50 protein-coding genes, 4 tRNA genes and 2 pseudogenes (1 of these 56 only partly in view) are annotated in these 57,195 nt (G+C 60.2%); 30 read left to right on the forward strand and 26 right to left on the reverse strand.

The genetic code is table 11. The features are described from left to right. The first annotated feature begins 82 nt into the window (after positions 1-82). From FQ664_RS03655 to FQ664_RS03665, 3 genes are all read left to right on the forward strand, one after another. Positions 83-158: transfer RNA gene (locus tag FQ664_RS03655), tRNA-Lys, on the forward strand. A 47-nt stretch (positions 159-205) separates the two neighbouring features. Further along, a tRNA-Pro gene (locus tag FQ664_RS03660) sits at positions 206-282 on the forward strand. A 5-nt stretch (positions 283-287) separates the two neighbouring features. Further along, positions 288-363, forward strand: a tRNA-Lys gene (locus tag FQ664_RS03665). Between the two features lie 247 nt (positions 364-610). On the opposite strand, the gene FQ664_RS03675 is transcribed toward FQ664_RS03665, so the two are convergent. The 4 genes from FQ664_RS03675 to FQ664_RS03690 all read right to left on the reverse strand — a co-directional run bounded on the left by FQ664_RS03675 (position 611) and on the right by FQ664_RS03690 (position 3,414). Continuing rightward, the gene (locus FQ664_RS03675) at positions 611-1,906 is read right to left on the reverse strand and encodes an NAD(P)/FAD-dependent oxidoreductase (RefSeq protein WP_144170446.1); all 1,296 of its coding nucleotides are present in this window, start codon (positions 1,904-1,906) and stop codon (positions 611-613) included. 84 nt (positions 1,907-1,990) lie between these two features. Next, on the reverse strand, positions 1,991-2,164 hold the full coding sequence (locus FQ664_RS03680; protein WP_144170447.1) for a DUF3094 domain-containing protein: 174 nt from the start codon (positions 2,162-2,164) through the stop codon (positions 1,991-1,993). Positions 2,165-2,297: 133 nt separating this feature from the next. After that, the gene (locus tag FQ664_RS03685; protein WP_013970766.1) at positions 2,298-2,927 is read right to left on the reverse strand and encodes a DUF1780 domain-containing protein; all 630 of its coding nucleotides are present in this window, start codon (positions 2,925-2,927) and stop codon (positions 2,298-2,300) included. 55 nt (positions 2,928-2,982) lie between these two features. Beyond that, positions 2,983-3,414, reverse strand: coding sequence for a hypothetical protein (locus tag FQ664_RS03690; protein WP_144170448.1), 432 nt, complete (start codon positions 3,412-3,414; stop codon positions 2,983-2,985). Positions 3,415-3,500: 86 nt separating this feature from the next. Between FQ664_RS03690 and FQ664_RS03695 the strand changes: the two genes are divergently transcribed. Next, complete coding sequence (locus FQ664_RS03695; RefSeq protein ID WP_144170449.1) at positions 3,501-4,208, forward strand: energy-coupling factor ABC transporter permease; 708 nt, start codon at positions 3,501-3,503, stop codon at positions 4,206-4,208. Between the two features lie 135 nt (positions 4,209-4,343). Here FQ664_RS03695 and yacG read toward each other — a convergent pair whose 3' ends face one another. Genes yacG through FQ664_RS03715 form a run of 4 tightly spaced genes read right to left on the reverse strand, consistent with a single transcriptional unit; the run spans position 4,344 to position 7,241 of the window. After that, positions 4,344-4,544: a DNA gyrase inhibitor YacG gene (yacG, locus tag FQ664_RS03700; RefSeq protein ID WP_046616199.1), complete on the reverse strand. Its 201-nt coding sequence runs from the start codon at positions 4,542-4,544 to the stop codon at positions 4,344-4,346. Continuing rightward, positions 4,541-5,164 carry a dephospho-CoA kinase gene (gene coaE / locus FQ664_RS03705; protein ID WP_144170450.1) on the reverse strand — a complete coding sequence of 208 codons (624 nt, stop codon included), beginning with the start codon at positions 5,162-5,164 and terminating at the stop codon, positions 4,541-4,543. The genes yacG and coaE overlap by 4 nt, the downstream gene beginning before the upstream one ends. Further along, positions 5,164-6,030, reverse strand: coding sequence for a prepilin peptidase (locus FQ664_RS03710; RefSeq protein ID WP_144170451.1), 867 nt, complete (start codon positions 6,028-6,030; stop codon positions 5,164-5,166). The genes coaE and FQ664_RS03710 overlap by 1 nt, the downstream gene beginning before the upstream one ends. Before the next feature lie 2 nt (positions 6,031-6,032). Next, positions 6,033-7,241 (reverse strand): type II secretion system F family protein, encoded by a 1,209-nt coding sequence (locus FQ664_RS03715; protein WP_144170452.1) that lies wholly within the window; start codon positions 7,239-7,241, stop codon positions 6,033-6,035. A gap of 216 nt (positions 7,242-7,457) precedes the next feature. Between FQ664_RS03715 and FQ664_RS03720 the strand changes: the two genes are divergently transcribed. From FQ664_RS03720 to FQ664_RS03775, 11 genes and pseudogenes are all read left to right on the forward strand, one after another. Next, positions 7,458-7,868, forward strand: a complete 411-nt coding sequence (locus FQ664_RS03720) for a pilin (protein WP_144170453.1) — start codon at positions 7,458-7,460, stop codon at positions 7,866-7,868. Positions 7,869-7,939: 71 nt separating this feature from the next. Continuing rightward, positions 7,940-8,015, forward strand: a tRNA-Thr gene (locus tag FQ664_RS03725). Between the two features lie 162 nt (positions 8,016-8,177). Then, the gene (locus FQ664_RS03730; protein ID WP_144170454.1) at positions 8,178-9,506 is read left to right on the forward strand and encodes a tyrosine-type recombinase/integrase; all 1,329 of its coding nucleotides are present in this window, start codon (positions 8,178-8,180) and stop codon (positions 9,504-9,506) included. An 898-nt stretch (positions 9,507-10,404) separates the two neighbouring features. Next, positions 10,405-11,385 carry an integrase domain-containing protein gene (locus tag FQ664_RS03740; protein ID WP_144170455.1) on the forward strand — a complete coding sequence of 327 codons (981 nt, stop codon included), beginning with the start codon at positions 10,405-10,407 and terminating at the stop codon, positions 11,383-11,385. Beyond that, positions 11,382-11,657 (forward strand): hypothetical protein, encoded by a 276-nt coding sequence (locus FQ664_RS27720; RefSeq protein WP_144170456.1) that lies wholly within the window; start codon positions 11,382-11,384, stop codon positions 11,655-11,657. Before FQ664_RS03740 ends, FQ664_RS27720 begins: the two co-directional genes overlap by 4 nt. 395 nt (positions 11,658-12,052) lie before the next feature. Further along, entirely contained in the window at positions 12,053-13,018 is a 966-nt protein-coding gene (locus FQ664_RS03750) for a HamA C-terminal domain-containing protein (RefSeq protein WP_144170457.1), read from the forward strand. After that, complete coding sequence (locus FQ664_RS03755; RefSeq protein ID WP_144170458.1) at positions 13,015-15,651, forward strand: DEAD/DEAH box helicase; 2,637 nt, start codon at positions 13,015-13,017, stop codon at positions 15,649-15,651. Before FQ664_RS03750 ends, FQ664_RS03755 begins: the two co-directional genes overlap by 4 nt. A gap of 353 nt (positions 15,652-16,004) precedes the next feature. Next, the gene (locus FQ664_RS03760) at positions 16,005-17,501 is read left to right on the forward strand and encodes an AAA family ATPase (RefSeq protein ID WP_144170459.1); all 1,497 of its coding nucleotides are present in this window, start codon (positions 16,005-16,007) and stop codon (positions 17,499-17,501) included. An 8-nt stretch (positions 17,502-17,509) separates the two neighbouring features. Continuing rightward, positions 17,510-18,397, forward strand: a complete 888-nt coding sequence (locus tag FQ664_RS03765) for an HNH endonuclease (protein WP_144170460.1) — start codon at positions 17,510-17,512, stop codon at positions 18,395-18,397. Between the two features lie 452 nt (positions 18,398-18,849). After that, a pseudogene (locus FQ664_RS03770) lies at positions 18,850-19,146 on the forward strand (transposase domain-containing protein); the annotation flags it as partial. 70 nt (positions 19,147-19,216) lie between these two features. Next, on the forward strand, positions 19,217-19,624 hold the full coding sequence (locus tag FQ664_RS03775) for a DUF3224 domain-containing protein (protein WP_144170461.1): 408 nt from the start codon (positions 19,217-19,219) through the stop codon (positions 19,622-19,624). A 228-nt stretch (positions 19,625-19,852) separates the two neighbouring features. Here the strand turns inward: FQ664_RS03775 and FQ664_RS03780 are convergent, their stop codons facing one another. Continuing rightward, positions 19,853-20,338: a cupin domain-containing protein gene (locus FQ664_RS03780; protein WP_218570399.1), complete on the reverse strand. Its 486-nt coding sequence runs from the start codon at positions 20,336-20,338 to the stop codon at positions 19,853-19,855. A gap of 696 nt (positions 20,339-21,034) precedes the next feature. Here FQ664_RS03780 and FQ664_RS03790 point away from each other — a divergent pair. After that, entirely contained in the window at positions 21,035-21,454 is a 420-nt protein-coding gene (locus FQ664_RS03790) for a hypothetical protein (RefSeq protein WP_144170463.1), read from the forward strand. Here the strand turns inward: FQ664_RS03790 and FQ664_RS03795 are convergent. Both FQ664_RS03795 and FQ664_RS03800 read right to left on the reverse strand, forming a co-directional pair. Next, entirely contained in the window at positions 21,387-21,839 is a 453-nt protein-coding gene (locus FQ664_RS03795; protein WP_144170464.1) for a GNAT family N-acetyltransferase, read from the reverse strand. The two genes, FQ664_RS03790 and FQ664_RS03795, sit on opposite strands and share 68 nt — an antisense overlap. Before the next feature lie 252 nt (positions 21,840-22,091). Then, positions 22,092-22,265, reverse strand: a pseudogene (locus FQ664_RS03800) (IS66 family transposase); the annotation flags it as partial. A gap of 737 nt (positions 22,266-23,002) precedes the next feature. Here FQ664_RS03800 and FQ664_RS03805 point away from each other — a divergent pair. After that, complete coding sequence (locus FQ664_RS03805) at positions 23,003-23,230, forward strand: hypothetical protein (RefSeq protein WP_144170754.1); 228 nt, start codon at positions 23,003-23,005, stop codon at positions 23,228-23,230. Positions 23,231-23,268: 38 nt separating this feature from the next. Here the strand turns inward: FQ664_RS03805 and FQ664_RS03810 are convergent, their stop codons facing one another. Then, complete coding sequence (locus FQ664_RS03810) at positions 23,269-24,807, reverse strand: MFS transporter (protein ID WP_144170465.1); 1,539 nt, start codon at positions 24,805-24,807, stop codon at positions 23,269-23,271. Positions 24,808-24,916: 109 nt separating this feature from the next. On the opposite strand from FQ664_RS03810, the gene FQ664_RS03815 reads away from it, so the two are divergent. Further along, positions 24,917-25,807, forward strand: a complete 891-nt coding sequence (locus FQ664_RS03815) for a LysR family transcriptional regulator (protein ID WP_144170466.1) — start codon at positions 24,917-24,919, stop codon at positions 25,805-25,807. Positions 25,808-26,026: 219 nt separating this feature from the next. On the opposite strand, the gene FQ664_RS03820 is transcribed toward FQ664_RS03815, so the two are convergent. The 8 genes from FQ664_RS03820 to FQ664_RS03855 all read right to left on the reverse strand — a co-directional run bounded on the left by FQ664_RS03820 (position 26,027) and on the right by FQ664_RS03855 (position 34,621). Further along, on the reverse strand, positions 26,027-27,280 hold the full coding sequence (locus FQ664_RS03820) for an arsenic transporter (RefSeq protein ID WP_144170467.1): 1,254 nt from the start codon (positions 27,278-27,280) through the stop codon (positions 26,027-26,029). A gap of 76 nt (positions 27,281-27,356) precedes the next feature. Further along, positions 27,357-28,631 (reverse strand): MFS transporter, encoded by a 1,275-nt coding sequence (locus FQ664_RS03825; RefSeq protein ID WP_144170468.1) that lies wholly within the window; start codon positions 28,629-28,631, stop codon positions 27,357-27,359. 12 nt (positions 28,632-28,643) lie between these two features. Continuing rightward, a complete protein-coding gene (locus FQ664_RS03830; protein ID WP_144170469.1) occupies positions 28,644-29,327 on the reverse strand; it encodes a hypothetical protein in 684 nt (227 codons plus the stop codon). Between the two features lie 167 nt (positions 29,328-29,494). Beyond that, positions 29,495-30,844, reverse strand: coding sequence for a sigma-54-dependent transcriptional regulator (locus FQ664_RS03835; RefSeq protein WP_144170470.1), 1,350 nt, complete (start codon positions 30,842-30,844; stop codon positions 29,495-29,497). Further along, on the reverse strand, positions 30,829-32,310 hold the full coding sequence (locus FQ664_RS03840) for an ATP-binding protein (RefSeq protein WP_256675822.1): 1,482 nt from the start codon (positions 32,308-32,310) through the stop codon (positions 30,829-30,831). The genes FQ664_RS03835 and FQ664_RS03840 overlap by 16 nt, the downstream gene beginning before the upstream one ends. Before the next feature lie 252 nt (positions 32,311-32,562). Continuing rightward, positions 32,563-33,270: a hypothetical protein gene (locus FQ664_RS03845; RefSeq protein WP_144170471.1), complete on the reverse strand. Its 708-nt coding sequence runs from the start codon at positions 33,268-33,270 to the stop codon at positions 32,563-32,565. Then, a complete protein-coding gene (locus FQ664_RS03850) occupies positions 33,270-33,977 on the reverse strand; it encodes a nucleotidyl transferase AbiEii/AbiGii toxin family protein (RefSeq protein WP_144170472.1) in 708 nt (235 codons plus the stop codon). Before FQ664_RS03850 ends, FQ664_RS03845 begins: the two co-directional genes overlap by 1 nt. Next, a complete protein-coding gene (locus tag FQ664_RS03855) occupies positions 33,974-34,621 on the reverse strand; it encodes a hypothetical protein (RefSeq protein WP_144170473.1) in 648 nt (215 codons plus the stop codon). The genes FQ664_RS03850 and FQ664_RS03855 overlap by 4 nt, the downstream gene beginning before the upstream one ends. A 269-nt stretch (positions 34,622-34,890) precedes the next feature. Between FQ664_RS03855 and FQ664_RS03860 the strand changes: the two genes are divergently transcribed. Next, entirely contained in the window at positions 34,891-35,820 is a 930-nt protein-coding gene (locus tag FQ664_RS03860; protein WP_144170474.1) for a malate dehydrogenase, read from the forward strand. A gap of 174 nt (positions 35,821-35,994) precedes the next feature. On the opposite strand, the gene FQ664_RS03870 is transcribed toward FQ664_RS03860, so the two are convergent. Together FQ664_RS03870 and FQ664_RS03875 are read right to left on the reverse strand one after the other, a co-directional pair. Beyond that, entirely contained in the window at positions 35,995-36,816 is an 822-nt protein-coding gene (locus FQ664_RS03870; RefSeq protein WP_144170476.1) for an amino acid ABC transporter permease, read from the reverse strand. Continuing rightward, positions 36,813-37,634: an ABC transporter substrate-binding protein gene (locus tag FQ664_RS03875; RefSeq protein ID WP_144170477.1), complete on the reverse strand. Its 822-nt coding sequence runs from the start codon at positions 37,632-37,634 to the stop codon at positions 36,813-36,815. The genes FQ664_RS03870 and FQ664_RS03875 overlap by 4 nt, the downstream gene beginning before the upstream one ends. Before the next feature lie 118 nt (positions 37,635-37,752). On the opposite strand from FQ664_RS03875, the gene FQ664_RS03880 reads away from it, so the two are divergent. From FQ664_RS03880 to FQ664_RS03920, 9 genes are all read left to right on the forward strand, one after another. Then, entirely contained in the window at positions 37,753-38,637 is an 885-nt protein-coding gene (locus FQ664_RS03880) for a homocysteine S-methyltransferase family protein (protein WP_178090950.1), read from the forward strand. A 168-nt stretch (positions 38,638-38,805) separates the two neighbouring features. Beyond that, positions 38,806-40,077: a cystathionine gamma-synthase family protein gene (locus FQ664_RS03885; protein WP_144170479.1), complete on the forward strand. Its 1,272-nt coding sequence runs from the start codon at positions 38,806-38,808 to the stop codon at positions 40,075-40,077. Positions 40,078-40,220: 143 nt separating this feature from the next. Further along, complete coding sequence (locus tag FQ664_RS03890; RefSeq protein ID WP_178090945.1) at positions 40,221-41,660, forward strand: amino acid permease; 1,440 nt, start codon at positions 40,221-40,223, stop codon at positions 41,658-41,660. 46 nt (positions 41,661-41,706) lie between these two features. Then, entirely contained in the window at positions 41,707-42,591 is an 885-nt protein-coding gene (locus tag FQ664_RS03895) for a LysR substrate-binding domain-containing protein (protein WP_144170481.1), read from the forward strand. A 24-nt stretch (positions 42,592-42,615) separates the two neighbouring features. Then, complete coding sequence (locus FQ664_RS03900) at positions 42,616-44,004, forward strand: threonine synthase (RefSeq protein ID WP_144170482.1); 1,389 nt, start codon at positions 42,616-42,618, stop codon at positions 44,002-44,004. Further along, the gene (locus FQ664_RS03905; protein WP_144170483.1) at positions 44,001-44,438 is read left to right on the forward strand and encodes an Lrp/AsnC family transcriptional regulator; all 438 of its coding nucleotides are present in this window, start codon (positions 44,001-44,003) and stop codon (positions 44,436-44,438) included. Before FQ664_RS03900 ends, FQ664_RS03905 begins: the two co-directional genes overlap by 4 nt. 208 nt (positions 44,439-44,646) lie before the next feature. Beyond that, positions 44,647-45,690, forward strand: a complete 1,044-nt coding sequence (locus tag FQ664_RS03910) for a homoserine dehydrogenase (RefSeq protein ID WP_144170484.1) — start codon at positions 44,647-44,649, stop codon at positions 45,688-45,690. A 12-nt stretch (positions 45,691-45,702) separates the two neighbouring features. Continuing rightward, a complete protein-coding gene (locus tag FQ664_RS03915) occupies positions 45,703-47,121 on the forward strand; it encodes an aldehyde dehydrogenase family protein (RefSeq protein ID WP_144170485.1) in 1,419 nt (472 codons plus the stop codon). A gap of 44 nt (positions 47,122-47,165) precedes the next feature. Next, positions 47,166-47,489 carry a RidA family protein gene (locus tag FQ664_RS03920; protein ID WP_144170756.1) on the forward strand — a complete coding sequence of 108 codons (324 nt, stop codon included), beginning with the start codon at positions 47,166-47,168 and terminating at the stop codon, positions 47,487-47,489. 24 nt (positions 47,490-47,513) lie between these two features. Here FQ664_RS03920 and FQ664_RS03925 read toward each other — a convergent pair whose 3' ends face one another. From FQ664_RS03925 to FQ664_RS03945, 4 genes are all read right to left on the reverse strand, one after another. Next, entirely contained in the window at positions 47,514-48,467 is a 954-nt protein-coding gene (locus tag FQ664_RS03925) for an arsenic resistance protein (protein WP_144170486.1), read from the reverse strand. Positions 48,468-48,557: 90 nt separating this feature from the next. Next, complete coding sequence (locus FQ664_RS03930; RefSeq protein WP_144170487.1) at positions 48,558-49,151, reverse strand: hypothetical protein; 594 nt, start codon at positions 49,149-49,151, stop codon at positions 48,558-48,560. 141 nt (positions 49,152-49,292) lie between these two features. Beyond that, the gene (gene glyA / locus FQ664_RS03935; RefSeq protein WP_144170488.1) at positions 49,293-50,546 is read right to left on the reverse strand and encodes a serine hydroxymethyltransferase; all 1,254 of its coding nucleotides are present in this window, start codon (positions 50,544-50,546) and stop codon (positions 49,293-49,295) included. A 299-nt stretch (positions 50,547-50,845) separates the two neighbouring features. Then, the gene (locus tag FQ664_RS03945; RefSeq protein ID WP_144170489.1) at positions 50,846-54,676 is read right to left on the reverse strand and encodes a sensor domain-containing protein; all 3,831 of its coding nucleotides are present in this window, start codon (positions 54,674-54,676) and stop codon (positions 50,846-50,848) included. Between the two features lie 248 nt (positions 54,677-54,924). Between FQ664_RS03945 and FQ664_RS03950 the strand changes: the two genes are divergently transcribed. Next, positions 54,925-55,326, forward strand: coding sequence for a hypothetical protein (locus tag FQ664_RS03950; protein WP_144170490.1), 402 nt, complete (start codon positions 54,925-54,927; stop codon positions 55,324-55,326). 445 nt (positions 55,327-55,771) lie between these two features. After that, positions 55,772-57,195, forward strand: partial view of an energy-dependent translational throttle protein EttA gene (gene ettA, locus FQ664_RS03955; RefSeq protein ID WP_015268893.1) — the 5' portion only. 244 nt of this gene lie beyond the right edge of the window; 1,424 of the gene's 1,668 nt are visible here — the first part of the coding sequence; it begins with the start codon at positions 55,772-55,774; its stop codon lies beyond the right edge, outside the window.

A 57,195-nucleotide genomic window follows, 5' to 3' on the forward strand; every position in this document is an offset into this window, starting at 1 on the left:
GCAGTGTAGCGCAGTCCGGTAGCGCGCCTGCTTTGGGAGCAGGATGTCAGGAGTTCGAATCCCCTCACCCCGACCATTTTCCGGGTCGTTAGCTCAGTTGGTAGAGCAGTTGGCTTTTAACCAATTGGTCGTAGGTTCGAATCCTACACGACCCACCATGTAAAAAGGGCATCTCAAGCGAGATGCCCTTTTTCTTTAAGTATCACGGGGTGTAGCGCAGTCCGGTAGCGCGCCTGCTTTGGGAGCAGGATGTCAGGAGTTCGAATCCCCTCACCCCGACCATTTCCGGGTCGTTAGCTCAGTTGGTAGAGCAGTTGGCTTTTAACCAATTGGTCGTAGGTTCGAATCCTACACGACCCACCATGNGGTCGTTAGCTCAGTTGGTAGAGCAGTTGGCTTTTAACCAATTGGTCGTAGGTTCGAATCCTACACGACCCACCATGAAAAAAGGGCATCTCGCATGAGATGCCCTTTTTTTTGCCTCGAATTTAAAATGCGCTCTTGGGGCCCATACAGTCCGCTGTGGGAGCGGGTTCACCCGCGAATGCGTCAGCAAATTCACCATCGCATTCGCGGGTAAACCCACTCCCACAGGGCATGCTGGTGCCTGTCAGTGCAGTTTCAGGCGCGGCTCGGTGCCCCGGCCAATCTTGCTACCCAGCATCATCAACGCCGTACGGAAGAACCCGTAAAGCGCCATCTGGTGCATCCGGTACAGCGACACATAGAACATCCGCGCCAGCCAGCCCTCCAGCTTCACGCTGCCCATCAGGTTACCCATCAGGTTGCCCACCGCCGAGAAGCGCGACAGCGACACCAGCGAACCGTAGTCCTTGTACTCATAGGTCGGCAGCGCCTTGTTCTCCAGGCGCGCCTTCAAACTCTGCGCCAGCATCGAAGCTTGCTGGTGCGCCGCCTGGGCACGTGGCGGCACGTTGCGGTCGCTACCCGGTTGCGGGCAGGCGGCGCAGTCACCGAAGGCAAAGATATTGTCGTCGCGGGTGGTTTGCAGGGTAGGGCGCACCACCAGCTGGTTGATGCGGTTGCTTTCCAGGCCATCGATGTCCTTGAGGAAGCCCGGTGCACGGATACCCGCCGCCCACACCTTCAGGCTGGCCTGGATCACTTCACCGTCTTTGGTTTTCAGGCCATCCTCGGTCACTTCACTGACGGCGGCATTGGTCATCACCTTCACCCCGAGTTTCTCCAGGGTCTTGTGCACCGGCACGCTGATGCGCTCTGGCAGTGCTGGCAATACACGTGGGCCCGCCTCGATGATGGTGATGTGCATGTCCTTGGGCTGGATGCGGTCCAGGCCATAGGCCGCCAGTTCGTGGGCTGCGTGGTGCAGCTCGGCTGCCAGTTCTACACCGGTGGCACCGGCGCCGACGATGGCCACGCTGATTTTCTCGCTCGCCACATCACCGGCATGGGCACGCAGGTAGTGGTTGAGCAACTGATGGTGGAAACGCTCGGCCTGCTTGCGGGTGTCGAGGAACAGGCAGTGCTGCGCTGCACCCAGGGTGCCGAAGTCGTTGGTGTTGGAACCCACGGCAATGACCAGGGTGTCGTAGCCCAGGGTGCGCGCAGGCAGCAGCTCGCGGCCCTCTTCGTCGAGGGTGGCGGCCAGTTGAATCTGTTTGCCTTCGCGGTCCAGGCCGCTCATGCGCCCCAGCTGGAAGTTGAAGTGGTTCCACTTGGCCTGGGCCACGTAGTTCAGTTCGTCTTCCGAGGAGTTCAGCGAGCCGGCGGCCACTTCGTGCAGCAGCGGTTTCCAGATGTGCGTGAGGTTGGCGTCGACCAGGGTGATCTCGGCCTGTTTGCGCTTGCCCAGGCTTTTACCCAGGCGGGTCGCCAGTTCCAGGCCGCCGGCGCCGCCGCCGACAATCACGATGCGATGAGTCATGGGGATATCTCATAAGGTTTACGGAATTCATGGCCCCAAGGGCCGGCCGCAAACTGCACGAGGGCAGGGCGAGCGCGAAGCAGCTCATAGCACCAGTCCACTGAGCAGGCGGCTGATGAGACCCAACCCGATGGTCACGGCCACCACCAGCGCAAGGAGCAGCCACGGCCTGAAGGGCCTGCGCTCGACTTGGTGCTGGGGGGCTCGCAGATACTCATCGACACGACGCTGATCTTCCGGATTCAGGCGGCTGGTCATGGTGGGGCCTCGTCAGGTAGACGTTTGTGACTGCGTAAACGCTACAGCGTTCACGCAAGCGCTTGAAACAAATGATAATGCTTTCTATCCCTGGCGCCGAGTGTACGCCATCGCAAACACTCGCTGCACTGGATCAAAGACTGATGCCTACATCGAAGACGATGCTGCGGCCCAGGTTGCCGCGCAGGAAATCCGGCGCGTCGGGGTGGGCGAACAGCACCCGGGCGAACGTCGGCCCGACCAGCGACAGCGAACGCCAGCCCTGGCGCAGGTATTCGGTGGGCGGCGGGAAGTGGGTGTTGAGGTCGAGCACTTCGCGCTTGAGGCTGGCAAAGGCAATGATGTCCAGCTCGTTCAGCTCCAGCCCGCGTTCCCGGTAGTTGTGCGCCTTCTTGCGCAAGGTCGGCGCCAGGCGCCCCAGCAGTTCGGTGGCACTGATGCGCCGCGGGCGCGCTTCACGGCGCACCAGCTGCGCCAGGGAAAACGCACTGCGCCGGCGCTGCAGTTCTTCGCGCCATTCATCGTTGAGCCGGCGGCCCTCGTCGAGCACGAAAAACACCTCGAAGGCCGCGTCGCGGAACAGTACGTCTGGCGGTTCTTGCCCCGCCGGGGTGAAGTCCTCGCTGCGGTAGGGGATGTTCAGCCCCTGCAACAGGCGTTGGCACACCCAACGCTCCCGCTCCCACTTGCGGGCGTTGGAGAGAAAGGCATTGGCTTGTTCGGCCTGGATGGTAAGCAGGCGCAGGTAGTCGGAGTCATCCATGCAGACAAGCTTAGCCGCTAATCGATGACGATAAGATGCTGTTTGTGCGCAGGAATCAGCCCAGTACCGGCCACTGCTGCACCACCCCAAGCAGATGCACCAGGCCAAACCCCAGGCAGATCAGCGAACTGACCACGATGAAACGCCGCGAACGCCCGGTGCCTGCCAGCAATATGGGCCCCAGCAGGCCACGCACCAGGTACACCAGGGTGATCAGGCAGATGGCCGGCAGCAGCACGGGCAGCCGCCCGATGGCCCCGGCAGCCGACAGCGCATAGGCCGACCAGGCCAGCAGTACGCAGGCGATGGCGGCAGTGATCAGCCCCGGGTACCAGCGGCCATTTTCGGCGGCCACGGCCATGCGCTCGCCGGCCCCGAACAAACGGTACCAGCGCGGCCCGACGGCGATGATGGCCAGGTGAAGCAGGCCGATGATGGCGTTGAGTGCTGCAGCCAGCAGCAGGGCGAGGTTGAGTCCTTCCAGCATGAGCAATGCTTCCTGCATCGAATGAAGGCGTCAGCCTACCGCAGCCGAATGAAACGGAGAATGGGTGTAGACTCGGTTTTATCCACATGGCAGCAAGGGGTATTCGGCAGGTGATCAGCGCGCAGGTGTTGTCCGGCACCACCCTTACGTTTGGCTGGCTGGGTTATGTGCCATTGCTGGTCTGGGCAATCAGCCGGGTTGGCTGGGTTGAGCTGTTCACTGACCGGCGCCGCCAGCATCTGCTGTTTGGCACGGTGTTCTGCCTGTTTGCGCTGTGGTTGGTGCGGCGCGATTTCGATACCGGGGTGTCGTACCACTTCATTGGCATGACGGCGGTCACGCTGTTGCTGGACTGGCCACTGGCGGTGCTGGGTGGGTTCATGGCCCAGCTCGGCTTGCTGGTGCTGGGGCGCCAGGACCTGGCGGCGCTGGGGTTGAATGGCGTGTTGCTGGTTGGCCTGCCGGTGCTGATAGCCGAGGTGTGCGCGATAGGGGTCGAGCGCGCCCAGCCGCGGAACCTGTTTGTGTATATCTTCTGTGCAGGGTTCTTCCCGGCGGCACTGACGGTGCTGGCCTGCCTGTCGGCCGGCCTGGGGCTGTTGTGGCTGGACGGGCGCTTCGCCATGCCGGAGTGGCTCAGCGATTTTGTCGGCTACCTGTGGCTGATGATGTTTCCCGAAGCGTTCATCAACGGCACGGTAATCAGCGCGCTGGTGGTGTTTTGCCCGGAGTGGCTGGAGACCTTCAACCACACCCGGTATCTGCAGGCGCCGTGGAAGGAGGATGAGCGGTGATTTTGTGGGGGTTGTACTGGCCCTTTCGCGGGTGAACCCGCTCCCACAGGGACCTCACGGTTTTCAAGGCTGGTGCAGTACCTGTGGGAGCGGGTTTACCCGCGAAAGGGCCCGGAAGGACACCCTGCTATCAGCTCAATGCCGTGGCTCCAGGTCCCCCGAATACAGTTCATCCTCGGAGTCTTCCGCCCCCGGAATCTTGTGCTCCTCCGCCGCCCAGGCCCCCAGGTCGATCAGTTTGCAACGGTCCGAACAGAACGGCCGGAACGGGCTTTTCTCGTTCCATTCCACAGGTGCGCCACAGGTCGGGCAATCGACGGTCAATGGCTGGCTCATGGCTGGCCTCCTCGTAAAGTCAGGTAAAAGTGGTGCAGGCGGTCAATCTGCTCATGCAGCGCGGCCAGGTCGCCGTCATTGACCACCACATCATCGGCATGGCGCAGGCGCTCCTCACGGGCCAGCTGGGCCTTGAGAATGGCCTGCACCTGTTCGGCGCTGGTGTTGTCACGCGCCAGGGTACGCGCCACCTGCAGCTCCTGCGGCGCATCGATCACCAGCACCCGCTGGGTTTTCTGGTATTGCCCCGACTCGATCAACAGCGGTGACACATACACCGCATAGGGCGACTGCGCCTTGGCCAGGTAGCTGAATATTTCCTGCCCGATCAGCGGGTGCAGCAATTGCTCCAGCCATTTGCGCTGCGCCGGGTCGGCGAAGATCAGCTGGCGCAGGACGGCACGATCGAGTTGGCCGTCCGCCTGCAGCACGCCAGCGCCGAAGCGCTCGACGATGCTGGCCAGGGCCGGGCGGCCAGGCTCGACAACCCAGCGCGCAGCCTGGTCGGCATCGACCAGATGCACACCAAGCTCGACGAAACGCTCGGCAGCGGCGCTCTTGCCGCTACCAATGCCGCCGGTCAGGCCGAGAATCCAGGGGGTAAAGGCCGCAGTGGTCATCAGAATCCAGGCAGTTGTGTATATGAAGCGTATATTTCATCACCCCAGAGCACGGCAATCCACCCCGCAATCGCCAGATAAGGGCCGAACGGGATCGCCGTGCCCATGGCATGCCGGCGCAGACGCAGCAGGCACAGCCCAGCCAGCGCCCCGACCACCGACGACAGCAGCAGGGTCAACGGCAACACCTGCCAGCCACCCCAGGCCCCGATCAGCGCCATCAGTTTGAAATCGCCATAGCCCATGCCTTCCTTGCCGGTAACCAGCTTGAACAGCCAGTACACCGTCCACAGGCTGAGGTAGCCGGCCACGGCGCCCCACAGCGCACTGCTCAGCGGGAGGTAGAGGCCGAAGGCGTTGACGATCAGCCCCAGCCACAGCATCGGTAGCACCAGCACATCCGGCAGCAACTGGTGCTCGGCATCGATCAGGCTCAGGGCCAGCAGGCACCAGGTCAGCGGCAATGCCAGCAAGGCCTCGGGCGACGCGCCAAAACGCCAGGCCACCACCAGCGACAGCAACGCGCTGGCCACCTCCACCAACGGGTAGCGCGGGCTGATACGGGTTTTGCAGGCTGAACAACGCCCGCGCAAGGCCAGGTAGCTGATGACCGGAATGTTTTCCCATGCGCGAATCCGATGCGCGCAATGCGGGCAGCGCGAGGCGGGTAGCCACAGGTCGAAACGCTCGTGTGGCGTGATCGGCAATTCCAGCATTTCCTGCGCTTCACGCTGCCATTGTCGCTCCAGCATGATCGGCAGGCGGTACACCAGCACATTGAGAAAACTGCCCACCAGCAGGCCGAGCACGCCGGCCAGGGTGAGGAAGTACGCCGGCTGCTCAGCCAGTAAAGTCCATAAAGTCATGTTCAGATCAAGCTACCCAGCTGGAAGATCGGCAGGTACATCGCCACCACCAGGCCACCCACCAGCAGGCCCAGGACCAGCACGATGGCCGGCTCCAGCAGGCTGGTCAACTGGTCCAGCGCCTGGCTGACCTGTTCCTCGTAATGGCTGGCGGCTTTTTCCAGCATCTGGTCCAGCGTGCCGCTGGATTCCCCAATGGCCGTCAGTTGCACCAGCAGCGGTGGAAACAGCGGCTCGGCGGCCATCGCCTGGTGCAGCCCCTGCCCATTGGCCATGCCCTGGCGCAACCGCAACACCGCCTGCTCATGCAAGTCGCCGCCACTGACCCTGGCCACCGTGCCCAGCGCATCCAGCAACGGCACCCCGGCGGCGTAGGAGGTTGCCAGGCTGCGCGCAAACCGCGCCAGCGCCGCCTGCCCCAGCAGCTTGCCGAACACCGGCAGGCCCAGCACCCGGCGAGATATCCACAGGCGCGCTGGCGCGTGCTGCCGGTAGAGCTGGCGCATGGCAAAACCGAGTACCACGCCCATTACCAGCAACAGTGGCGCAAAGCGGCTCAGCCCTGTGGACAAGTCGATCACCCATTGGGTAAATGCCGGCAACGCCGCGCCCATGCCAGAGAACATGCTCTCGAATTTCGGAATCACCTCCAGCAACAAGATCGCCGACACCCCCAGCCCGGTCAGCAACAGCAGCAGCGGGTAGATCATCGCCTTGCGCACCTTCCTGTGCAGCACCCGACGCTGCTCCAGCATGCCCGCCAACTGTTCCAGCTGCCGGTCGAGCGTGCCGGACTGCTCACCCACCCGCACCAGGTTGCAGTACAACGCATCGAACCAGCCCGGGTGGCGCTGCAACGCGTCCGCCAGCCCCAGGCCCGAGGCTACATCCTGTTTCAATCTATCCAGCAACGCCGCCTGTGCCGCATCGCAGCCACTGCGTCCCATCACCTCGAACGCCTGCAACAGCGGCACCCCGGCCTTGAGCAAGGTCGCCAGCTGCCGGCTGAACCCCGCCGGGTCGGCCTTTTCCCGCCGCTTCGGCAAACCGAGCGTCAGCCCGCTGGCAGGCCGCAAGCTGGCTACCGTGATGCCCTGGCGGATCAGCCCGGCGCGCACATAGGCCGGGCTGCGCCCGGGCGTTTGGCCGCTGACCGGCGTGCCGTTGGCGTCGGTGCCGTGCCAGGTGTAGAGGGGTGTGGATAGGGTCATGCAAAGGTCCTTTTTCTGCCCGAGCGACAAGCCTGGATACAGCTTGCCGCGTCCATGAAGGGGCGCGTGTCCGTGATGCTCACTAGAGTAGTTCAGCGAAGATGACGCCCAAGCGGGCAGGGGTGACAAAAGGTGTCTGTTCAGGCCTACTGCGCCGCTGCCAGCCGGGGTCGAGCCTGACCTCAACGAGTACGCGTATCAAAAAGGAAAACGTTCATGAAAGGGCAACGCGGTATCACCCTGATCGAACTGATGATCGTCGTCGCGATCATCGGCATTCTGGCGACCATCGCCTTACCGATGTACACCAACCACCAGTCCCGCTCGAAGGCTGCTGCCGGGTTGCTGGAGATCAGCGCGCTGAAGACGGCGATGGACCTGCGCCTGAATGATGGCAAGGACGTGGCGGATGTGGCCGCGCTGGGGGGCCAGCCGGCGACTGCGCACTGTGCGATCACGGCTAGTGGCAAGGCGGCGGATGGCACCGGGAGCATCGTTTGTACGCTGGTGGATGCGCCGGCCACTGTGCTCGGTAAGGCACTGACCCTGACGCGGTCGGCTAGCGGTTGGGCGTGCACCACCGACATTGAAGCAGACCTGGCGCCGAAGGGCTGCAAGGCGCCTTGAGGGTAGGGCAATAAGTCAGGGGAAACAGGGGTTTGCGTAACGGGTGCGAGCAGTGGTACGTTGCGCTACACGCCGGTGTAGCTCAGTCGGTAGAGCAGCGCACTCGTAACGCGAAGGTCGCAGGTTCGATTCCTGTCTCCGGCACCACATCCAGCTCCACTGCATTCCGCTGAATGCTTTGGAAGCCCTCTAAACCGGCCTTCGGGCCGGTTTTTCGTTTCCACGACCCTCCGTCGGGAACCAACTAAATCCCCAATAACCGGGGGTATTTTTGGGGTACAGCGTCTTTCCTGAATGGAACGTACCCCTATGCCACGTCTAGCCGTTCCGCTCAGCGACCTCAAATGCCGCACGGCCAAACCGCGTGATCGAGCCTACAAACTGTTCGACGGCGGGGGTATGTACCTTTACGTCACGCCCTGTGGCTCGAAGACTTGGCGGCTGCGGTATTTCAAACCCAACGGCAAGGAAGGCACGCTGATCATCGGCAAGTACCCCATCGTTTCGTTGGCCGTCGCGAGGAGCAAGCGCGATGAGGCTAAGGCTCTGTTGCTCGATAACCTTGATCCGATGGAAGAAAAGCAGAAGGCCAAGATCGCAGCTCAGCGGGCGAGTCTTCTGTTTGAAACCGTCGCCCTAGAGTGGCACGTCGAAATGTCCCGGCGCTGGACCGAGGGCCACGCCAAGACGGTGCTGAGCAGGTTGCGCACCCATGTGTTTCCACTGATTGGCCAGCGGCCTATCGCTGAGCTCGACACCCATGATCTCCTTGAGGTCACCCAGCGGATCAAGGATCGTGGCACCATGGATGTAGCGCTGCGTGTGCAGAACTATTTCTCCACGATCATGCGGGGTGCGAAGCGGGCGCGGCAGATCACTCAAAATCCGGCACTTGATCTGGCCGGCTCGATTCAAGCGCCTCGCACCGTGCACCGTCCTGCACTTTCGCTAAACCGCCTTCCTGAACTGTTGGATCGAATCGACAACTACACCGGTCGCGAATTGACCCGGCTCGCAGTGCTGCTGACGCTGCATGTGTTCGTGCGGTCCAGTGAATTGCGCTTCGCCCGGTGGGATGAATTCGACCTGCAACGGGCGATGTGGGAGATCCCCGATACCCGTAAGCCGATTGAAGGCGTTCGTTACTCCACGCGCGGGACCAAGATGAGTGGGGACATTCAGATAGTGCCGCTGTCGCCACAAGTCATCGAGATCCTTGAGCGGCTGCGCAGCTTGAATCGCTTCTCTGAACTGGTTTTGCCTGGTGACCACAGGTATTGGAAACCCTTGTCGGAAAATACGGTTAACCAGGTGCTGCGCAATATGGGGTACGACACCACCAAGGACGTGTGCGGTCATGGTTTCAGGACCATGGCTTGTAGTGCCTTGCTCGAATCAGGACTGTGGACGGACGCGGCGATTGAGCGGCAGATGAGCCATCAGGAGCGTAACCGCGTGCGCGCTGCATACATCCACAAGGCCCAATTTCTGGAGCAGCGTCGGTTGATCATGGCTTGGTGGAGTAATTACATCGATGCCAACAGATCGGCCCATGTTACTCCGCATGATTTTGCCCATCCGGTAGGCGACAGCGTCACAGCCTTGCCAAATGGTCATGGCGCATTCAATCGCGGGTGAGCCTGCGAGATCGGCGCGGGCTGCTCTTCTACACGGGTCCATCCAAACAGGGCTGCAAAGCCGCCCTGTTTGGATGGACCTCACTTTGAAGAGCTAAAAGCCACGAGTTTGTCCAGGATTTACCGCGGAATTCCACCGGTGGATAACCGCTATTCACGTCCCCAAGAGCGCTGCATTTCGGCCCTTGACCGGGTTTATCCACAGGCGTAGAAATGGCCGTGCAAAGGCTGTCGATGACAGCACCCCAGGTGACCCGAACCTTGAAGGTCACGCCGCTCCTGCGGTGGTTCTCCCCAAGGGCGACTCGCATCCGGCAGCTCGCCCGGTCACCTCCCCGGTGATGGATGCCAACTACATTTCATGGCCCTCGTGCGCCAGACGACACTTCCTATTGCGCTGCCCTGCAGCAATCTATCCGCTTGGCCGAATATTGCGCCAACCTGTGCCCGTCTCTTTCTGTGGAAAGAGACGGGCACGTCTACCACTGCTGCAGCACTGATCGCATATGGCTTTGCGGCAATTCCCCTCGTGACAATCGGCGTGACAAACGCCGATGTCACCAGCAACAGCGCTGTAGATGATGGTGCCGCAGACCAAGGAATGGACTGCACCTGACTGACAGTCAGGCATGCCCCGGTCATCGCATTGCTGCTTGCATATGACTCTGGATCTTCAGGCGCTGGTCTCGTCAGCCTGTGCTGCCTCCACCCGCCCACCGGTAACGGTGTTCAGGAGGCCAGATCATGAGATGCCCTTGCTCCCGGTTGTAAGGAGCCGCCAGTCCCGCGTAGTGGACATTCCCCACAGGTCGCAGGGGCCTTGATCCCTGATAACACTCAACATTCTTGGCGGGATGACGTGGGGCGAGGACTGGAGAGCAAGGGATGAGGTAACCGACATGGCACTGGTGGGTAGACGCGATGGCCGTAATTTCGGCTACGGCAGGCAATTGAGTTACGCAGGACCTCAGGCACTGAAAGACATGTTCGGCGGTGGCCACTACGGCACGGTCAAGGCGCACAGTGATCGGTGGCAGGCATTCGTGAAGTGGTGCCGCTCAGTGCAGGGTCCCGGCATCAATGATGCGCGACAGATTGATCGCAAGGTGCTGGCCGACTATGCGGCGTATCTGCGTGACGTGGTTAGGCGCGGTAACCTCGCCGTCAGCACCGCACAAAACCGGCTATCCAGCGTTAACAGGACCATGGCGGCGCTTCGCGGTGATCAGTGCGTGACAGTGCCCAGTCCGAGCAAGGCGTTGGGAATGCAGCGCACTGGAGTTCGACTGTCGGTGCCGCAAGGCCAAGACCGCGAACAGGTTAAGCAGATCGTCGATGCGCTATGCCGTCATCATCACCCACGCGCTGCCGCGATCGTTCTATTGGCGCGAGCCACCGGCATGCGCTTGCGTGAGGCCATCTTGGCTGACCTGCCACGGCTAAGCCGCGAGGCTAACGACCTAGGCATGATCAACATCCAGGACGGCACGAAAGGCGGTCGCTCCGGCGCCTCGGCATCCCGTTGGATTGCGGTGGATGGCCAGATTAGCGATGCGCTTGGGTTTGCGCGGCAGGTTTCGCCGGCTGGTAGCCGCAACCTGATTGCGCCAAACGAAAGTTACCTGAGTCTTCTGCAAGAAAGCATCCGCCCTGCACGGAACATCCTGCATGTATACAACCTCAAGGGACTCCATGAGCTGCGAGCGGCCTACGCATGTGAGCGCTATGAGCAATTCACCCAACACCGCGCGCCAATCAATGGCGGTCAATGTTGCCAGTTAGACAGGAACCTTGATCGTGAGGCTCGGAGGCAAATCAGCTATGAATTGGGGCACGGTCGGATCGACGTGGTCGTGGCCTACATCGGAGGACGGACATGAGCAAGCCATCCGATATGGAGTTGTTCTTGGCTGGCGTGCTGACCGGGTCGCACGCGACGCGGCAACGCCATTTACGGCAGGCGAAGCTTATCCACGCTGAGATTACAAAGCGTTGGCAGCGAGAGACACCCTTGGCTTGGCGGAGAAAGCATTTGGCTTGGTTTCTTGAGCGTCACCTAGATCGACGCAGCGAGGCAACGCGGTATTACTATTTGTTGACTGTGCGGCTGCTTTCTCGTCGGTTACAGAAAACATGGAGGTTTGATCTCTGAGCAAGGATGTGATGTTGATGGCCACGACTCGTAGCCATCAATCCAAAGCTGCCAGTCGTGATGGGGCAGTTATCGGCCAGAAGGAGCATCCTCAAACGTCCATTTAGATAGGGTCGATATAGCCGCCAGTTGGCCCAGTCAGTTGCTTGTGCCCTGGTTCGCTGTCGATTTTCTAGCGAGCGCAGAGGTCCGTCACGGGTCTATAGCTGTGGTGGTGGCCATAAGCTATGATTGGGCTTTAGCTGCCAGCGTTCAGCATCGTTTGCCGGCACCGAGCTCAAAATAGCTTGATTTGCCAGGTATCTCAGACACTGACGCTGTGCGGCCAGCACAAATACCACGTGAGGCCGCTACAGTGAAGCTACGGCTCGGTGTATGACGACAGGGACAGTTCAGTGACTCAGGCAATTGAAGAATGTTTTGACGCGCTCTTTGAGCCAATCGTCGATTTGGCCAATGTCCTAAAGGAGGTAAACAGCGACCCTCCACTGCGCCAGCCGCGCCTCCTTTACCTTCGTATGCGAGAGCATGAGCCTCAAGTATATGAGTTTGCGGAGCTTCTATCCGATCACCTGGTCGACTACGCTATTCCTCTTGCGAAACGTCAGCAAGCTAATGCCCAAGGCGCGAACTCCAAGACAGGGGGTAGCACTGCAGCAGCTCTGAGGCTCCGAAGAGAAGCAGTACGCCTTCTCGTAAAGTACAGTGAAGAAAACAAAGGTCGTTACGGAGAAATCGGTGAACTGATTTCCTATGTTGTGGCTGTTCAATATCTTGGAGCTGCTCAAATTGGCGCGAAGATGGCCTTGAAAACATCTTCCGAAATGCCTGTCCATGGTGTGGATGGCCTTCATGCAAGAGCCAACAAAGATGGGAGCGTGACTTTCTTCTTGTTGGAGTCGAAGTTGACGCCAAGCGCCGCAGATGCCTCTCGTGAAATGGTGGATTCGATCTCAAGCTATGAAGCTGATAGAGGGAGAAAGCTCAACGAACTTCGATTAGTAAGTGATTTGTCAAACCTTGAATCGCTTCAGGGCGAGCAGCGTGAAGCAGCAAAATCTTTCTTCAATGTGTATTCCGGTGCAGGGAAGCACCTGAATCGACGAGACATGCACGTTGGAAGCTTGGTCTTCACTGAGAGGGCCTATGAAAATAAAATTAGCCGCGACCCAGAAAAGCCCATATCCATTCATGAAGAGCACTTAGAGGGACTTTATATCGCTAAGCATGCTAGCTTTAAAGCCAATCTTGATCGCCAAGCAGCGGCTAAAGGGCTGGATTTGGGTGGTACGTTTGTATTCTTGATTGCAGTTCCTGATATCAATGAACTGAAGCGAATTTTCGCCGAGATAAACAAATGAATACATTCGCAGATGAAGTGGCGCAGGAAATTCGTCAGGAATCAGCGTTTTGGTCTGATTTGGCCGATTTAAGAGCTGTGGGTATTAGGTCCACTCTATTGTCGGAGGGGCATTCCGTTGATGTTCAAGGCCCTGATCTTAGCGAGGGCACGCTTGCGAGGCTTCTCAGTTCAGCAAGCATTTTCGCGAAGGCACATGACGAGGAAAGTCGGGATCTTGCACAGCAGATTGCAGTATTTGCATCGCTTGTCTCTAAGGCGGATGGAGCTCATCAAGGCGCTGTTCACATTCTCTCAGATCTTGGCAATTTCCCCGGGCTGGCGAAACTTGAGAGCAATGGATGTAATGCGTTGGGGTTGCATGTGCATATGCGAAGCGCGTTGCTAAAGGAAATTAATTCAGTAGAAATGGCTGGGAAGAAAATCCCGCTCACCGAGTTCCAGCTGAATGTATGGAAAAGATTGCAATCAAGCAGTGCTGCCGCTATATCCGCCCCAACCTCGGCAGGAAAGTCATTTGTCGTCCTTGAGCACCTATGTGAGTCGGCACTAAATAAAGAAAAATTTACAGCACTCTACATTGCACCCACGCGAGCATTGCTCACAGAAATTCAGGGGAAGTTGGAGCGGCGGTTGTCTCACCTCGAATCGTTACTTCGGATCACAACGATTCCAGTCCTCGATCCCTTGGCTCGGCCCAAGCAGATCTACGTCCTGACGCAAGAGCGCGCTCAGTTGCTTCTTTCATCAGTAAATCTATCTGGAGTTATTGATCTCGTAATCATCGATGAAGCCCAGGCAATGGGTGACGATTCTCGGGGCATGATTTTGCAAGATGCGCTCGAAAAGATTAGAGAGATGAATCCGTTCGCTCGGTTTCTATTTTTGGCTCCAGGAGCGAGTGGGTTTAAATTAATTGGTGAAAGCGTGGGGTTGTCTGATATAGATATCCAAGAGACTTCGCTTTCTCCAGTAGTCCAAAATCGGATTAGCGTAAGTTTTCCTAGGGAAAATGAGCACGTAATCAAACTAGACCTTGTGACTCCGAGTAAATTGGAGTCAATCGGAAGTTACACGTTTAAGCGAGGGTTTGCTCTGAGCGAAGATGGCAGGCTCGCTGCAGTTGCACTTGAGTTAGGAAGCTCTGGCCGATCGTTAGTGTACGCAACAGGAGCAAAAAACGCCGAGGATTTGAGTGCGCTCATTGCACTCAATAGGTCAAAGAAAAGCGAAAAAGCTTTAGAAGAACTTGCGAAATTTATTGAAGAGCACATTCATAATAGATATTCGCTCGCCCAGTTCGTGCGAAATGGCGTGGCGTTTCATTATGGTAATATGCCCAGCCTACTCCGTGAAGGCATCGAAGGTGCATTCCGAGAAGGTGCGCTGGATTATCTTTGCTGCACTACTACCTTGTTTCAAGGTGTCAATCTTCCTGCACGAAATGTCTTCATCGATACCCCTACGAGGGGCAATAGAGGCGAGGTGCTCGATGAGGCCGATCTGTGGAACTTTGCAGGAAGAGCTGGACGATTAGGAGAGGAAGTCGTCGGCAACGTTTTTTTAGTAAATTATGAGCAGTGGGAAACTCAGCCACTTACCGAGCGAAAACCGTTTAGAATAAAAGTAGCTTTTAAAGAAACTATTGAGACAGAGTTTGATTCAGTTGTTCAGGTCCTAGATGCAGCCGGTCGAGACAAATCGGATGCTGATCGCCTCAATATAGATGAAAGAGTGACGGCGGCGGCAGGTCTAGTTTTATTTCGGTATGCTCAGGGCAACCTTGCGACACTTTTGAACAGGCCTAGCATCGATTTGGGGGTAGATAAAAAAGTTGTGCTTTCATCTGCTGCATCTCAAGCGCTTAGCAAACTAGGTTTACCTGAGTCGGTATTGACTAGCAGTTGGATGATCGATCCGATAGCGCTAGCAAGCTTGCTTGCACGACTACGTCAAGGTGTTAAAAAAGGTGAGTTCTCCAAAATAATTCCGGTAAATCCGTCAACCGATTCTTATGCTGTTTACAATAGCATTATCCGAAGGATGTACAAACATCTCGGTGGTTTGACTCTTAGTGGCGAGGAAGGACGAAAGTCTCGAGGCTTTGTATCACATGTGTGCGTTACTGCTCTGAAATGGATGCGAGGTGAGCCGCTGACGCAGTTAGTCAATGAGTCTGTTAGATTTAAGCTGTCTGAGGCAAGGCTATCTACGAAGAAAAAGCCTGACCAGGTAATCATTGATGCCGCAATCAGGAACATGTTCATACTAGTAGAGCAAACGGTGCGTTTTAAGCTGGTGCAATGGGCTAAAGCGTACGTAGATCTCCTGCGGTTCGCGCTAATTGAAGCTGGGCGCGAAGATATACTACCCGAAGTATACGATTTTTCTCTGGCATTAGAACTGGGGATTTCTACTACAACAGGACGTTCTCTTGTGGAGTTTGGACTATCTCGCATTACTGCATCGGCCGTAGCCGCGATGATAACGGACTCCTCGCTCACCCCAGACCAAGTACGGAATTGGATAAAGAATCAGTCGGAGGCATCTTTCAGTCAAATGTCCGCGATAGTAATTGCAGAGCTCCGTGCAAAATCTCTTCTTTCCGCCAAAGTAGAGGTGGATAGTAATTGACTGACTCACTAGGAAAAATCGGGTAATAGAACGGTTTTTTGGAGCTTTAGGGTGGTTTGTGTATCCTTGGAAAATGAGCATATGCTCATTTTTCCTCGGTGGATGACTGGACCAACCCTACGCCCGAAACGACGACACTAACTTTAGCGGAAGTATCGTGACAGGAAAATAAGCAGTCGGACCGGCAGGTAGTAAGCCACTAAATAGCATAAAAACCTTTTGTGTCCTGTGGGGCCGATTTTTTTGAAGTTTTGCTATTGTGCGGGTGTCAATAATCAGCCGTTGGCGATGAATCGTTTTAGTGAAACTTAGGTATCTAGACTTGGCGAAAATATACTGATAGGTTTACCACTATGGATATTTATATTTGCAGTCGATTTTTTGTTGGGGCACCATCGGGTGTACCTTATCCGCATATTTTACTTGCAAGGGACGGCTGGAATGATTATTCCTACTATACGTTGTTCGGTGTAAGGTTAGTTGTAAGCGAAAGCAATCAGGTAGATCTTGATGAAACAAAGATAATGACTGATGGGCAACTTGAGGGGTTTGAGAATAGGCCCTTTCAACAGTTGCCGTCTGGCTCAATAATTCCCGCGGATCTTGCCGGAATGATTTGTTCTTTAAGTTCAAATAAGAAATACTACGAGCTACTTGCTAGCTTGGACATAAATCTGGCAACTGATGTCTTAACAACACTTAGAGATGCCTCGTTCCTTGCAGATGTGAAAAAGAAATTTCAAGAGCAGCCATGCTTTCAGATATCCCTGCTTAGAGAGTTAGTGGCGCGAGAGCTACTCGATGAAGCGGGTGCTGCTTTCGGCTCGGAGCAGCAGCTAATAAGTGCATTTTCTGCCAAGATAGTTTTAGAGGGAGCAAGTGCACCTCATGAATTTTACTTTGATTTTCACTCTGATCTGGGTGCGCCGCGACGTATACACTCGATTGTTGGCTTGAACGGTGTTGGAAAAACACAAGTCATGGCTCGGCTTGCAATGCTTATGAGTCGCTTTTCAAAGCAGGCGTTAAAGGAAAAAAGATCTGCTCTTCAGGGAGGCGATGTTTTAAATCCAGTTCCTTCGATCTATGGTGTTGTGGCGGTCTCTTTCAGTGCGTTTGATGAGTTTGATCGGCCTACGCAACTTCAAGGTGAAAAGTTTCAATATAGCTACTGCGGCCTGCAAAGTCAGAGAGGGCGACTTAAGAATAAAGAAAATCTCCTGGAAGAAATAAAGGTGACTTTAGCTGGTTTGCCTAGTGATAAGCGGGATCTACTAAAAAAGGTGCTTGGAAATTTAGTTAGAGTTGATGATTTAGAGAATTTCATTGACGCGCCAGAAGAAAATGAAGGGTTGTATGAGCGCCTGAGTGCAGGGCAGCGCCTTGCTATTAACTGTATTTTTCATGTTCTTTCAAAAATTGATCGACGAACATTAGTATTGTTCGATGAGCCTGAGTTGCACTTGCATCCGCAGTTGCTGACAGGCCTTCTTAATGTGCTCAGTGAGATTTTAGAAAGTCACGACTCTTTCGCAATTATTGCAACGCACTCGCCCCTAGTGATTCAACAGCTTCCCATGGAATGTGTTCATGTGCTTCGCCGAGATCGGATGACTCCAATGGTTTTGAAACCTACGTTTCAAACTTTTGGAGAGAGCCTGTCAGAGTTAACTAAATTCGTTTTTTCTTCCACGGAGGCAGATCGCGACTATAGGGCGGTGTTGGATCGAATGTGCGTTGAAGCGAATCATGATGTTGAAGCTGTGCGCGCGATATTTAATAATCAGATGAGTTTAAGTGCGGATATTTATTTGGAGTCTCTAGTGGATAGAAGTGCGGGGTCTAAATGAGGCATCAGGTGAAGGCAGACTCTCTGAGTGTTGATGTTTATTTCCCAGCAATAGTTGGTAGTAAGCACCTTAAAACAAGGGCGGAATTAAAAGCCGTGCAGAGTAGTGTTCTGAGCTTATGTAAGACCTATTCAAAAGCCCTAGAGTCTTTTAGACCTCCAGTTCTGCAGGTTTGGACTGATAGTGCAAAAGAAGCGCTCAAGTCTTGCTATTCAATAGGGACTAAAGAGCTGTCTGCACATAAAGATGCAATTCTAAAAAGTTTAATTTTGCAGTCTGAGATTAATGCGCAGCGTTGTGCGTATTGTATGCTAAATGATCCTAAAACCTGGGATCATTATATGCCTAAGGACTTTTTCCCAGAGTATTCTGTTTATCATGGGAATTTGGTTTATATCTGCTATGGTTGTAATCAGAGGAAGTCTAGTTTTTTTGATGGGCATAAGTTGATATATTGTCATCCGTATTTTACTGTTGACGATAATTATGCTTTGCTTCACTGCAAGGTTACTGTAAATAATGGGAGGCTTTCAATTCAATACTATGGTGGCGGTGAAGGAGCGCTAAGCGAAGCGGGGGCTGTCGCGCATGAGCATCTTGAGCGGCTTGGACTGATAGAAAGGTTCAAAGGTGAGGCATCCAGTACAGTGAGCGGGCTCATTGGCGAGTTACGTCAGCATCATCCGGACGGAGTATCGCAATGTACATTGGATCGAGTACTAGAGCGTAGATATTCCGAAGCAAGGAATAAATTAGGATGCAACGCTTGGGATAGCCGGCTTTGGCACGGTTTAGCTGCCTGTCCAGAATTCGTTGAATATGCTAATAGCAAGATTAAACTATCGAGTTCTCCAAGCAGTAATGGGTTTCGTCAATCTTCACCTCCAGCCCCTTAATATTTAGCGCCAAATTAATTTGGCTCTATTTTTTTGAATCGAATAGTCGTAGCTCTCATTTGATCCCAGAGATTCCCGATTCGATTCCACTGAAAGCCATAAATAGCTGATTTGTTTATAGATATCCTATGAGGTACATTAAAAAGTCCACCAAATTCCAGCCCCGCGAAAACCGGGCCCTCACGGCCAGCAACCGTCCGTCTGTCTCCGGCACCATCCAGCTATTCCGTAACGTCTCTTCTTGCATACGGAACCCCATGAAAAGCCCGCCAAGCGCGGGCTTTCTTGTTTCTAGCTGTCTCGCTCTGTCTCTAGGTATATACCGAATTTAGGTATACGTTAGGGTATACGCTGGTTCGACGAGAAAACGTATACCTATGGCACGCACCGTTACGCCCCTCTCAGACCCCAAATGCGAGGCTGCTAAGCCGCGGGACAAGGACTACACCCTGTTCGGCCTGAAACGCTGGGTAGCGCTGACGCGCTACCTGGACGATGGAGCTGTGCCCATCGACAACAATCCGGTCGAGAACCAGATACGGCCATGGGCACTCGGTCGCTCGAACTGGCTGTTTGCGGGGTCGTTGCGCAGCGGTAAGCGGGCGGCTGCGATCATGAGCTTGATCCAATCGGCGCGCATGAATGGGCATGATCCGTATGCCTATCTCAAAGATGTGCTGACGCGCCTGCCGATGCATCAGGCCAGCGAAATCGGGCAGCTGCTGCCCCATCAGTGGGTACCGGCCTGACTTTCGTCGAGCGGATTGCGGCGATTACAGTAAACTAATCCTCCAAACTTATGGAACGAGTCGGATTTGAATGGAAGCGCTAGCAATCTTTTCGCCAAAAAATTTTAAACCTACAGGCCTTAATCCTGCCGTCGAGATCAAAACGGCCTTGCCAGTGACTGTCAGTACCATGGAAAAAACCTACGTAGGGGATATACAGGGTGAATCCTCAGCGTTCTTCACCGCAGCATTTGACCACACCACCAAGATAGGCACCTACATCGCAATGGAGAGCTTCAAGGGTACGGTGAATGGGCAAGCTGGCACTTTCAATTTCGTCCACTCCGCATCAACAACGGGTTCTGAGCGCAACGACGAGTTTTTTTGCATCGTCGCAGGTAGTGGTACAAATGAATTGAAAGGAATCTCCGGATCCGGGGAGATCTCAATTGATGGTGAGGGTACACACCGCATTCGGCTGAATTACCAGTTAGCCTGATTAGCCCGCTTTCTACAGAACACCGCCTCTTGTTGTACCCAGGGGCGGGTGTGATCACCGGACGCTTACAGATCATGGGCCATCTACCCCTGAGCGACCACTGAGCCCATTCGCTGATATGGAAGAAGACACTGTAATCGTAGAACGTGGGGGACGAGAGATTGGACGGCACTCGTGCTGCTTCACCCAACCTCGTCTCACGATCATGGGGAACAATAATCCGAGTGCTTATATGTAGGGGGGGCCGTCCTTGTGCACGAATAGCCACTCACCGTCTGGTGCCGACATTGCCTGTATGTCATCACTAGGGTACAAGACACTATCACCAGCACGACGATCACCAACCTCAAGAATCACGCAGTCGGAATTTGATCGATTCTCTAAGTGGTGAGCCAGGCCCCCGCTCGGAAAGCCCACAACCATCCCAGGCGCCAGAGGGTGAATCTCATCGCCCCTATACAGGGTGGGTGTACCCTCAAGAACATATATGAACTCATCCTGTTGGGTGTGACGATGGTGCAATGCGGATACACATCCCGGAGGAAGGCAAATAAGATTCACCCCGAAGTTCTTCAGCATGAAAAGCTCACCAAGTGGCTGCTTTGTGCGACCACTCATCCTCGACGCGAAGGGCTCGGGATAATTGCTCGGACGATTCCTTACGGGCGCATCGGAAGCCAAGATAGGTAACGGCTCATCTTTCGCTGACATCATGCTTCCTCAGTCATAGTGGGGCTGCTCTGAAAGCGGGCGCTAAGAAGCTGGCTTTTAACTCGCTTGAGCCCTTAGCAGCCGGAGTATAGGGAGAGAGTGGCTACGATGGGGATGAAAAATGATGGGCGCGCACAATTCTCCTTGAATGCTGGCGTTCAAACGGTGACTCCTCATTCTGCGCTTGGCCGACCAGGCTGCCTTCAGTCCTCCGCTTCAGCTGAGTGGACGGGATCAGCGACATTTCACTTCAGGTTGCACGGTTTTCAAGATAATGGGTGGCTGACATTTGGATTTCGCCCAGTGTTTTCGGGGAGTTTGGCGAATTTTTTTAAGATTATGCTTTCACCGGTTAGAGATATTTTCAGATGGCCAAGCTTTCCATCACGATCTCCAGCTGCTGGCCCAGCCTGGTCATCACATAGTCGGCAGACACACTGCAATACCCTGTGGGAGCGGGTTCACCCGCGAACACCGGCGTAGCCGGTGCCATTCACCGAGTTGCTTCCCTCCCGGATAAGCTCAGTTCCACAGGGGGCCATGGCGCCGGTTAGCGACTTTAGTCGCTGTCGAAATCGGAAAGTAATGCAGGTAGTGTGTGGTGGCCTTGTGCCACCTTTATCGAAAGCCGCGCTTCACCTTTGATAAAGCTACCCTGCTCCCCTACTTCTACCCGCGGCCCAGGAACGGTGAAAAGCAATGGATGCCAGCATTCAGAAGATCGAACTCTACGGCCACGCCCTCGAAACACCGCAGAGCAAGCTTGATACAAACCTGGTCAGGCAAGCATTCTCGGCGATTGCCTTGACGTGGTCGCGGAAAATCAATGCCGGCTTTTACGATCTGTTTTCCGACCTGGATAGCCTCTATGAAGGCGGCGACGAACTGGCAGACGAGATCCGCACTCAGGCAATAGGTCAGAGTATCAAACTCACCGTGGCCCACGGGATGTTCGCTCAAATGCATCAAACAGATCAAGACTTCGGTCAGCCTACGGGAAATCCGCGCCAGCAACGACCTGCCGATTTTCTCGATATCCGCTTGAGTCACTTCACGTGGTGGAAGGCTGGGCGTATACGTCCGGGCGGTGGAGTTGCCACAGGTAGTTGGGCCGGTTGACCGGCGTGAAGCCTATCTTTTCGTACAGCCAAGGAGCAGTGGTGGTGGCTAGGAGGATGCGCCGTAGCGAACGGACCTCGGGTACTTCGAGCAACGTTTCCGACAAACGCCGCCCCAGGCCCCGCCCCCGGTACGCTTCATCGACGAAGACGTCGCACAGGTAACCGAAAGTCGCGTAATCCGTGACCAGCCGAGCGAAGCCCACCTGCTTGTCCCCGTCGTAGGCCCCCACGCACAGGCTGTTGTTGATGCTGGTTTCCACGCGCTCCCGGGAGATGCCGGCGGCCCAGGTCGAGGTGGTGAGGAAGCCGTGGACGTAAGGAATGTCCAGGCGGGTATTGTCCAGCGTCAGCGTGATGGTGTCGGTTTCAGTGATGGTGTCCATGAAGCCCTTCCTTGAATGCCGGGTTGTCTAGTTTGCGGTAGAAGGCCACCAGAGTCACCGTCAGTGCCGCAAGCGCGCAGTTAACATACCTTGAACAGGGTGAAGTCGCCTGCGGCGACGAAGCGGCTGGCGACCGCATAGCCTGCAACTGCGAGGTTTGGAAGATTTTTTCAAAGCGGGTGCGGTTGCTCGGGGCATGCCTGGGGAGCGGCCGCAAGTGGTCAAGTGCGGTGGTGTCTTGGAGAGTTAAGCGGCTTTGTAGCCTGCGAAGTCATTGCAGACCAACTTGCCGTTCCAGTCGCCCAAGAAGTTGCGCGCGTGTTCGCCAGCACGGCTTGGGTTGATGTCGTAAACCACCGCTTTGAGCACCGAAAACGGCGTAGTGCTGTAGGCCCAGATGTAAGCTCGGTGGGTTTTCTTCTCGCCTGTGGTGTCACTATGTAATCAGGTCGGCATTGCCAGCAAGGGCGCAGGTTAACGGTTATGGCAGGTTGCTCTGGCGTGGTTGCCCAGCGCCCTGGCTGGTTTCTTCAAGCGCTTGGAACAGTTCAGGTAGTGGTCACCAAGCTCTAGTTCAATGGCCCTGGCAGCACTTTCATTGTTCATGCATCTCCTCTCACTTTGGCGATTTCACCTGAGCCTATGTCGCTGCATTCGAAGTCTGAATGGATATTTGGATGCAGATGATTGGATTCGGCCTTAATTGCTAATTTCGGCGCTGTTCGCACATTATAAGAGATGTTTCCTACAACGTTTACACTTGCCCAGCCAAGGCATGTGAGGCTAAATTTCCTCCGTCGCGGAAAATTCCGTGACCGGGCGTAGGAACCCGTTGGTAAACTTGGCGCACGCACTAGGCGCCCCTGCACCACAGCTGGCGCTTTTTTTGTGCCTGCCGTGCTGTGTCATGGCGGCTGTGTGTGGGCAGGCTTCGGCCTGGCCGGGTTTCCAAGTTTCCCGGTATTCCTACCCCATGCACAGCTGCCACCCAATCCCGTAGGAAGGATCGTGGCAGCTCCAACCAAAACTTGGAGTGTCATGCATGCTTATTTCAAGTCCGTCCAGGATCCTCGCATCCGTTCTCCACCGCCGTTCCTCGACGGCCCTCAGCGATCTCACCTCCAGTCAATCTCGCTCTGTCTCTGCAACAAGGGAGGCACGCCATGACTGACCAAGAACGCCTATCCACCATCCAAAGCTACGCCTGGACTCTCGAACTACTAGGCGAAGCCCTTGTCCAGCACGACGAAATGCTGGAGTGCGAACACAACCCGCGCCTGAGTTTTCGCAACACGGCCGGTATCCATCAGGCGATCCGGATCATCAGCCGTTTGGCCAGTGAGCAGTGTGGGAAGGTGATGGAGCGAAGCGGCCAGGACCCTGAGCGTTAGGCAAGATCCCGTTGTCGTGTGTTATCGGCCTGCCGTCGTCAGCCCCGCACCGAATCGGAGGTCGGCAGGCCGCTTTGAGGCGCTTTGGCACGCCTTGCCTGCTCGTCTGGGCCGAGCAGGAAGAACGCCGCACCCGCCGACAACACGGTAAAGCCGATCAGCACCAGCACCAACGTGCTGAAGCCATCCAGATACGCGGCCTGAAGCAGCAACGGATCGACGCCCTGAACCTGGCCCAGGTCGCCCATCACCAGGCGCTGCGCCAGTTCGCTGTAATTGCCGGCAGGCAACACGCGCCCGAGACTGTTGCCGACCAACGCAGTGAGCAGGGCGATGGTGATCGCCAGGGCGACACCTTCGCCGGCCACCCGGGTGGTGTTGAAGATGCCGGCGGCCATGCCGGCTTGCTCTTTGGGAATCACGCTGATCGCCAACCCGTCCATCAGGCCCCAGGGAAAGCCGGTACCGATACCGATTACCAGCATTGCCAGCACCAGTTGCTGATGATCGCCAATAGCGGTGTGGGCCAAAGCGTACAACCCGGCGGCCGCCACCAGGAAGCCTGCGGCTGACAGCACGCCGGCACTTACCCAGCGGGTCAGCCAGGCTGCCAGCAGCGGGACCACCAGCATCGGCGCCGACAGCGCCAGCATGATCATGCCACTGTGCATCGGGGCGATGCCTTCCACGCCGATCAGGCGAAACGGAAGCAATACGATCAGCACGATGTAGCAGTAACAGGTGCCGATCGGCAGGATCTGCACCCCGACGAAGCGCGGGTATCCAAGCAGGCTCAGCTCGAGCATCGGCTGCCTGGCGCGCAGCTCTATCATCACGAACGCCAGCAGGCTCAGTGCCGCGCCGCCGAACAAACACAGGATAAGCGGGGAGCGCCAGCCGGCCTGGGGGCCCAGGATGAGCGCGGTGGTGAACAGTGCAAGCATGCTCGAGAAGCCAAGCACACCGGGCACGTCAAGCTTGCGCGCCTCGGGGTTACGACTTTCGCGCATTCTCGACAACGCCGCCAGCAGCGAGATCGCGGCAAGGATCGCGGTACTGACGAAGATCGAGCGCCAGCCGAACTGCTCGATCAACAAGCCGCTGACCATCGGCCCGAACGCCAGGCCCAGGCCGAACGTGGTACCAAGCAGGCTGAACGCGCGCGTGCGGGCCTGGCCCTCGAACTCTTGGGCCAAGGCGGCGGAGCCGCTGGCCAAGGCAGCGGCGGCGGCAACGCCCTGCACCGCCCGCAGGGCATCCAGCCAGACAATGCTGTAAACGCTCGCCAGCAGGATGCTGACGATGACGAACATGGCCAGGCCCAGGGTAAACAGGCGTTTTCGCCCGTAGATGTCCGACAAGGTGCCGGCCGCCATCAGCAGGCTGCCGAAACTGAGCATGAAAGCGTTGGTGATCCAGGTAAGCGAGGACGGCTCGGCATCGAAGGCCTTGCCGATAGCAGGTGTGGCCACGGCACCTCCGGTGAAGCTCAGTGGCAGCACCAGGGCAGCCAGGCAGATGGCTGCCAGAACATAGTAACGGCCCGCGTGCGGGGTGTGATCAGAAGCCTGATCCATTGCGCTATCCCTCCTGTTGTAGCACCGTATGCGTTAAATCTATAGCGGCCGCAATATTGGATAAACAGGCTGGAACTCCACTCATAATGGACAAAAAGGAAGCAATTCCATGGAGAGCCTGAACGGTATCCTCGCCTTCGTGAAAACAGCCGAGTCGCTGAGTTTCGTCAGCGCGGCGCGGGTAATGGGCATTTCCGCCTCGGCGGTCGGCAAGAACGTTGCCCGCCTGGAGACTTCATTGAATGTGCGGCTGTTCCAGCGCAGCACGCGCAAGGTCAGCCTGACGGCGGAAGGCCAGCTGTTCTACGAGCGCTGCCGGCGCATTCTCGACGATCTTCAGGATGCGGAGGCCATGCTGTCCCACGCGATACAGGCTCCGCGGGGGCGCTTGCGGGTCAGCCTGCCAACCATCGGCTATCGTTTTCTGCTGCCACTGATGCCAGCCTTTCGCAAGGCGTACCCTGAAATCGAGTTGGAGATGGACTTCAACGACCACCTGGTCGACTTGATCGACGATGGCTTCGATGTGGTGATCCGCAGTGGCGGGCTAGCCGATTCAAAACTGATGTCGCGCAAGCTTGGGCCGTTCCGCTTCGTCCTGTGCGCAGCGCCCGCCTACCTGGTACGCAAGGGGCGCCCCCAGACGCTAGCCGACCTGGAGCGACACGATTGCCTGCGCTATCGTTTCGTTACTACTGGCAAGATCATGGACTGGAGCCTCGGCGCCGATCCCGAGATCACCCAGTTGCGCTTGCCCACGGTGCTGACGTTGAACAACATGGAGGCGATGCTGATGGCTGCGGTGGACGGCCATGGCATCGCCTACATGCCGGATTTCCTGGTACGTGAGTCGGTCAGGACTGGCGCACTGGAAAGCCTGCTTGATGCGCATACCTCCGACCAAGGCCAGTTCTGGGCGCTGTGGCAATCGAGCCGCCACCTGTCGCCGAAGATCCGGGTGTTCGTCGATTTCATCGCCGAGCGTTTGTTCAAGGCGTAAATTGCCCGGCGCCTCCAACGATCTCACTAATTCTCTGCAACAAGGGAGGCACGCCATGACGGACCAAGAACGCCTCTCAATAGAACAACACATAACTCATTGAGTTGGCAGTGACCTTGTTGGAGCGGGCGTGCCCGCGAACACCGGCGCAGCCGGTGCCAGGCACCGCGTTGGATTCTTCGCGGGCACGCCCGCCCACACGGACCGCTTGCGAGCGCTTCACAAATGAAGCAACCCCAGCGCCCCGATCAAGGCAGGCGGCATTACCAGCGCCCCCAGGCGCAGGAAGTCCAAGGCACCCACATGTTCGCCTTCACGGCGAACGGCAACCAGCCAGAGCAAAGTGGCCAGGGAGCCGGTAATCGACAGGTTCGGCCCGAGGTCGACGCCAATCAGCAGTGCCGCAGTGGTTCTCGCGGGTAAATCGACAATATGCCCAATGGAGCCTGCGATCAGCCCGGTCGGCAGGTTGTTCATCAGGTTGCCGGCAATAGCCGCGACCACGCCGGCGCTCCAGCTTGCCTGGGTTTCGGAGCTGCGCGCCAGCGCGGCCAAGCCATGGGCCAGGTGCTCGATCACGCCCGTCTGTGCCACCGCTTCCACCAGCACGAACAGGCCCGCCACCAACGGCAATACGCCCCATGCCACGCCTTTGAGCACCGGCATCGGGTTGCGCCGCTGGCGCAGGTGGATCAGCCCAGCGGTGGCGATGCCGGCGCAGAAGGTGGGTAAGCCCAGCTGCCGGTCCAAGGCGGAGGTCACTAGCAACAGTAAGCCTGTCAGCACGATACCCAGCGCGCACAAGCGTGCACCGCTGGGCAGCGGTTGCACGTCGATGGCCATTGCCAGGAGCTGGCGGATCTGCTTGCGCTGGGCCAGCCGCAGCACCAGGTAGGTCAGGCCGATGGCGGCCAGCGACGGCAAGGTGAATTGCCGCAGCCACTCCAGCAACGGCGGCATCTGGCTGCCGAACACGACCAGGTTGGCCGGGTTGGATATCGGCAGCACAAAACTGGCGGCATTGGCGATGAAGGCACAGATGAACAGATAAGGCAGCGGCTCGGCCTTGGCCGCCCTGCATGCGGCGTACACCGCTGGGGTCAGCACCACAGCCGTGGCATCGTTGGAGAGAAACACCGTTACCAGTACCCCCACCAGGAACACCAGGTCGAACAGGCGCTGGCCGGAGCCCCGGGCGTGTTGCACTGCGTACATGGCCAGCCAGTCGAACAGCCCTTCCTGGCGCGCCAGTTCGGCCAGCACCATCATACCGATCAGAAACAAGTACACATCGCCACCCTCGGCGACAGCGCCGAGTGCTGTGGGTAGGGGCACCAGGCCAAACGCGGTCAGCAATACAGCGGCGCCGACTGCCCAGACATATTCCGGCACCCGCCAGGGGCGCAGGATTACCCCTCCGGTCGCAACGGCGGCGACGGCCCAGATGAGCGAGGATGGATCAAATACAGGCATGCAGTTTACTCAGGTGAATGAATGACTTGGCGCGGCATGGCCGGGTGCCGGCCTTTGGGGGATGGCGTGCAGCACGCTAGATCTTGTCAACGTGATTGGGCTGAGCTAACCGCAGCCGAGTTGGATGTCCCTTCCGAAGGCCTGTCTGATAGGTGAGTAGTCCGATTGCAGCCACGATACCCAGAACGACGAAGGCAGTGCCATAGCCGAAATGTTGCGCGATCCAGCCGGCGAGTGCGTGGCTCATGGCCGCGCCTATCCCCTGGATCGTCATCACTGCACCAAGCCCTGCATTGACATGCCCAGTGCCGCGCAGGATGGAAGCGACAAGCCCAGGCAAGGCGACACCCAGCAGGCCTGCCCCGATACCGTCAAGGGCCTGTACCGGAATCAGGGCCCAAGGGGACTCCCAACAACCGGCGATCAGCCCTCGCAAAGGCAAGGCCAAAAGGGCGGCAAGGATCAGTGCCCGATACCCGTGCCGAGAGGCATGCCGCCCGGCCCAAAGGGCCACGGGAATCATGACCAGCTGCGCCACGATGACGGTGGATGCCGTGAACACGCTGGGGTCGGCCAGCCCACGCGTGACAACCGACTGTGCCAGCAAGGGCAGCATCGCGGCATTGCCAAGGTGGAACAGCAGCATGGTGATCGCGAGCAGGCCCAGCTCGCGCGAATGCGTCAAAACCCGCACCATGGAAGGCGAGGGGCTGTTACCTTGCGCAGGCAGGTTGCCAGTGAGCTCACCACCGCGGGCCCGCTCATGATCGATGTCATGTGGATTGATCTTGCGCAAGCAGGCAAGAGCCGCGCACGCCATCAGGGCCATCAGCACGAATACGGCTGACAGCCCCCAGCGGTAGCCTGCCAGCCCGGCCAAGGCAGCCGCGACCACGTTGCCGGCATGGTTCCAGGCCTCGTTGGTGCCGAGCTGCCGAGACAAGTCTCTCTGCTCAACGATGCCCAAGGTGATGCCCATGATGCCGGCGCCCATCAATGCGCCCACAGCCCCCGTAACCACCTGGGAGGCGACGACGACGCCGAACGATGGCGCCGTCCATAGCGCTGCCGTGGCGAGAATGAGCGCAAGGGTGCCGCTTGCCAGAGCAAGTCGCTTGTGGCGCGAAGCGTCGATCCAGGCGCCCACAGGCGTGGTCGCCAGCATGCCGGCGATGCCGCCGGCGGCCATCACGTAGCCGATGTCATCGGCGCGCCAGCTCTGGCTGGCCAGAAATACGGCGAGGAAGGGGCCCAGGCCATCACGGACGTCGGCCAGGAAGAAGTTGAGGCCGGACAGCCAGCGCCGTGAGCTGGCATGCGCTGGGGGTATGGAAGGCGTTGCCGGGTGCATAGAGGCATTCCCTTATGGCGCGCGGTCGTAGAGCGGCTGCAGGGTGGATAATGTGGTGCCCATGCTGACCGCTTCCAAAGCGGTGCCAAACGCATTGCGTGTGCCCAGCCCGGAGGCCGCGAACGGTGCGCCCGTCTGCACGGAAAGACGCAGGCTCTCTGGCGGGAAACTAACGATGCTGCCATCGCTCAGGATGACGCCGTTGGCCTCGCCCCGTGGGCCAGTGAGCACGGTGTCCACATGGCCTTCCACCTGCTGGGGCTGCAGACGCTGGGCGCGCAGGTGTGGCGGCAGCACTCTGCCTTCGCCAACCGGAGGCGGCTGGTCGTACACGGTGCGCCCGCTGTCGGCGTGGATGATGGCGTCGGCCTTGACCGTGCCTCGTGTTTCCGCCCGTCCGATGATGCGAACGGCGTCCCCCACCTTGACCGTGGCCGTGAGCGCATCGGCCATGTGCGGTGGAAACCTGGCAATGGTTCCGTCGCTCAGGCGCAGGCCGTCGACCTCACCGTAGGGATTGATGAGCATCCGCTGCACCTGGCCTTCCACCGTGGACTGGCCCATCAGGCCAGGGGCGTCCACTCCCTGATGCGGTGCCGGAGGTAGATGGGCGGCGGCGGGCGGCATGGCATGTGCGCTGAGGCCACCTAGGCCGAATGCCAGCGCAACAGCCATGGTGACGAAATACGTAGACATGGGAAAAGCTCCTTGGGTAGGGGAAACACCCAACCTGTAGGGCAAGCACCATGCCAAACAATATTTTCAATTAAATCAATTGGTTATTATCTTTCTGGCGGATGTGCCGTCCGCTTCCGTGACGCCAGGGTGTCACGCAATCGGACACCGGTTTGCGTGAGAAGGGGTTAGTCCAGATTGAACTCGGCCAGCTTGCGATAGAGCTGCTGGCGAGACAGGCCGAGGCGCCGCGCTGCCTCTGCGCGGTTGCCAGCCGTCGCAGCCAGAGCGCGCACGATCATTTCGCGCTCCAGGCGGGCAACGGCCTGTGCCATGGGGCCTTCCCAGTCGATGTCCAGGCCCGGGGTGAGCGCAGCCGCTGGCTGCAACCCGATGTGTTCGACATCGATGACCGGGCCGTGGCTGAGGATGGCCGCGCGCTCCATGGCGTTGCGCAGCTCGCGCACGTTGCCGGGCCAGGGATGGGCCAGCAGCAAGCGGGCTGCCGCCGCGCTCAAGCGCTTGGGCGAGTCGCCGCCCAGCAGGCGTAGAAAGTGTTCGGCCAGCAGCAGCACGTCGCCCAGGCGCTCACGCAGCGGCGGCAACCACAGTGGCACTACCTGCAGGCGGTACCACAGGTCTTCCCGGAAGCGCCCCTCCTTGACTGCGCTGGGCAGGTCCCGGTGCGTGGCCACGATGATGCGCACGTTCACCTGCTGGACACGGTTGGCGCCCACAGGGGTGATCTCGCGTTCCTGCAGCACCCGCAGGATCTTCGCCTGCGTGGACAGCGGCATATCGCCTATTTCGTCGAGGAACAGGGTGCCGCCATCGGCCTCACGAAAGCGCCCGGTGCGGTCATTGACGGCACCGGTGAACGCGCCTTTGACATGGCCGAACAACTCGCTTTCCATCAGTTCGGCCGGGATCGCGGCGCAGTTCACTGCGACGAAGGGGCCGCTGGCTCTGCGGCTGTTGCGATGCAGGGCGCGGGCTACCAGTTCCTTGCCTGTGCCCGTCTCGCCGAGGATCAAGGCGGTGGCATCGGAGTTCGCGGCCAGCCCGATGCGCTTGAAGACCTGGCGCATGGCCTCGCTGCTGCTGACCAGTTCGGTGCCATCCACGGGCTCTGTTGCGGCAGGTGATGCCCCGGCCGCCAGGGGCCTGTCCGGGGTGTGGGCTGCTCGCCGCAGGGCCCCTTCGAGCGTCTCGATCAGGGCGGCCCTGGTCACGGGCTTGGTCAGATGGTCGAACGCGCCCAGGCTCATCGCCTCGATGGTGTTGCCGCCACTCGCATAGGCGGTGAGCATGATGCAAGGCACCTGCGAGATGCGCGCCGCGCGGCGCAGGAACACCAGGCCATCCTCGCCCGGCAGGCGCAGATCGACGATGGCCGCATCCACATCCTCGGTGCGCAGTCTGTGCAGGCCTGCATCGGTGGTTTCAGCCTGCAGCACCGCATACCCCAAGTCCTGCAGCATTTCTGCAAGGCTGTCGCGGAACGCGGCGTCATCGTCGACGATCAGGATTCTGGCCACGGTAGCTCCATCTCTATACGCGTTCCCTTGGCCGACTCGGCGAGACCGGCCCGCCCACCGTGACCCTGCACGATCTCGCGCACCAGCGCCAGTCCCAGGCCGGTACCTCCTGCGCGGGTGGTGGAGAACGGTTCGAACAGTGTATCGCGCAAGTCGGCCGGAATGCCGCAGCCATCGTCCGCCACCCACAGCAGCAATGCGCCACGGCGCGTGCGATGCGCACCAAGTTCGATTTCACCGCGTTCTCCCGTGTGCGCCATCGCATTGAGCAACAGGTTGTCAAAGACCCGCGCCATTTGTGTCGGGTCGAACAGCGCAACCTCCTTCGCGCTAGCGGTCAGCGCCGGTTCAACCGCCAGTGTGATTCGTATGCCTTTCTTTTGCGCTGCTTCGGCGTGGGCATTGCGCCGCTCCTCCAGCCATTCCTGCAGGTCAACCGCCTGGCGCTCGGCGCGCAACGGTTGCGTCAACGCCAACAGGCTCGATACCAGCGTCTCCAGGCGTGCCGTTTGTGACAGTACCGCCTCCAGGGCGCCAGCCACACGTGCTTCGCGCCGGTCGGCCGGCGCAGCCATCGCGTTTTCCACCTTCATGCGCATCGTGCCCAAAGGGTTGCGGATCTCGTGCGCGAGCCCGGCGGAAACACGCCCCAACGTGGCCAGACGTTCGGACTGGGCCAGTTGCTTTCGCAGATGGGCGGACTGGCGCTGCCAACGCGAAATCATCCAGCCCAGCCATGCGCCGGAGACCACAACCAGCGCCAGCAGCAGGCTCACCGCGAGGATCAAAGTGTTGACTGTTTCTGTGGCCAAAAGCGGCACGCGCATCAGGGTCCAGGCGATCAGGTGCCGGTCAGCGGTCTCCACAGGGCATGCGGCGAAAGCCACGGCTTCGCGTAAACCCGGTCGGACGTCTGCCACGAGGCTCGCGGAATCCTGCGCGCGCTGGGCCGTAGAGGCAATGCGCTCCAACTCGGCACTTGGGGGATCGCGCTTGATTCCCGTACCGTCGTAGGTTGGGAACGCGTAGGCCACCACGCCCGCATCCGCTCGCCAGAAGCCGCCCTCCATGCCCGGCTGATCGCGCAGTGCCAAATCAAGCACCGCCTGTGCTGCGGCTGGGGTCAAGAGATAGAGTTGATCTTGCGCAGGCGGGAATTGCTGGCGAACGCGTGCTGCACCCGCTTGCAGCGCCTGGCAACTGGTCGAGGCGAGTTGGCGCGCCTGCGCAATCTGGGGGCCGGCGCCTTGGCGGCTGATGATCAGCAGCAGCCATCCCAGCACCAGCGCAACGGCGGCAATGGAAAGCCACAGAATCAGCAGATCACGTCGAACGGAGGGTTGCAGCGACAGGTCAGGTTTCCTTTGATGTGAGGCACCGCTGGTCAATCGGTGGGCGTTCTGATGGCAACCTTGCCAGATGGGATATCGCCGTGCAAGGACACGGTCGGTGAGCTTTCGAAACACGGCTGGTATTCATCAGGAGATCCGGATCATCAGCGGTTTGGCCAGATCATTGATGTATGGCGGGCCAGGTAACACCATTGCGGCTGGCCCTCTGCTAAAGGCCACCGGGTGGTTTCTTCCGGTCGGGTAGGGGCATGGGGCTGCTGCGTAGCCCATCGCAGGCAAGCCAGCTCCTACAGGGACCGCGCAGCTTTTCTAGGTATGCGCTGTGCTGGCGAGGGGCCGCCCATTCTGCCAAGCCAGCACAATGCGTCAGGCCGAAGTAGTAGTTACTGCGCCCTGAATGCATTCCCGGAAGTTGTCGCAGTCCGACTGTAGTTCTATGGCCGGTTCGCCATACTCCAGGCTCAGCATGCTGGCGTCATCGTTGATGCTCTGCAGATTGGTACCCGAACGCAGATGTTCATGCCAGTACCCGTCACTGCACAGTAGTAGCCGTGCATCAAATGGGAGGTGTGTCATCTGCCAGTCCGGAGAGCAAAAGCGCCTGGCGTTCAGGGAGCGGGTCAGCAGGTGCCGTGATTCGTTAATCCCCGAGGCTGCCCCCGGCCAGATGGCCTGCTCTTGCAGATTCTGAGGTCGGTTCAGCCAGTTGATGAGCTCTCCGGGTCGCTGGATTCCCAACAGGCAATCGCCAACATGTGCAACATGGAGCAACTGTTGCTGCAGGTCGATGAGTACACAGCAATAGCTAGCGATGGCGTGCAGGTAATCTTGGCGCAGTCGCTGCTGTTCAGCACGCATGATGCCGACCAGCCCTTCGCGGCTCGGCTGCTGGGCCTCTCCAAGCGCAGCGTCGATCACGGTACGGGACCAGTGCCGGGCGAGACCTTGTCCGTCACCTCTTTCAGCCGCATCCACGAGCATGGCCAACACGTAGTCTCCCTTGCGCCCGAAAGCTGCTGCATCGTTGTTGCTGAGCCGTGCCTTGCCCTGGCGACTGATCCAGCCTACCTGCATCAGCGGTTCACTCCTGCCAAGGTTTCCAACCGTTCGAATAACAGATTTTCGCGATCAGCATCGCCTCTGGCCTGCGCGTTGACTGCATATTCAAAATTACCGTCAGAAAGTAGCTGACCCATTGCCTGGCTGATGTAGTCGCGCACTTCGACAGCGGCAGATTCGATTTCTTCTTCTAGTTCTGGGCGCCCGTCAATCAAGTTGAGGATGTCTTCTATATCTCGACTGGACAAGGCATCCCCGCGTCCACGCCCTTTCCAGGCTTCCAGTTTGGTGGCCACGAAGTACACGGGGTTGACCAGGTTGATAGTAACTTCCTCCTCCAGGTCATAGGCTGTGGAGGTGGCCATGGCGTCTTTGTACCAGCGGTTGCTGAACCCGAGGGAATCGTCGTCCGGCATGAAGTCAACGCGAAGATCGCCAAGTTTCATTGCACAGATGGGGAAGTCATCGTCATCTTCTTGTGGGCTGACCCGGAAACCACGCGTGCTGAGCGTCTCCTGCAAACGGGCGAAGCCTACGGGGCCCATGACATGCACGATCAGGTCAACATCGTCGGTGCTGCGTACTTGCTCTCGGGTGAAAGCGTCAGTCAGTAGCAAGCCTGTGGTGCAGCCACCAACAAAGGTCATCTGCTGGCACAGTTCGGGCCCCAATGCTTTGGCAACCTCGCACAGCATGCTCCGAAGCGTACTGAAAACGCTCATGGCAACTCCAGACGATCCTGCAGCAGTTCTGCCGCAAGGTTTCGTTCGCGGGGCTGTCCCAGCCGTATGGCATCGACCAGCGCCAGCAGGGCGTACATTTCCGGGTCTCTTCGAGCGGCATCTGCTGCGGTCTTGAACAGCGGCTCGATCTTCATTCCCATGGTATTGCCACGGGCATATGACCAGACCGGCACATGCTCACCGGCGCTAATCAGGCTCTTGTCCAGAACTGGCGCTGCAAAGCCGGTTGCAATGCCACGAGTCAGCTCCCCGGCTCGAGCCGGAAAAACATACTTCAGACCGTAAACGATGAACTCGAACAGGGCCTTGGTGTTCGCTCTAGGCACGCCCAGTTTGCGGTCAGCTCTGACCAAGCCAATTTGCGTGCAGTGCTTCAAAGAGATGTTGATCTGGGTCTTGCTGATGCCCGTTTGTAGCTCCAGTGCACGGGCGGTGTAGGAGGAGAAATGCGGGGTGCCCTCCTCAAAAAAATCTGGCTGCCCCTGGTATCGCGGGATCTGGTCATCGCTTTCCTCCTCCCAGTCTTTCCAGTCGTGCGGCCACGCCCCCACAGCCTTTCCATGCGACTCATGCCGGTGGAGGCAAACTAGCTTGAGTAATAAGCCGATGTCTTGACCTTTCATGTGATGTTCCATCTATTTGTCCCTAGTCCCGGGACATGGGACAAAGAGAACACGCAAGTAGCTGCAAGGCAAGCAGTGAAATTAATATTTTTTCTTAGGGCTGAAGCGATCCCTTCGGCGAATGGCACACGCTTCGCCCGTGTTCGCGAGTGAACTCGCTCCTACAGTGGGCTTACATTTGCCTTTGTGTGGCCTTTTCGCCTCAGCAGGCAATACTTCTCTGTATTGCAGGCGTGTTCCTGGTGGCGCGCGCCGCTGGGAGGTGTCACGTGAACAAACTGACAATCGTGGGTGCCGGCATGGTCGGCGAGGCGGCGGCGCAGATCATCGCTCGGGAAGAGTTGTGCCGTGAGTTGGTGTTGATGGATGTGCAGGGCGAGATGGCGCAAGGCAAGGCGCTGGACGTGTGGCAGGCGGCAGTCGAGTCGGGTTCCGATACCCGGGTTTACGGCGGGGCCAAGGCTGAAATGCTGCAGGGGTCCGAGCTGGTGGTCATCACTGCAGGCGTACCGCGCAAGCCGGGCCAGTCGCGCCAGGATGTACTCAGTACCAACCTGCCGATCATCGACGGCATCATGGCCGACATCAAGCAACATGCACCAACCGCGACGGTGCTGGTGGTGTCGAACCCGGTCGACGTGCTCACCTACCGCGCCTGGAGCCTGAGCGGGCAGGGGCGCAACAAGGTGTTCGGCCAGGCGGGCGTGCTGGATACCGCGCGCATGAAGTGCTTCATCGCCGAGCAGACCGGGTTTTCCGCCCGGGATATCACGGCGCTGGTACTGGGTGGGCATGGCGACAGCATGGTACCGCTGATGCGCTACTGCCAGATCGGCTCGGTGCCGTTGTCGCACTTCCTGTCCAGCGAGCAGATCGAGCAGATCGTCGAGCGCACGCGCAAGGGCGGCGGCGAGATTCTGGGATTGAAGAAGCTGGGCAGCGCCTGCGATGCGCCGGGCGTGGCCATCGCGCAGATGGTCGATGCGATCGCCAATGGGCGAAACCGCATCTTGCCGGCGGTGGCAATTCTGGAGGGCGAGTACGGGCGCACGGATATCGCCATGGGTGTGCCCTGCGTACTGGCAGAGGAGGGGCTGGCGCGGGTGATCGAGTTGCCGCTGGATGCGCAGGAGCAAGCGATGTTCGACCAATCGGCTGATCAGGTGGCGCGGGATATTGCTGAAATGAAGGCGCTGTGACTCTGTGGGAGGTCGCCCAGCCCTTTGGCCTGCGCTGTCGCGTAGAGAACTGAGTTCGCAAGCGGTCCGCGCACTCTGTGGGCTTTAGCCGCGAAGAATCCAACGCGGTGCATGGCACCGGCTGCGCCGGTGTTCGCGGCTAAAGCCGCTCCCACAGTGTCCCTAGCCTGGCCCCTAGCGCTGATAAGCCTTGCCAAAATGCCGCTCCAGCCGCGCCTGCACCAGCTCCAGCAAGATCGACAGCAGCCAGTAGATCACTGCCGCCGTGGTCAGCATCTCCAGGTAGCGATAGCTCGACCGCCCATACGACTGCGCCAGGAACATCACCTCCCAAACCCCCATCACCGAAATCAGCGATGAGTCCTTGAGCATCGAGATGAACTGGTTGGCCGTAGGTGGAATGATCACGCGCATGGCCTGGGGCAGGACGATGTGCCAGAAAATCTGCGGCGTGCGCATGCCCAGCGCCAGCGCCGCTTCACGCTGCCCGCGCGCAACGCCAAGGATGCCGGCGCGGAAGATCTCGCTCAGGTAGGCCCCGTAGTTCAGCGACAAGGCGATGATGCCGGCACTGATGGCGCCCGGTACCAGGCCAAGCTGCGGCAGCCCGAGGTAGATCAGCAGGATCTGGATCAGCAGCGGTGTACCGCGGAAGAACGAGGTGTAGAAGCTGGCGACCCCCACCAGCACCGCGCTGTTCGACAAGCGCGCCAACGCGGCGGCAAAGCCGAACAGCACCGACACCACCATCGAGCACAGGCACAGGAACAGCGTCAGCGCCGCGCCTTGCAGAAAGCCGTTGGGCCCCAGCCTGAAGCCGGCGAGGTTGGGAAACTTCTCCAGGATGATCGAGAACTTCAGGTCGAAGCTGAGGAAAAACGCGACGAACAGGCCGAACAGCGCCAGCCAGGTCAGCAGCAACCGGGTGCGAAAGCCGAACAGGCTGGTGCCCGTGGCATTCACCTTGGGCCTGGGGGACGGGGGGAAGGTACTCATTTGCTGATATCGGCGCCGATCCATTTCTGTGACAGCTTGGCCAGGGTGCCATCAGCCTTCAGCTCGGCGAATACCTGGCGCACCTTGGCATCCCATTCGGGGTCGCCTTTTTCGATGGCCACCGAGTTCGGCTCTTCATACAGCGGGGCGCCGGCCAGCTTGAAGCGTTTGTCCTGGTCCAGGCGCGGCTGCGCGGTCACCAGGTTGGTGAGGATGGCATCCAGGCGTACGCCGGCGCCCAGGCCCAGGTCCTGGAAGGCAACGTTGTCGGTGTCGTACGGCGCGATCTGCACGAACTCGAAGGGGTAGTCGAGCTTCTGGTCTTCGTTGCCTTCGATCACCAGGTTCTTGTTCAGGTAGCTTTCGTAGCTCGATGCACTGGTCAAACCCACCTTGCGGCCTTCCAGGTCTTTCGCGCCATGGATGCGCTCATCCTTGGCGTTGACCACGATCACCGCCGGCGATGCGTAGTACTCCACCGGGAAGTCGAACACTTCGGCGCGGGCCTTGCTCGGGGTCATCGAGCAGATGCAGATGTCGTAGCGGCCGCTCCAGCGGCCAGCGGCGATCACGTCCCACGATGGGGTTTCCAGGCGCAGTTTGACGCCCAACTTGTCTGCCACGGCCTTGGCGACGTCCACGTCAAAACCGTCCAGCTGGTTCTGCTCGTTGACGAAGGAAAACGGCGGGTAGCTTTCCATCAGGACGTTGACCAGTTCCTTGCGCGATTCGACTCGCTCCAGCGTGGCACCAGCAAAAGCCTGGGAAGCAGTTGCGAGCAGCATGAGGCCCGCACCGAGCACAGTAGAAAATCGCATGTACATACCTGAAATATTGGCCAAATAAGAGAAAGTGTATTTAATAGTTATAAACGTAACCTACATAATGAATTTTATTCATAAGAACCTGCAGAGTAGTTATATGAAACAGCGAGCGATGGTGATTCTCGACGGTGGTATGGGCCGTGAGCTGCAGCGCAGTGGGGCGCCGTTTCGTCAGCCCGAATGGTCGGCGCTGGCGCTGAGCGAGGCGCCCGAGGCGGTGGTTGGCGTACACGCAGCGTTCATTGCTGCCGGTGCCCAGGTCATCACCAGCAACAGTTATGCGGTGGTGCCGTTCCACATCGGCGAAGAGCGTTTTGCCAAGGAAGGGCGCCAACTGGCCAATATCGCAGGCCAGTTGGCGCGGCATGCCGCCGATAGCGGTGCGCACCCGGTCAGGGTGGCGGGCTCACTGCCGCCGCTGTTCGGCTCCTATCGCCCGGACCTGTTCCAGCCCGAGCGCGTCGAGGAGGTACTGACTCCGTTGCTGCAGGGCCTGGCCCCGCATGTCGACCTGTGGCTGGCGGAGACCCAGAGTGCGATTGCCGAAGTGCGGGCCATCCACGCCCACCTGCCGCAAGACGGGAAGCCATTCTGGGTGTCGTTCACCTTGCAGGACGAGGACGTGGACGAAACCCCGCGCCTGCGCTCCGGCGAGCCGGTGGCCGATGCCATTGAAGCTGTGGTCGGCCTGGGTGCGGCCGCAGTGCTGTTCAACTGCAGCCAGCCAGAGGTGATTGGTGCTGCGCTCGACGTCGCGCGCTCGGTGATCGAGCAACACAATGCCGACATCGCCATCGGCGCCTATGCCAACGCCTTCCCGCCGCAGCCCAAGGAGGCCACTGCCAACGATGGCCTGGATGAGTTGCGCGAAGACCTCGACCCGCCGGGCTACCTGGCCTGGGCCAATGACTGGCGCACCCGGGGGGCCAGCATGATCGGTGGCTGCTGTGGCATCGGCCCGGAGCACATTGCCGCGCTGAAACGCAATCTGGCGTGAAGCCGGCAGGGGCTGGGCGGCTGCCGCGCCCGCCCGGTCCCCAGCCATTAAAAAAAACGCCACTCAGACCCGGATTCCATCGTTTTTCAGTCCCCCGCCATGTCCCTATAGTCCGCTGAAAGCCGATGCTGAATCGGCGTACACAACTCAGCCGTGCGGGAACCGGATATGAACAACAACGAAAAGATCGAGGGCAATGCAGCGGCCGGTATCGGCACGCGAGTGGTGTGGAGCGGGGAGCAGGTCCAGCACCCGTACAACGCTACCCAGACCCCGATCGTGGTCAGTGCCGCCTACGGTTACAACGACATCGATGCCTGGTACGACGTGGCCCTGGGCAAGTTGCCGGGCTACATCTACAGCCGCATGAGCAACCCGACCGTCGCCACACTGGAAGCCAAGCTGTGCGAGTTGGAGCAGGCCGAGTCGGCCGTGGCCTTCAGCAGCGGCATGGCCGCCATCAGTGCGGTGCTGCATACCTTCCTCTGCACCGGCAAGCGCGTGGTGTCGACCCGCGACAGCTACGGTGGCACCAACAAGATCTTTGAGGAATTCCTGCCACGCATGGGCGTGCAGGTCTGCCTGTGCGACACCCTCGACACCGAGGCGCTGGAGCGCGAAATCGCCGCGGGCTGCGACCTGCTGTATCTGGAAACCCCTACCAACCCTACTTTGAAGGTGCTGGACATCCAGCGCCTGAGCGCTGCCGCTCGGCAAGTGGGCGCCGTGGTGGTGGCCGACAACACCTTCGCCACCCCGCTGAACCAGAACCCGCTGGCCCTTGGCGTGGATGTGGTGGTGCACAGTGCTACCAAGTTCCTGTCCGGGCACGGTGACGTGCTGGGTGGCGTGGTCTGCGGTGCCGAGCCGTTGATGGCGCAGGTGCGTCACTACCGCGAGATCAATGGTGCCTCGCTGGATCCGTTTTCCGCTTACCTGATCATCCGCGGTATCAAGACCCTGGCCTTGCGCTTGCGCCAGCAGCAGGCCAGTGCCCAGGCCCTGGCGCATTACCTGACCACCGAACCGCTGGTGGAAGCAGTCAACTACCCGGGGTTGCCCGAGCACCCGGGCCATGCGATCGCCAAGGCGCAGATGCGTGGCTTCGGCGCCATCGTCAGCTTCGTGCTCAAGGGCGGCATGCCCACCGTGGCACGCCTGCTACCGCGCCTGAAGTACGCCCACCGGGCGGGCAACCTGGGCGCGGTAGAAACCATCTACGGCCCGGCACGTACTACCAGCCATGTGGAAAACACCCTCGAAGAACGCCTGGCCCTGGGTATTTCCGAAGGGCTGGTGCGCGTTTCGGTGGGCATCGAAGACACCGAGGACCTGCTGGCAGACCTGGCACAGGCCTGTGCAGCGGTGCGCCAAGAGTTGGCCGCAGCAACGGAATTGCACGGTGACGCGTACACCGGCCTGACCGAGGTACAGGCCTGAGGCAGGCGCGTGGCACCCGCTCCTTGCGGTGGGTGCCAGTTCATGAAGTCGAACAAAAACAATATGCAAGGCAATTCGCTTCGCTCTGCCAAGACGAGGTCGTTGCAACGTCCTTGCCCGCCAACTTTCATGAGAAAACCACAATGTCCCTGCAGACAACTACAACGAGAAATGCTTCTGCGCATGGCTTCAAGCAGGATATGCAAACCCGTCATATCGTCATGCTGGCGCTGGGCGGCGTCATCGGTACCGGCCTGTTCCTGACGTCGGGCTACACCGTCAACCAGGCGGGGCCCTTGGGTGCGGTCATCGCCTACATCCTCGGCGCGATCATGGTCTATCTGGTGATGATGTGCCTGGGCGAACTGGCGGTACACATGCCGGAGGTCGGCTCGTTCAGCAGTTACGCCACGCGCTACATCGGGCCAGGCACCGGCTATATGGTGGCCTGGATGTACTGGCTGACCTGGACGGTGGCCATCGGCTCGGAATTCACCGCCGCCGGCATCCTGATGGTGCGCTGGTTCCCCGACACGCCCGTGTGGATCTGGAGTGCACTGTTCGGGTTGGCGGTGTTCATCAGCAATGTCATTTCGGTGCGGTCGTTTGCCGAAACCGAATTCTGGTTGTCACTGATCAAGGTGCTGGCAGTGATTGCCTTCCTGGTGGTGGGCGGCGGTGCGATCCTCGGGGTCTTCGAAATTACCCAGGCCCACAGTGTCGGGCTGGGCAACTTCACCCGCGAAGGGCTGTTCCCCACCGGCTTCTGGTCGATTGCCATGACCCTGCTGGCAGTGGCCTTCGCCTTCTCCGGTACCGAGCTGATCGGCATCGCCGCCGGCGAAACCCGCGACCCGGAAAAGAACGTGCCCAAGGCCATCCGTACCACGGTGCTGCGCCTGGCGCTGTTCTTCGTCGGCACCATCTTCGTCCTTGCCACCTTGTTGCCGCGTGAACAGGCTGGCGTGGTGGAAAGCCCGTTCGTGATGGTCTTTGAAATGATCGGTATCCCCTACGCGGCGGACATCATGAACTTCGTGATCATCACTGCACTGCTGTCTGCAGCCAACTCCGGGCTTTACGCCGCCGCGCGCATGCTCTGGACTCTCAGTGACCAAGGCAACATGCCGCGCCGGTACGCCGCGCTGTCCCGTCGCGGCACGCCGTTCAATGCCATCGTCCTGAGCATGGCTGGCGGCATGGCATCGCTGCTCAGCAGCGTATTTGCGCCCGATACCATCTACCTGGCGCTGGTGTCCATTTCCGGGCTGGCGGTGGTGGTGGTGTGGATCAGCATCGCGGTCAGCCAGATGGCCTTCCGTCGTCACTACCTCGCCCATGGCGGCAAGCTCGAAGACCTGAAGTGCCGCGTGCGTGGCTACCCGTTCGTGCCCCTGGCAGCGATCCTCTGCTGCGTACTGGCCTGCGTCGGTATCGCCTTCGACCCGGCCCAGCGCGTGGCCCTGTACTTCGGTTTGCCGTTCATTGCCTGGTGCTACCTGGCGTACTGGCTGACCCGCAAATACCACCAGCGTCGTCCGCTACCGCTGGAGGCCGTGGCACCCGGTTCCGAGGCCGCCTGAGCGGAGTGATACTAGGCCACCGGAACGTTGCCATGAGAACCCGCCGATGACCCAGAAAACCCTGCCTCCCTTGAACTGGCTGAGAGCCTTCGAAGTGTCGGCGCGTTACCTGAACTTCACCCACGCGGCAGAGGAACTGCACCTCACCCAGGGGGCCGTGAGCCAACAGATTCGCCACCTGGAGAGCCAGTTGGGCGTGGCGCTGTTCAAGCGCCTGCCCCGGGGGCTGGGGCTGACCGAAGAAGGGCAGTCGTACCTGCCGGTGGTGCAGGATGCGATAAGCCGACTGGCGGTAGGCACCAACGAAATCTTCGGGCAACGCCAGCGCCGGCCGCTGAAAGTGCGCGGCAGCCTGTCGTTCCTGCACTTCTGGCTGGCGCCCCGGCTGGCCGATTTTCGGCGTTCGCACCCACAGGTGGACATCCGCTACATCAGCAACCTGTGGGTCAAGGAACTGGATGCCGAGGACGACCTGGAAATCCGCTGGGGCAGCGGCCAGTGGGCCGGTGTGGAAGCGCAGCGCCTGACCCGCGACTTGTTGGTGCCGGTCTGCTCGCCTGCGCTGATCGCCGATTGCCCGTTGCGCGAGCCGCGCGACCTGGCCCGTTTTCCGCTGCTGCATGTGCTGGGTTACGAGGAGGGGTGGGGCTACTGGCTGGAGCGTGTCGGCGCCGATCAGGTCGACTCCTCCTGCGGCCTGCAGTTCGACACGCTGGTGGCGACCTTGCGCATGGCCGAGCTGGGGCTAGGGGTGGCGCTGGCACGCTCGTCGTTGGTCGAGGACTTGCTGCAGGAGGGGCGGCTGGTGGCGCCTTTTGCCCAGCGCATCGAGGCGAGCGAGTCGTTTTACCTGGTACGCGGTCTGGGTGAAGCGTTGTCCACGGATGCCCAAGCCTTCAGCCACTGGCTGGTGGCGATGGCCCACCGTTAATCAAAATACTTACCTGGAGCACCGATGCAGTACACATCCACGCGCGGCAACGAGATACGGGTTGATTTCCGCACGGCGCTGCTGTCCGGTTTGGCCGACGATGGCGGGCTTTATGTGCCGACTGCGGTGCCTGCATTCAGCCAACAGGAAATCGCCAGTTGGTCCTGGCTGCCGTTCGATGAACTGGCCTGGCGGGTGATGGCACCGTTTGTCGGCGATACTCTGGACGAGCCTACCCTCAGGGCGCTGGTCAGCGACAGCTATCGGGGGGTCAAGCACCGTGGCATCGCGCCACTGCAGCAGATTGGCCATAACGAATGGATCCTGCAGCTGTTCCATGGGCCTACCCGCTCCTCCAAGGACTTTGCCGCTCAGTTGCAGGCGCGGCTCATCCGCCATTTCCTGGGGGCCGATTGCGATCGGGTCATGCTGGTCGGTGCCAGCAACGGCGATACGGCCGTGGCAGCTATCGAGGCCTTGCGCCATTGCCCGACGGCACGCTTGCTGGCGCTGTATCCCAGTGCAGGGACGCCGGCAGACCGGGCGGCGGTGATGCGCAGTGCCGCGAGCGACAGCGTCAGCTGCGTGGCCGTGGATGGCAGCTTCGATGACTGCCAGTCGCTGGTGTCGGCGCTGCTGCGCGCATGGCCGTGCCCTGAACTGATTCCAGTCAGTTTCAACTCGACCAACTGGGTCGGTGTGCTGGCGCAGATCGTGTTCTATTTCCACGCGGCGCTGCAGTTGGGCGGGGGGATACGGCCGGTTGGCTTCAGCATCCCCACAGCCAGTTTCGCCGAGATCTACGCGGGGTTCATTGCCCAGAAAATGGGCCTGCCGATCAACCAGATCATCGTCTCTACCAACCGCAACGATGCCTTGCACCGGTTCATCCACTGCAATCGCTACAGCCGTTGTTCAACCAGCCAGACCTTGTCGCCGGTCATGGACTTTTCGCTGTTCTCCAACCTGGAGCGCTTCGTCTGGGAGCTGTATGACCGCGACGGCGGGGCGACCAGGGCGCTGATGGAGCATTTCGAGGATTGTGGCGAGCTGAGCATCGGCAACCGCCAGTGGCTGCATGCACGCATGCTGTTCGACTCGTATGCCGTGGACGATGCGCTGATCCGCGAGGAAATCGTCACGCTGTTCCGCGAAACCGGCAGTGCGGTCGACCCTCATGCGGCAACCGGGGCTTTCGCCGGGCGCCTGCACCGGCGCAACATTGGCGCGCCCATCGTCACGCTGGGGCAGTTCGCCCCGGAAAAGTCCGCCGCGCTGCTGGCGGAACTGGGCGCCTGGCACGGTGAGGTGCCAGCCGGCGTCGTTGGCACCGCAGGCGGCGGGCCGCTGCTGGCGCCCGAGGACCTGGCGGGGGTTCATGAACTGCTGGCCCAGTTGCAGGCCAGGCGATGAAGCGCATCCTCGACCCCCTGGACGAGCGCATTCTCGCCGAACTCACCGCCAATGCGCGTATCGCCCATGCCGAACTGGGGCTCAAGGTGAACCTGTCGCGCAATGCGGTACGCCAGCGCATCGAGCGTCTGGAGCGCGACGGGGCCATCCAGGGTTACACCCTGCGCATTGGTGAGGGGCGAAGGCCGACGTCGTTGATCAACGCGGTGATCTTCGTCTACCGCTATGACCGTATGCGCGGTGAGGCGGTGCTCGATGCGCTGCGCCAGATCCCCGAAGTGATCCAGTGCGAAGTGCTCAGTGGAGAGTTCGACCTGCTGCTGCGCGTCGAGGCCTCCAGCCCGGAGCGGGTGCATCACGTGTGGAAGGAAATCGCTGGCATGCCCGGGGTCGAGAACACGGTGACTTCGTTCGTCCTGGCCACGGTGATCTGAGCCACGTTTCTTGCGCCTGATGGCCATCGCCACGACAACGCCGCCCGGGTTTGCGCCCAGGCGGCGTTGTGCATTCCGGGGGCGTTCAGGGGGGATCGGGCACTGGCCAGATTGGCCAATAAATACAGCGGATTGCCATATTCAACTGGCATGGCACGGCTCTTAGGCTTGTCCTCATCGACCAATCGCCTGGAAAGGACAGCAAACCATGACCGAATACAAGATCGCACTCGTTGGCTTTGGCGGCGTGAACCGTGCCCTGGCCCAACTGATCGCCGAACGCAACGCGCGCTGGCAGCAAGAGCTGGGCTTTGGCCTGAAGATCGTGGGTGTCACCGACCTGTTCCTGGGCTCGGTAATCGACCGCGATGGCCTGGATGCCGCCATGCTGGCTGCGTTGCCCGCCCAGAAGGGGGCCTTGGCACAGATCCCTCAGGGGTCGGCAGAGGCATTCAACGAGTCGGTGATCAAGCAGTCGGGCGCCGACATCATCGCCGAAGCCACCTTCACCAACCCCAAGGACGGCGAGCCGGCAGCCACTTTCTGCCGTTGGGCACTGGAAGCAGGCAAGCACGTGGTCACCACCAACAAGGGGCCGATTGCCTTGCATGCCCAGTCGCTCAAGGCCTTGGCCAAGGCCAATGGCGTGTCGTTCGAATACGAAGGCGCGGTGATGAGCGGCACGCCGGTGCTGCGCATGGCGCGCCAGACCCTGGCCGGTGCCGGCCTGGTGGGGTTCGAGGGCATCCTCAACGGCACCTCGAACTACGTGCTCACGCGCATGGAAGAGGGGCTTGGCTTCGCCGAAGCAGTGGCCCAGGCCCAGGCGCTTGGCTATGCCGAGGCAGACCCGACTGCTGATGTGGAAGGGCATGACGTGCGCCTGAAAGTGGTCATTCTTGCCAACGAGTTGCTCGGCGCCTGCCTGCAGGTGAGTGATGTTTCCTGCAGCGGTATCAGTGCCATCGACAGCGCAGCTATCCAGCAGGCCCAGGCAACGGGCCAGCGCTGGAAACTGATCGGCAGTGCCAGCCGTGAAACCGGTGGCTCGGTGCGTGCCAGCGTCGAAGCGCGCCTGTTACCCGGCAACCACCCTCTGGCGGGTATTTCCGGTGCCACCAATGCGGTTGCGTTCAACACCGAACTGCTGGGCGCGGTGACCGTGTCCGGCCCAGGTGCGGGACGTGTCGAAACGGCATTCGCCCTGCTGTCGGATATCGTCGCCATCCACACAGCTGGCCGTTCGGCCTGAGGAGCACCGTTCATGAGCCTGACTTCCGTGTCCCGGGTAGCTTTTCAGCAACCTGCCCTGATCGATGTATACAGCCCCTTCGACGGTAGCCTGGTCGGCAGCGTCGCCAATCTCACGGCCGATGCCGTGCCTGGCCTGCTCGCCCGTGCCCGCCAGGGCGTGCGCGAAAGTGCCGCGCTGCCCCGGCATCGACGCGCCAGCATTCTCGAACAGGCCGCCCGTCTGATCGAGCGCGATGCCGCAGATTTTGCCGGCCTGATTGTCGATGAAGCGGGCAAGACCCTGCGCCAGGCCGAGAAGGAGGTGAAGCGTTGCATCAACACGCTCAAGCTGTCCGCCGAGGAAGCGCGGCGCAACGCCGGTGAAGTGGTGCCTTTCGATGCCTATGAAGGCTCCGAATCGCGCCAGGGCTGGTTCACCCGCGAGCCGCTGGGGCTGATCCTGGCCATCACCCCGTACAACGACCCGCTCAACCTGGTGGCACACAAGCTGGGGCCGGCCATTGCCGGCGGCAACGCGGTTATTCTCAAACCCTCGGAGCTGGCCCCGCTCTCGGCGCTGAAACTGGTTCAGTACCTCACCGCTGCTGGGCTGCCGGAAGCCGTTGTCAGCGTTGCCACCGGAGGCGCCGAACTGGGCAAGGCCCTGGTCGCCGTGCGCGAAGTGCGGATGATCTCCTTCACTGGCGGCTTCGCCACGGGCGAGCAGATCGCGCATGGCGCCGGCCTGAAAAAGCTGGCCATGGACCTGGGCGGCAACGCCCCGGTACTGGTACTTAAAGACTGCGACCTCGAAGCCACTGTCGAGTCGTGTGTGTCGGGGGCGTTCTGGGCCGCCGGGCAGAACTGCATCGGCACTCAGCGCATCCTGGTGGACGCCTCGATCTACGAAGCGTTTCGCCAGCGCTTCGTGGCCTTGACCCAGGCTATGGTGCTGGGCGACCCAGGCCAACGCGATACCGACATGGGGCCGATGATCAGCGAAGCCGCTGCGCGGCAGATCGAAGAACGCGTCAACCAGGCCCTGCAAGGTGGCGCCCGCCTGCTTTGCGGCCACAAGCGCCAAGGGGCCAGCTATGCGCCGACGGTGCTGGAAGGTGTTGACCATGCCAGCCGGCTGTGGCGTGAAGAGGTATTCGCACCGGTGGTGATGCTGGCGCCCTTCGAGGATATCGAGCAAGCCATAGCACTGGCCAATGCGCCGGAGTACAGCCTGCATGCCGGCGTGTTCACCCGTGACTTGTCCTTGGCGCTGAGCCTGGCCAAGCGCATAGAGGCCGGTGGCGTGATGATCAACGACTCGTCCGACTACCGCTTCGACGCCATGCCGTTCGGTGGTTCCAAGTATGGCAGCCTCGGGCGCGAGGGGGTGCGGTTCGCCTACGAGGACATGACCCAGCCCAAGGTCGTCTGTCTCAACCAGTTGGGTTAAGGGGAGGAACCTTGATGATCGAACGGTATGGATCAGGCGAGCGGATGTCGCTGGCGGTCAGCTACAGGGGCCTGTTCGAAACGGCCGGCGTAGTCGCGGACGACCTGCGCCAGGATGTGCAGGGGCAGTTGCGTCAGGCGTTGGATACGATCGATGGGTTGATGGCAGCGGCCAACGTCGGCAAGGAACACTTGACCCGGGTTCAGTTATGGATTGCCGACTACAGCCACTTCGACCTGGTCAATGAGGTGTACGACGCCTGGTTGCAGAGTTTTCCGAAACCACCACGGGCCTGTGTAGGCGCAGACCTGGGAGAGGGTTACCTGGTCGAGGTACAGGTATTTGCCGTGTGCCCTGGGCGCTCCTGAGCCTAAGCGACCGATGCCCCCGGGTCAGCGCACGGCTCGGGGCACCGCCCTTACGTAGATCAGTTCGCTTGCCAGCTCCACCAATGTCTGTGTAATCACAGCTGCCGCCGCCAACCCGCGCATTTCTTCGGGCAGGGCCAGCGCCAACGGCAACACCACCAGCGAGTTGCGCGTGGCGGCGCTGAAGGTTACCGAGCGTGCCTCGGTCACCGGCAAGCGCAGCACGCGCGCCGCAACAAACCCGAGCACTGGCGCCAACAGCATGAAGCCGATGTACACCGGGACCACCGGCAGCAACCGGTCGAAATCACGCAGCACCACGGCTATCTGCGAGGCGATGACCACCACCAGCACCAGGACCATGGCCGGTACCGGCATCCACGCCCAGGCGTCGTTCCAGGTCGAGACCGTGCGCGAGCGACGGGCGCCGGCGCTGGTGAGCACGGCGAGGACCATCGGTAGCACGATCAGCAGCACGAAGGCTTTCACGAACGGGGTGACGGAGATGGCCACGTTGCTGCTGTCACCCAGCATCAGCGCCAGATACACCGGCAACAGCACCAGTTGCAGCAACAGCAACACGGGGGTGGCGGCCAGGGTCAGGCGTGAGTCGCCTTTCCCGATATGGGTGAACACCACCACGTAGTCGATGCACGGTGTGAGCAGTACCAGCAGGGCGCCGACAAGGATCGCCGGATGTGCGACCAGGCCACGGGTCATGGTCCAGACCAGCAGTGGCACGAGGATGAAGTTGGCCAGCAGCAAGGCGGCGATGAAGCGGCGGTTGCCCAGGCCCTGGCGCAGGTCGAGGAAGGGGATTTGCAGGAACATCGCGTACATCAGCACGGCAATGGCGGGGGTGACCAGGGCTTCCAGATGGTGCGCGGTGTCGCTGGCCAGCAGGCCGAAGGCGAGGGCGGCGAGCACGGCGGCGAAGTAGATCGGGATCTGCCGGGTTTCGAGTTGTTCTCTGGTCAAGGTAAGCCCTGTGTCCGCTGATGTTAAAGGGGCACAGGGTAATACGTTACGCCCTGGCAGGGCGCGCATTTGAGGAAAAGTTGGAGCTTGTCAATCCGCGTTGAGCCAATCGACTCCCCGCTCTTGAATGAGCATGTTCAAACTACCTGGATGGGCAGCCGGGTAACAGGCCAGAAATGCACCGACGGGGTAGATGTAGTGGGCCTCGACGGGGTGCCCCTCGGCACTCGCCAACGTGATTTCACAATCAGGGCCCTCGCACTGTGTGAGATCGAATGGTTGATCGGTTTGAGCATTGACCACTTTCCACAAGCAAGGGTCGCTGGCTTCTATGGGTTGAACATTTATCAAACCATTGGCGTTGGCGAATACGCCTTCGCCGAAATGCTTGCCGCTGCGCACATACAGGCGGTAGCCATCATCAAAATGGCGAAAATACAGTAGCAGCGGTAGCGCACTGGGGCCTTTGTCAAAGGTGATCAGCCCAGTCTCCTTGGCCAGTTGCCAATCTTCAACCGAGCAATCAAGCATGCCAACTGCACAGCTACCATCGATGCCAGGCCCAAACCCGTCAATCGGGTTACTGAGGATGATGGGCCCTGTGCAGATGCTGCCCAGCGTATTCAGAGGGCAGTCGGCTACTTGCAGGACTGCGGTAAATGACAGTGATTTGTGATCGGCCACGGCGTGTCTCCGGTTGGGTACAAGAAGGGGCAGGCTAAGCCGACCCTGATGAAGCACCCATTCGGAACTGGTTCCGCGCAGTGGCGGAAAACGAAAAAGCCCGGCACTAGGCCGGGCTTTTTCACTGCAGGCTAGCGCCTATCAGTTGCCGTAAACCGGCAGCTGCTTGCAGATGGCCTTGACCTTCTCACGTACGGCGTCAATCACCGCTTCGTTGTTCAGGTCAGCCAGGATGTCGCAGATCCAGCCAGCCAGTTCTTTACACTCGGCTTCCTTGAAACCACGGGTGGTAACGGCTGGGGTGCCGAAACGCAGGCCCGAGGTGACGAACGGCGAACGTGGGTCGTTCGGTACCGAGTTCTTGTTGACGGTGATGAAGGCTTTGCCCAGCGCGGCGTCAGCGTCCTTGCCGGAGATTTCCTGCTTGATCAGCGACAGCAGGAACAGGTGGTTCTGGGTGCCACCGGAAACCACGTCGAAACCACGCTCGATGAACACGCTGGCCATGGCCTGGGCGTTCTTCACCACCTGCTGCTGGTAAGCCTTGAACTCAGGCTGCAGGGCTTCCTTGAAGCAGATGGCCTTGGCAGCGATGACGTGCTCCAGCGGGCCACCCTGGGCGCCCGGGAAGACGGCGGAGTTCAGCTTCTTCTCGATCTCTTCGTTCTTGCGAGCGAGGATCAGGCCGCCGCGCGGGCCGCGCAGGGTCTTGTGGGTGGTGGTGGTGACCACGTCGGCGAACGGAACAGGGTTCGGGTACACGCCAGCGGCAACCAGGCCGGCAACGTGGGCCATGTCGACGAACAGGTAGGCACCAACCTTGTCGGCGATGGCGCGGAAGCGGGCGAAGTCCAGAACCTGCGAGTAGGCCGAGAAGCCGGCAACGATCATCTTCGGCTTGTGCTCGACTGCCAGGCGCTCGACTTCGTCGTAGTCGATCAGGCCGTTGCTGTCGATGCCGTACTGGATGGCGTTGTACAGCTTGCCCGAAGAGCTGACGGAAGCACCGTGGGTCAGGTGGCCACCATGGGCCAGGCTCATGCCCAGGATGGTGTCACCGGCCGACAGCAGGGCCAGGTAGACGGCAGCGTTGGCCTGGGAGCCGGCGTGCGGCTGGACGTTGGCGTAGTCGGCGCCGAACAGCTGCTTGGCACGGTCGATGGCCAGTTGCTCGACGACGTCGACGTACTCGCAACCACCGTAGTAGCGCTTGCCCGGGTAGCCTTCGGCGTACTTGTTGGTCAGGACCGAGCCCTGGGCCTCCATGACTGCCGGGCTGGTGTAGTTTTCCGAAGCGATCAGCTCGATATGCTCTTCCTGGCGCAGAGCTTCTTGCTGCATGGCTTCGAACAGCTCGGCGTCGTACTTGGCAATGGTCAAATCACGGCTGAACATGGCGGTCCTCAAGGATCGGGGTGAATTGGGGGGGCATTCTAACCGATTGATTGGCGGCTGGCATATGAAGTGGCATCAAGTCGCGGACCAATGGGCTTCATGTTGCATCCCGCGCCGTGTCTGGGCTGGGCGGGGAATGGAATTGACTCGCAGGTCCGTTTTTCTCTGCGGTATTCAGCCGTAACACCGTACCTGTGGGAGCGGGTTTACCCGCGAAGAAGGCAACGCGGTGGATGGCACCGGCTTCGCCGGTGTTCGCGGGTAAACCCGCTCCCACAGGGATCGCCGCAGGCAACGCATCAATGGAACATGAACAGCGTCTCGTTGGCGAACTGCGCCTCGAACTGATGCGCCGGCATCGGCCGGCCGAACAGGTAGCCCTGGACCTCGTCGCAACCATGCTCGCGCAGGAACTCCAGCTGCTCGTGGGTTTCCACCCCTTCGGCGATCACCGCCAGGTTGAGGCTGTGGGCCATGGCGATGATCGCCCGGGCAATTTGCGCATCCTGCTCGCCTTCAGGCAGGCCATCGACGAAGGTGCGGTCGATCTTCAACACGTCGATGGGGAACTGCTTGAGGTAGTTCAGCGATGAGTAACCGGTGCCGAAGTCGTCTACCGCGATGCTCAGGCCGAGGTTTTTCAGGCTGGCGAGAATCTGCATGGCTTCGTCCACTTCGCGCATCAGGATGCTTTCGGTCAGCTCCAGCTCCAGGCACGCCGGTGGCAGGCCGGTTTCTTCAAGAATGGTAGCGATGCGTGTGCCCAGCTGGCCGTCGGAGAACTGCCGCGCCGAGATGTTCACCGACACCTTGGGCACGCGCACCTTGGCCTTGTGCCAGGCCTTGAGCTGGCGGCTGGCCTCGCGTAGTACCCAGTCGCCCACGTCCACCACCAGGCCCAGCTCTTCGATCACCGGGATGAAGTCACCCGGCGGCACCAGGCCGCGCGTCGGGTGGCGCCAGCGCAGCAGCGCTTCGGCGCCGGTCAGGCGCTTGCCGTCGCCGCTGAACTGCGGCTGGTAGTAGAGGATGAATTCATTCTGCTCCATGGCATGGCGCAGGTCGCTTTCCAGCTCCAGGCGTTCCAGGGCACTGGCGTTCATCTCCGCCTGGTAGAACTGGAAGTTGTTCTTGCCGCGTTCCTTGGCGTGGTACATGGCGGTGTCGGCGTTTTTCATCAGCTGGCTCAGCTCGCTGCCATCCTGCGGGCTGAGGGCAATGCCGATGCTGGCGGTGACGAAGAACTCGCGGTTTTCCAGCACGAACGGCCGCACCAGGCTGCCGAGGATGTTCTCGGCCACGTGGATGGCGCGGTTGAGTGCCATCTCGCGGGTAGCGCGCGGTTGCAGCAGCAGGGTGAACTCGTCGCCGCCCATGCGCGCCACGGTGTCGTCGTTATCCACACAGGCCAGCAGGCGCTGGGCCATGTCCTTGAGCATGCGGTCGCCGGCGGCGTGGCCGAGGGAGTCGTTGATCGGCTTGAACCGGTCCAGGTCGAGGAACATCAGCACCACCCAGGCCTTTTGCCGCTCGGCCTGCTGCAGGGCGTTGTACAGGCGGTCCTGGAACAACGAGCGGTTGGGCAGGTGGGTGAGGGCGTCGTAGTAGGCCAGGCGGTGAATGCGCTGTTCACTGGCCTTGCGCTCGCTGATGTCGGTGAAGAAGCACACGTAGCTGGCCAGGTCGCCTTCGTCGTCCAGCACCGCGGTAATGCCGACCCAGGCCGGGTAGTGGTCGCCGTCGCGGCGCTTGAGCCAAACCTCGCCCTCCCAGCTGCCGCGCTGGTGCAGTTGCTTGACCACGTAGCGCAGGTGGCCCTCCTGCTGTTCGCCGACGGTGAGCAGGCCCGGCAACTGGTCGAGCACCTCGCTGACGGCGTAACCACTGACGCGGCTGAACGCTTCGTTGGCCTGGACGATATAGCCGGCCGGGTCGGTGATGAGAATGGCCGAAGTGGAGTGCTCGAATACCGTCGCGGCCATGCGCAGGTCTTTCTCGGCACGGCGTTGCTGGCTGATGTCGCGGCCCACCCCGAGCACGCCTTCGAAGCGCTCCTCATCGTCCCACACCAACACCAGGCGCAGTTCGATGGGGATCTTGCGGCCATCGGCGCGCAGGCAGTCGAACAGGAACAACTGGGTCGGCAGCTGGCTGCGCAGCTGGGCCAGTTGGGCCGGGTCGCCCATGGCCTTGCTGACGCGCTCCATCAGGCTGTAGATGCCGGTGAGCTGGGCCGGGTTGGCGATGATCGACTGCCAGCCGTTGGTAAAGATCCAGTCGGCCTGGTAGCCCAGCACGGCCTGCACCGAGGGGCTGACGTAGTTGAGCTGGAGCAGCCTGTCGGTGGAGAAGATCACGTCGCTGATGCTTTCGGCGAGCATGCGGTAGCGCTGTTCGCTGTCGCGTAGCGACTGGCTGGCCTCGATCTGCACCGTCACGTCCTTGCCCACGCCGATGATGCGCGTCACCAGGCCATCGGCGTCACGGGTCAGCACTTGTTCGCGGATGTCGTAGCAGCGCCAGCCGCCATCACGGTGGCGGAAGCGCAGCTGGCAGTGCAGCGGCTGATCATGGCCGCTGTCGCGCTGTTGCTGGCGCAGTGCCTGGTAGTGCGCCGCGTCCTCGGGGTGCAGCAGCAGTTCCCAGAAGCGGTCGCCCATCTGCGCCAGCTCGGTACGGTCGTAGCCCAAGGTCTGGCCAAGGTGGCGGTTGCTGAAGATCATCCGCTGGTTGAGCACGTCCTGCACGTACAGCTGGTCGGGCACGGTGCGCACCACGTCCGACCAGAAGCTTTCACGCTCCAGCAGCGACAGTTCCACCTGCTTGCGGCTGGTGATGTCGCTGATGCTGAGGATGACCGCCTGGTAATCACGGCGTTGCTGCGGCAGGCGGGCCATCAGCCACAGGTGCAACTCGCCACCCAGCGGCGCCGGCAGACGCACTTCCAGTTCCAGCAGCGGGCGTTGCTCGATCAGCGCGTCGATCAGCTGCATGCCGACGCTGTCGCGGCCATCGCCGGTGCCGTCGATCAGGCGCTGCCAGGCACCTTCGTGGCAGTCGATGTTCAACAACTGGCGAGCCACCTGGTTGATCTCGGTGATCTTCAGCTCCAGCAGCAGCGAGCGGCGCAGGTTCGGGTCCAGGGCCAGGCTGTGCTTGAGCGCGGCACGGTTGCGCAGGTGGTAGCGGTCGAGTTTGCCGGGCAGGCTGGACAGGTCGAGCACGCACAAGGCCACGCCGGTGCCTTCGAAGATATCCTGGTAGCGCCGGCGGTCTTCCTGTAGCGCCCGTTGGCGGCGGCGCATGCTGATCAGGGCCAGCACCGGCAGCAGGGCGCAGAACAGCACCAACAGGCATTTGCCGAGCAGCGCCGGCAGCAGCTTCTGCCGGGCCTGCTTGGCGTCGAACAGGCCGCGCAACTGCCAGGTACTGTTGTCGAGGAAGGCCAGCATCACGCTTTGCAGCGGTTCATTGCTGGTATCGGCCGGCGCGTGGCTTTGCAGCACCTCGCCGTTGCGGCTGTTTTCCAGCAGCCACAGCGGGTGGCCGGCACCGTCGAGGTCGAGGGTGAGGGTGCGGTAGTAGTCTGGCGACAGGCGCAGCAGCCAATAACCACGGTCCTGTGCGGTGACCTGACGTAGCAACAGGTAGAGGGTGCGGTTGTCGGCCGAATTGCTGAAGAAGTACGGGCGGCCGTGGTTCAACCTGAGCAACTCGTCAAGCAACTGGCGGTCGGGGCTGCCGGCCAGGCTGTCGGCCTGCACCTGCCCGGTAGCGTCCAGCCAGGCCATGTTCTGCAGGGCCGGCAGGCGCTCGCGCAGGGTGCCAAGCAGGCTGGGCAGGGCCTTGGGCGCCGGCGCCTTGAGGTAGGGCTGCACCACATTCATGGCCTGCTGGGCCTTGAGCGCCATGTTCAGGCTCAGGTGGTCGGCCTGTTCGGCGGTGGCGTCCAGGCTCTGTTTGCGCAGGTCGGCCTGGGTATGGTTGAACTGGGCGAACAACTGCCACAGCAGTAGGCCTAGCAGGATCAGGGCCAGCAGCGCCAGCGCACCCTTGATCGACCCGCGCAGCGAAGCGACGGGTGTCTGTGGCGCGGAACGCAATGACGACGGATGTGTAAGATTGGTCAAGCGTTGATCCTGCGATTGGGCTGGCGATGGCAGGGATGGATCATGCACGGTAAGCGCCGGTGGCTGGTTGCCAGACCGCGGTGGTGCACTATAAGGCCGGACACCTGAAACGGGCTAGCATGCCTAGGAATGTGGCAAAGTGCCAGTCCGCTGGACCGGTGGTGCCTGCCCGGTGGTTCGGCAAGCCCCTGCAACCTGTGCGAGAATAGCGCCCGCTTCAAATGACAACGCATCGGAGATGTTCGGTTTTGGTTACTCACTTTTCCTCCAATGGCCTCGATTCCGCCTGCGGGCGCAGCAGTCAGACCCTTGTCAGCACTGCCGTGACCGAGGACGTATCCTGCAAGTCTTGCCAGCGTTCGCTGAGCAAACCCGAGGCGGCAGCTGTCGCCAAGAGCAAGGCCCCATCGCTGGCTGAGCTGCGCAAGACCGCCAAGGCGGCAGCAGAGCCGGCAGTTGCCGTGGCCGAGGTCAAGCCGGCGGCCAAGGTCGTCAGTGTGCCTGCGGCCGCCAAACCGGCCAAAGCTGCCGAGCAGCAGCCTGCTCGCAGCGGTGGCTTCAGCGTGAAGTCCGCCTGGGCCGCGCGCCTGGCCGAGCAGGGCGACCGCTGCCGCTTGCCGCGGGGCAAGGCCAGGCAGCGTCACGTCTGAGTCATCTGCCGCTGTACCGGCCCTTTCGCGGCTAAAGCCGCTCCCACAGGGATATCACTGCCTTCGAGCACTGTGCAGTTCCTGTGGGATTCCACAGGGATATCACTGCCTTCGAGCACTGTGCAGTTCCTGTGGGATTCCACAGGGATATCACTGCCTTCGAATACTGTGCAGTTCCTGTGGGATTCCACAGGGATATCACTGCCTTCGAATACCGTGCAGTTCCTGTGGGAGCGGCTTTAGCCGCGAAGGGGCCAGTACAGGTAGTAGATTTCCTCCAGGGATCACCGCGATCTCCCTCCACCATCCGCCCCTCCTATGCAACGCTGCGCGTTGGCGTAGAATGGTCGACTTTGTTCAATGACACCCCGTAAATACATCCCCCTGGCCAGCGCGCCGGGGCGATCGTCGATGTCTTTATCTATCTGAATTAGAGGGCTTGGTTTTGGCTCAATACGTCTACACCATGCATCGGCTGAGCAAGGTCGTGCCGCCGAAGCGGGAAATTCTCAAGAACATTTCCCTGTCGTTCTTCCCGGGCGCCAAGATCGGCGTGCTCGGCCTGAACGGTGCGGGTAAGTCGACCCTGCTGCGGATCATGGCGGGCGTCGACAAGGAATTCGACGGCGAAGCCCGTCCGATGCCCGACATCAACGTTGGCTACCTGCCGCAGGAACCGCAACTGGACCCGAACAAGTCGGTGCGCGAAGTGGTCGAGGAAGCGGTCAGCGTGATCAAGGACGCCCAGGCGCGCCTGGACGAGGTTTACGCGGCCTACGCCGAACCGGATGCCGACTTCGACAAGCTGGCCGCCGAGCAGGCCAAGCTGGAAGCCATCCTGCAGGCCGCCGACGGCCACAACCTGGAGCGCCAGCTGGACGTCGCCGCCGACGCCCTGCGCCTGCCGGCCTGGGACGCGCGCATCGAGCACCTGTCCGGTGGTGAGAAGCGCCGCGTGGCCCTGTGCCGCCTGCTGCTGTCGGCCCCCGACATGCTGCTGCTGGACGAACCGACCAACCACCTGGATGCCGACTCGGTGGCCTGGCTGGAGCGCTTCCTGCACGACTTCCCGGGCACCGTGGTAGCGATTACCCACGACCGTTACTTCCTCGACAACGTCGCCGGCTGGATCCTGGAACTGGACCGCGGCGCGGGCATCCCGTACGAAGGCAACTACTCGGGCTGGCTGGAAGCCAAGTCCGAGCGGCTGGCGCAGGAATCCAAGCAGCAGAGCGCCCACGAGAAGGCCATGAAAGAGGAACTGGAGTGGGTGCGCAAAGGCGCCAAGGCTCGCCAGTCCAAGTCCAAGGCCCGTCTGCAGCGCTTTGAAGAAATGCAGTCGCAGGAATTCCAGAAGCGCAGCGAAACCAACGAGATCTACATCCCGGCCGGTCCGCGCCTGGGCGACAAGGTCATCGAGTTCAAGAACGTCACCAAGGGCTACGGCGACCGCGTGCTGATCGACAACCTGTCGTTCTCCATGCCTAAAGGTGCCATTGTCGGTGTAATCGGTGGTAATGGTGCCGGTAAGTCGACCCTGTTCCGCATGCTGATGGGCAAGGAACAGCCGGACTCGGGCAGCATCGAGATCGGTGAAACCGTGCAGCTGGCCTGTGTCGACCAGAGTCGCGAGGACCTGGACGGTGGCAAGACCGTGTTCCAGCAGGTTTCCGACGGTTCCGACATGATCCGCATTGGCAACTACGAGATCCCGTCGCGTACCTACGTTGGCCGCTTCAACTTCAAGGGCGGCGACCAGCAGAAGTTCGTCAAGGACCTGTCCGGTGGTGAGCGTGGCCGCCTGCACCTGGCCCTGACCCTGAAGGAGGGCGGTAACGTCCTGCTGCTCGACGAACCGTCCAACGACCT

Origin of the sequence: Pseudomonas persica (genome assembly GCF_900291015.1) — a bacterium.
Classification (GTDB): Bacteria; Pseudomonadota; Gammaproteobacteria; order Pseudomonadales; family Pseudomonadaceae; genus Aquipseudomonas.

What these genes read in the sequence shown, in the direction of transcription:
- FQ664_RS27720 (WP_144170456.1), top strand. Translation starts at nt 11,382, where the DNA reads ATGAGCAAGCCATCCGATATGGAGTTGTTCTTGGCTGGCGTGCTGACC.
- FQ664_RS03760 (WP_144170459.1), top strand. Translation starts at nt 16,005, where the DNA reads ATGGATATTTATATTTGCAGTCGATTTTTTGTTGGGGCACCATCGGGT.
- FQ664_RS03755 (WP_144170458.1), top strand. Translation starts at nt 13,015, where the DNA reads ATGAATACATTCGCAGATGAAGTGGCGCAGGAAATTCGTCAGGAATCA.
- FQ664_RS03715 (WP_144170452.1), bottom strand. Translation starts at nt 7,241, where the DNA reads ATGACCCTATCCACACCCCTCTACACCTGGCACGGCACCGACGCCAAC.
- FQ664_RS03695 (WP_144170449.1), top strand. Translation starts at nt 3,501, where the DNA reads ATGGCAGCAAGGGGTATTCGGCAGGTGATCAGCGCGCAGGTGTTGTCC.
- FQ664_RS03855 (WP_144170473.1), bottom strand. Translation starts at nt 34,621, where the DNA reads ATGAAAGGTCAAGACATCGGCTTATTACTCAAGCTAGTTTGCCTCCAC.
- FQ664_RS03680 (WP_144170447.1), bottom strand. Translation starts at nt 2,164, where the DNA reads ATGACCAGCCGCCTGAATCCGGAAGATCAGCGTCGTGTCGATGAGTAT.
- FQ664_RS03820 (WP_144170467.1), bottom strand. Translation starts at nt 27,280, where the DNA reads ATGCCTGTATTTGATCCATCCTCGCTCATCTGGGCCGTCGCCGCCGTT.
- FQ664_RS03830 (WP_144170469.1), bottom strand. Translation starts at nt 29,327, where the DNA reads ATGTCTACGTATTTCGTCACCATGGCTGTTGCGCTGGCATTCGGCCTA.
- FQ664_RS03685 (WP_013970766.1), bottom strand. Translation starts at nt 2,927, where the DNA reads ATGGATGACTCCGACTACCTGCGCCTGCTTACCATCCAGGCCGAACAA.
- FQ664_RS03720 (WP_144170453.1), top strand. Translation starts at nt 7,458, where the DNA reads ATGAAAGGGCAACGCGGTATCACCCTGATCGAACTGATGATCGTCGTC.
- FQ664_RS03740 (WP_144170455.1), top strand. Translation starts at nt 10,405, where the DNA reads ATGGCACTGGTGGGTAGACGCGATGGCCGTAATTTCGGCTACGGCAGG.
- FQ664_RS03810 (WP_144170465.1), bottom strand. Translation starts at nt 24,807, where the DNA reads ATGGATCAGGCTTCTGATCACACCCCGCACGCGGGCCGTTACTATGTT.
- FQ664_RS03805 (WP_144170754.1), top strand. Translation starts at nt 23,003, where the DNA reads ATGACTGACCAAGAACGCCTATCCACCATCCAAAGCTACGCCTGGACT.
- FQ664_RS03910 (WP_144170484.1), top strand. Translation starts at nt 44,647, where the DNA reads ATGACCGAATACAAGATCGCACTCGTTGGCTTTGGCGGCGTGAACCGT.
- FQ664_RS03825 (WP_144170468.1), bottom strand. Translation starts at nt 28,631, where the DNA reads ATGCACCCGGCAACGCCTTCCATACCCCCAGCGCATGCCAGCTCACGG.
- FQ664_RS03675 (WP_144170446.1), bottom strand. Translation starts at nt 1,906, where the DNA reads ATGACTCATCGCATCGTGATTGTCGGCGGCGGCGCCGGCGGCCTGGAA.
- FQ664_RS03780 (WP_218570399.1), bottom strand. Translation starts at nt 20,338, where the DNA reads ATGATGTCAGCGAAAGATGAGCCGTTACCTATCTTGGCTTCCGATGCG.
- FQ664_RS03845 (WP_144170471.1), bottom strand. Translation starts at nt 33,270, where the DNA reads ATGCAGGTAGGCTGGATCAGTCGCCAGGGCAAGGCACGGCTCAGCAAC.
- FQ664_RS03915 (WP_144170485.1), top strand. Translation starts at nt 45,703, where the DNA reads ATGAGCCTGACTTCCGTGTCCCGGGTAGCTTTTCAGCAACCTGCCCTG.
- FQ664_RS03795 (WP_144170464.1), bottom strand. Translation starts at nt 21,839, where the DNA reads ATGGACACCATCACTGAAACCGACACCATCACGCTGACGCTGGACAAT.
- FQ664_RS03850 (WP_144170472.1), bottom strand. Translation starts at nt 33,977, where the DNA reads ATGAGCGTTTTCAGTACGCTTCGGAGCATGCTGTGCGAGGTTGCCAAA.
- FQ664_RS03905 (WP_144170483.1), top strand. Translation starts at nt 44,001, where the DNA reads ATGAAGCGCATCCTCGACCCCCTGGACGAGCGCATTCTCGCCGAACTC.
- glyA (WP_144170488.1), bottom strand. Translation starts at nt 50,546, where the DNA reads ATGTTCAGCCGTGATTTGACCATTGCCAAGTACGACGCCGAGCTGTTC.
- FQ664_RS03890 (WP_178090945.1), top strand. Translation starts at nt 40,221, where the DNA reads ATGTCCCTGCAGACAACTACAACGAGAAATGCTTCTGCGCATGGCTTC.
- coaE (WP_144170450.1), bottom strand. Translation starts at nt 5,164, where the DNA reads ATGACCACTGCGGCCTTTACCCCCTGGATTCTCGGCCTGACCGGCGGC.
- FQ664_RS03900 (WP_144170482.1), top strand. Translation starts at nt 42,616, where the DNA reads ATGCAGTACACATCCACGCGCGGCAACGAGATACGGGTTGATTTCCGC.
- FQ664_RS03775 (WP_144170461.1), top strand. Translation starts at nt 19,217, where the DNA reads ATGGAAGCGCTAGCAATCTTTTCGCCAAAAAATTTTAAACCTACAGGC.
- yacG (WP_046616199.1), bottom strand. Translation starts at nt 4,544, where the DNA reads ATGAGCCAGCCATTGACCGTCGATTGCCCGACCTGTGGCGCACCTGTG.
- FQ664_RS03730 (WP_144170454.1), top strand. Translation starts at nt 8,178, where the DNA reads ATGCCACGTCTAGCCGTTCCGCTCAGCGACCTCAAATGCCGCACGGCC.
- FQ664_RS03790 (WP_144170463.1), top strand. Translation starts at nt 21,035, where the DNA reads ATGGATGCCAGCATTCAGAAGATCGAACTCTACGGCCACGCCCTCGAA.
- FQ664_RS03690 (WP_144170448.1), bottom strand. Translation starts at nt 3,414, where the DNA reads ATGCTGGAAGGACTCAACCTCGCCCTGCTGCTGGCTGCAGCACTCAAC.
- FQ664_RS03875 (WP_144170477.1), bottom strand. Translation starts at nt 37,634, where the DNA reads ATGCGATTTTCTACTGTGCTCGGTGCGGGCCTCATGCTGCTCGCAACT.
- FQ664_RS03895 (WP_144170481.1), top strand. Translation starts at nt 41,707, where the DNA reads ATGACCCAGAAAACCCTGCCTCCCTTGAACTGGCTGAGAGCCTTCGAA.
- FQ664_RS03815 (WP_144170466.1), top strand. Translation starts at nt 24,917, where the DNA reads ATGGAGAGCCTGAACGGTATCCTCGCCTTCGTGAAAACAGCCGAGTCG.
- FQ664_RS03870 (WP_144170476.1), bottom strand. Translation starts at nt 36,816, where the DNA reads ATGAGTACCTTCCCCCCGTCCCCCAGGCCCAAGGTGAATGCCACGGGC.
- FQ664_RS03885 (WP_144170479.1), top strand. Translation starts at nt 38,806, where the DNA reads ATGAACAACAACGAAAAGATCGAGGGCAATGCAGCGGCCGGTATCGGC.
- FQ664_RS03710 (WP_144170451.1), bottom strand. Translation starts at nt 6,030, where the DNA reads ATGACTTTATGGACTTTACTGGCTGAGCAGCCGGCGTACTTCCTCACC.
- FQ664_RS03880 (WP_178090950.1), top strand. Translation starts at nt 37,753, where the DNA reads ATGGTGATTCTCGACGGTGGTATGGGCCGTGAGCTGCAGCGCAGTGGG.
- FQ664_RS03920 (WP_144170756.1), top strand. Translation starts at nt 47,166, where the DNA reads ATGTCGCTGGCGGTCAGCTACAGGGGCCTGTTCGAAACGGCCGGCGTA.